The 51,014-nt window shown below is 44.1% G+C and carries 42 protein-coding genes and 1 other annotated feature; of the genes, 25 read left to right on the forward strand and 17 right to left on the reverse strand.

Annotated elements, in window-relative coordinates; all coding sequences use genetic code 11:
* The first annotated feature begins 249 nt into the window (after positions 1-249).
* From vpsR to AB4167_RS20180, 3 genes are all read left to right on the forward strand, one after another.
* A complete protein-coding gene (gene vpsR / locus AB4167_RS20170) occupies positions 250-1,584 on the forward strand; it encodes a cyclic-di-GMP-binding transcriptional regulator VpsR (RefSeq protein ID WP_372136946.1) in 1,335 nt (444 codons plus the stop codon).
* A 567-nt stretch (positions 1,585-2,151) separates the two neighbouring features.
* On the forward strand, positions 2,152-2,403 hold the full coding sequence (locus AB4167_RS20175; protein ID WP_017059332.1) for a hypothetical protein: 252 nt from the start codon (positions 2,152-2,154) through the stop codon (positions 2,401-2,403).
* Positions 2,404-2,607: 204 nt separating this feature from the next.
* Positions 2,608-2,919: a DUF6482 family protein gene (locus tag AB4167_RS20180; RefSeq protein ID WP_004735016.1), complete on the forward strand. Its 312-nt coding sequence runs from the start codon at positions 2,608-2,610 to the stop codon at positions 2,917-2,919.
* An 88-nt stretch (positions 2,920-3,007) separates the two neighbouring features.
* Here AB4167_RS20180 and mutH read toward each other — a convergent pair whose 3' ends face one another.
* The gene (gene mutH / locus AB4167_RS20185) at positions 3,008-3,673 is read right to left on the reverse strand and encodes a DNA mismatch repair endonuclease MutH (protein ID WP_032546406.1); all 666 of its coding nucleotides are present in this window, start codon (positions 3,671-3,673) and stop codon (positions 3,008-3,010) included.
* A gap of 616 nt (positions 3,674-4,289) precedes the next feature.
* On the opposite strand from mutH, the gene rppH reads away from it, so the two are divergent.
* Genes rppH through AB4167_RS20210 form a run of 5 tightly spaced genes read left to right on the forward strand, consistent with a single transcriptional unit; the run spans position 4,290 to position 9,600 of the window.
* Positions 4,290-4,808, forward strand: a complete 519-nt coding sequence (gene rppH / locus AB4167_RS20190) for an RNA pyrophosphohydrolase (protein ID WP_017059335.1) — start codon at positions 4,290-4,292, stop codon at positions 4,806-4,808.
* A 2-nt stretch (positions 4,809-4,810) separates the two neighbouring features.
* Entirely contained in the window at positions 4,811-7,060 is a 2,250-nt protein-coding gene (gene ptsP / locus AB4167_RS20195; RefSeq protein ID WP_017059336.1) for a phosphoenolpyruvate--protein phosphotransferase, read from the forward strand.
* Between the two features lie 8 nt (positions 7,061-7,068).
* Complete coding sequence (locus AB4167_RS20200; RefSeq protein ID WP_017059337.1) at positions 7,069-7,860, forward strand: sulfite exporter TauE/SafE family protein; 792 nt, start codon at positions 7,069-7,071, stop codon at positions 7,858-7,860.
* Positions 7,861-7,917: 57 nt separating this feature from the next.
* Positions 7,918-8,739 (forward strand): prolipoprotein diacylglyceryl transferase, encoded by an 822-nt coding sequence (gene lgt, locus AB4167_RS20205; protein WP_017059338.1) that lies wholly within the window; start codon positions 7,918-7,920, stop codon positions 8,737-8,739.
* A gap of 9 nt (positions 8,740-8,748) precedes the next feature.
* Positions 8,749-9,600 (forward strand): thymidylate synthase, encoded by an 852-nt coding sequence (locus AB4167_RS20210; protein WP_017059339.1) that lies wholly within the window; start codon positions 8,749-8,751, stop codon positions 9,598-9,600.
* Positions 9,601-9,859: 259 nt separating this feature from the next.
* On the opposite strand, the gene AB4167_RS20215 is transcribed toward AB4167_RS20210, so the two are convergent.
* Positions 9,860-11,005 (reverse strand): Na/Pi symporter, encoded by a 1,146-nt coding sequence (locus AB4167_RS20215; RefSeq protein ID WP_017059340.1) that lies wholly within the window; start codon positions 11,003-11,005, stop codon positions 9,860-9,862.
* Between the two features lie 389 nt (positions 11,006-11,394).
* Here AB4167_RS20215 and nhaR point away from each other — a divergent pair, with 389 nt between their 5' ends.
* Positions 11,395-12,285 (forward strand): transcriptional activator NhaR, encoded by an 891-nt coding sequence (gene nhaR / locus AB4167_RS20220; protein WP_017062869.1) that lies wholly within the window; start codon positions 11,395-11,397, stop codon positions 12,283-12,285.
* 100 nt (positions 12,286-12,385) lie between these two features.
* Complete coding sequence (locus AB4167_RS20225; RefSeq protein ID WP_017062868.1) at positions 12,386-12,679, forward strand: metalloregulator ArsR/SmtB family transcription factor; 294 nt, start codon at positions 12,386-12,388, stop codon at positions 12,677-12,679.
* 293 nt (positions 12,680-12,972) lie between these two features.
* Here the strand turns inward: AB4167_RS20225 and rpsT are convergent, their stop codons facing one another.
* Positions 12,973-13,233: a 30S ribosomal protein S20 gene (gene rpsT, locus AB4167_RS20230; protein ID WP_004739529.1), complete on the reverse strand. Its 261-nt coding sequence runs from the start codon at positions 13,231-13,233 to the stop codon at positions 12,973-12,975.
* Positions 13,234-13,484: 251 nt separating this feature from the next.
* Between rpsT and murJ the strand changes: the two genes are divergently transcribed.
* The 6 genes from murJ (at position 13,485) to ispH (ending at position 21,345) form a co-directional block, all read left to right on the forward strand.
* Positions 13,485-15,047, forward strand: a complete 1,563-nt coding sequence (gene murJ / locus AB4167_RS20235; RefSeq protein ID WP_032545655.1) for a murein biosynthesis integral membrane protein MurJ — start codon at positions 13,485-13,487, stop codon at positions 15,045-15,047.
* A 70-nt stretch (positions 15,048-15,117) separates the two neighbouring features.
* A complete protein-coding gene (ribF, locus tag AB4167_RS20240; protein ID WP_017062867.1) occupies positions 15,118-16,053 on the forward strand; it encodes a bifunctional riboflavin kinase/FAD synthetase in 936 nt (311 codons plus the stop codon).
* 63 nt (positions 16,054-16,116) lie between these two features.
* Positions 16,117-18,993: an isoleucine--tRNA ligase gene (ileS, locus tag AB4167_RS20245; RefSeq protein ID WP_137002299.1), complete on the forward strand. Its 2,877-nt coding sequence runs from the start codon at positions 16,117-16,119 to the stop codon at positions 18,991-18,993.
* Positions 18,994-19,150: 157 nt separating this feature from the next.
* Positions 19,151-19,651 carry a signal peptidase II gene (gene lspA, locus AB4167_RS20250; RefSeq protein ID WP_004739521.1) on the forward strand — a complete coding sequence of 167 codons (501 nt, stop codon included), beginning with the start codon at positions 19,151-19,153 and terminating at the stop codon, positions 19,649-19,651.
* A 149-nt stretch (positions 19,652-19,800) separates the two neighbouring features.
* The gene (gene fkpB / locus AB4167_RS20255) at positions 19,801-20,232 is read left to right on the forward strand and encodes an FKBP-type peptidyl-prolyl cis-trans isomerase (RefSeq protein WP_017059345.1); all 432 of its coding nucleotides are present in this window, start codon (positions 19,801-19,803) and stop codon (positions 20,230-20,232) included.
* A 156-nt stretch (positions 20,233-20,388) separates the two neighbouring features.
* A complete protein-coding gene (gene ispH / locus AB4167_RS20260; protein WP_029235087.1) occupies positions 20,389-21,345 on the forward strand; it encodes a 4-hydroxy-3-methylbut-2-enyl diphosphate reductase in 957 nt (318 codons plus the stop codon).
* A gap of 139 nt (positions 21,346-21,484) precedes the next feature.
* On the opposite strand, the gene btsR is transcribed toward ispH, so the two are convergent.
* From btsR to AB4167_RS20275, 3 genes are all read right to left on the reverse strand, one after another.
* Positions 21,485-22,216 (reverse strand): two-component system response regulator BtsR, encoded by a 732-nt coding sequence (gene btsR / locus AB4167_RS20265; protein ID WP_055319044.1) that lies wholly within the window; start codon positions 22,214-22,216, stop codon positions 21,485-21,487.
* 105 nt (positions 22,217-22,321) lie between these two features.
* Positions 22,322-23,992: a sensor histidine kinase gene (locus tag AB4167_RS20270; protein WP_017080271.1), complete on the reverse strand. Its 1,671-nt coding sequence runs from the start codon at positions 23,990-23,992 to the stop codon at positions 22,322-22,324.
* 264 nt (positions 23,993-24,256) lie between these two features.
* The gene (locus AB4167_RS20275; protein ID WP_004735049.1) at positions 24,257-25,750 is read right to left on the reverse strand and encodes a carbon starvation protein A; all 1,494 of its coding nucleotides are present in this window, start codon (positions 25,748-25,750) and stop codon (positions 24,257-24,259) included.
* Positions 25,751-26,002: 252 nt separating this feature from the next.
* Here AB4167_RS20275 and AB4167_RS20280 point away from each other — a divergent pair, with 252 nt between their 5' ends.
* Positions 26,003-26,353, forward strand: a complete 351-nt coding sequence (locus AB4167_RS20280; protein WP_004735048.1) for a DUF2799 domain-containing protein — start codon at positions 26,003-26,005, stop codon at positions 26,351-26,353.
* Between the two features lie 93 nt (positions 26,354-26,446).
* On the opposite strand, the gene murQ is transcribed toward AB4167_RS20280, so the two are convergent.
* Both murQ and AB4167_RS20290 read right to left on the reverse strand, forming a co-directional pair.
* A complete protein-coding gene (gene murQ / locus AB4167_RS20285) occupies positions 26,447-27,367 on the reverse strand; it encodes an N-acetylmuramic acid 6-phosphate etherase (protein WP_017077730.1) in 921 nt (306 codons plus the stop codon).
* 97 nt (positions 27,368-27,464) lie between these two features.
* Entirely contained in the window at positions 27,465-28,580 is a 1,116-nt protein-coding gene (locus AB4167_RS20290; RefSeq protein ID WP_372136947.1) for an anhydro-N-acetylmuramic acid kinase, read from the reverse strand.
* A 121-nt stretch (positions 28,581-28,701) separates the two neighbouring features.
* Here AB4167_RS20290 and nagZ point away from each other — a divergent pair, with 121 nt between their 5' ends.
* From nagZ to tyrA, 3 genes are all read left to right on the forward strand, one after another.
* A complete protein-coding gene (gene nagZ, locus AB4167_RS20295) occupies positions 28,702-29,691 on the forward strand; it encodes a beta-N-acetylhexosaminidase (RefSeq protein WP_372117015.1) in 990 nt (329 codons plus the stop codon).
* Positions 29,692-29,936: 245 nt separating this feature from the next.
* Positions 29,937-31,010, forward strand: coding sequence for a 3-deoxy-7-phosphoheptulonate synthase (locus tag AB4167_RS20300; protein ID WP_017059354.1), 1,074 nt, complete (start codon positions 29,937-29,939; stop codon positions 31,008-31,010).
* Positions 31,011-31,127: 117 nt separating this feature from the next.
* Entirely contained in the window at positions 31,128-32,255 is a 1,128-nt protein-coding gene (tyrA, locus tag AB4167_RS20305; RefSeq protein WP_017062859.1) for a bifunctional chorismate mutase/prephenate dehydrogenase, read from the forward strand.
* A 129-nt stretch (positions 32,256-32,384) separates the two neighbouring features.
* Here the strand turns inward: tyrA and AB4167_RS20310 are convergent, their stop codons facing one another.
* The 3 genes from AB4167_RS20310 to ettA all read right to left on the reverse strand — a co-directional run bounded on the left by AB4167_RS20310 (position 32,385) and on the right by ettA (position 35,592).
* On the reverse strand, positions 32,385-33,416 hold the full coding sequence (locus AB4167_RS20310; RefSeq protein ID WP_372102423.1) for a M23 family metallopeptidase: 1,032 nt from the start codon (positions 33,414-33,416) through the stop codon (positions 32,385-32,387).
* A gap of 49 nt (positions 33,417-33,465) precedes the next feature.
* Positions 33,466-33,834 (reverse strand): PilZ domain-containing protein, encoded by a 369-nt coding sequence (locus AB4167_RS20315; RefSeq protein ID WP_017059356.1) that lies wholly within the window; start codon positions 33,832-33,834, stop codon positions 33,466-33,468.
* A gap of 90 nt (positions 33,835-33,924) precedes the next feature.
* The gene (gene ettA, locus AB4167_RS20320) at positions 33,925-35,592 is read right to left on the reverse strand and encodes an energy-dependent translational throttle protein EttA (RefSeq protein WP_017056147.1); all 1,668 of its coding nucleotides are present in this window, start codon (positions 35,590-35,592) and stop codon (positions 33,925-33,927) included.
* Positions 35,593-35,855: 263 nt separating this feature from the next.
* On the opposite strand from ettA, the gene sltY reads away from it, so the two are divergent.
* Positions 35,856-37,805: a murein transglycosylase gene (sltY, locus tag AB4167_RS20325; protein ID WP_372136948.1), complete on the forward strand. Its 1,950-nt coding sequence runs from the start codon at positions 35,856-35,858 to the stop codon at positions 37,803-37,805.
* A gap of 172 nt (positions 37,806-37,977) precedes the next feature.
* Complete coding sequence (trpR, locus tag AB4167_RS20330; RefSeq protein WP_048615039.1) at positions 37,978-38,271, forward strand: trp operon repressor; 294 nt, start codon at positions 37,978-37,980, stop codon at positions 38,269-38,271.
* 119 nt (positions 38,272-38,390) lie between these two features.
* Here the strand turns inward: trpR and yjjX are convergent, their stop codons facing one another.
* The 6 genes from yjjX to AB4167_RS20360 all read right to left on the reverse strand — a co-directional run bounded on the left by yjjX (position 38,391) and on the right by AB4167_RS20360 (position 46,060).
* Entirely contained in the window at positions 38,391-38,912 is a 522-nt protein-coding gene (gene yjjX, locus AB4167_RS20335; protein ID WP_048606829.1) for an inosine/xanthosine triphosphatase, read from the reverse strand.
* Positions 38,875-41,253 (reverse strand): putative bifunctional diguanylate cyclase/phosphodiesterase, encoded by a 2,379-nt coding sequence (locus tag AB4167_RS20340; RefSeq protein WP_372136949.1) that lies wholly within the window; start codon positions 41,251-41,253, stop codon positions 38,875-38,877. Before AB4167_RS20340 ends, yjjX begins: the two co-directional genes overlap by 38 nt.
* Before the next feature lie 333 nt (positions 41,254-41,586).
* Complete coding sequence (pheA, locus tag AB4167_RS20345) at positions 41,587-42,762, reverse strand: prephenate dehydratase (RefSeq protein ID WP_136982881.1); 1,176 nt, start codon at positions 42,760-42,762, stop codon at positions 41,587-41,589.
* A gap of 12 nt (positions 42,763-42,774) precedes the next feature.
* Positions 42,775-42,896: a sequence feature (Phe leader region), on the reverse strand.
* Positions 42,897-43,006: 110 nt separating this feature from the next.
* Positions 43,007-43,342 (reverse strand): ribosome hibernation-promoting factor, HPF/YfiA family, encoded by a 336-nt coding sequence (hpf, locus tag AB4167_RS20350; protein ID WP_004735034.1) that lies wholly within the window; start codon positions 43,340-43,342, stop codon positions 43,007-43,009.
* 424 nt (positions 43,343-43,766) lie between these two features.
* On the reverse strand, positions 43,767-45,191 hold the full coding sequence (locus AB4167_RS20355) for a transporter substrate-binding domain-containing protein (RefSeq protein ID WP_372136950.1): 1,425 nt from the start codon (positions 45,189-45,191) through the stop codon (positions 43,767-43,769).
* Positions 45,192-45,331: 140 nt separating this feature from the next.
* A complete protein-coding gene (locus AB4167_RS20360; RefSeq protein WP_017059363.1) occupies positions 45,332-46,060 on the reverse strand; it encodes an outer membrane protein assembly factor BamD in 729 nt (242 codons plus the stop codon).
* A 137-nt stretch (positions 46,061-46,197) separates the two neighbouring features.
* Here AB4167_RS20360 and rluD point away from each other — a divergent pair, with 137 nt between their 5' ends.
* The 3 genes from rluD to clpB all read left to right on the forward strand — a co-directional run bounded on the left by rluD (position 46,198) and on the right by clpB (position 50,631).
* Positions 46,198-47,172 (forward strand): 23S rRNA pseudouridine(1911/1915/1917) synthase RluD, encoded by a 975-nt coding sequence (gene rluD / locus AB4167_RS20365; RefSeq protein WP_017059364.1) that lies wholly within the window; start codon positions 46,198-46,200, stop codon positions 47,170-47,172.
* 2 nt (positions 47,173-47,174) lie between these two features.
* Positions 47,175-47,915, forward strand: a complete 741-nt coding sequence (gene pgeF, locus AB4167_RS20370) for a peptidoglycan editing factor PgeF (protein ID WP_065584732.1) — start codon at positions 47,175-47,177, stop codon at positions 47,913-47,915.
* A 142-nt stretch (positions 47,916-48,057) separates the two neighbouring features.
* On the forward strand, positions 48,058-50,631 hold the full coding sequence (gene clpB / locus AB4167_RS20375) for an ATP-dependent chaperone ClpB (protein ID WP_065584733.1): 2,574 nt from the start codon (positions 48,058-48,060) through the stop codon (positions 50,629-50,631).
* Positions 50,632-51,014 lie beyond the last annotated feature (383 nt).

A 51,014-nucleotide genomic window follows, 5' to 3' on the forward strand; every position in this document is an offset into this window, starting at 1 on the left:
TCTTAAGTGAACGGCATTACACTGAAGAGTGGCTTTTTCTGTTTTGGGGCTTCAAAACCTAGTCTGTACCGCACTCTTGATTCGAAAAATCGTTATTTCTGACATAGTCTTACTATTGAGACATAAAATCTAAGATAGTCTCACTACTATACGTCTCTGCGCTGAATACGCTCTCGCGGCATTTTGTCGAACGATGAAGCAGTGACTCGTATTAGTCTGATTTAAATAAAAATAGAATAAGGAAGAAGGATGGGAACTCAATTTAAGATGGATTCCTTACCAGGTTCTCTTATCGTCGTTGGTGGTGCGTACGAACCCTGGTTATCAGTGTTAGAACAAGTGGGTTGGCAGTGTACCCAGTGTGCAGATTTACGAAAAGCCGATGCCTTGATTGCTGATATTGGCCCATGTATTGGTATTGTCGATCTTAGTCATGATGAGTTCAGTCTCAACGGTATTGCTAACCTTGTGAGCAATAACAAGCAGGTGAGATGGCTCGCCTTTATCCGTGAATCTCAATTAAGCTCTGATACGATCTGCCAGTTTATCGTCAACTTCTGTATCGACTTTTTCACGGCACCAATCCCAGATGCTCAATTGCTGAGTACCATTGGTCACCAACTGGGTATGCTTAAGCTTGAGCAGAAGGTATGGCCAAACTACGGCATCAATAACAACATGGGACTGCTAGGCGATTCTGTGGCCGTGAAGCGCTTGAGAGACCAAGTAAAGCGTATTGGGCCGACTGATGTCAGTATCTTGATTTATGGCGAGAGTGGGGCTGGTAAAGAGACGATTGCACGCTCGATTCATCAAAATTCGTCGCGAGCACAGAAACCATTTTTAACGGTTAACTGTCGTGCCTTGTCTGAAATGAGAATAGAGGCCGAGGTGTTTGGCATATCAGCACAGTCAGCGACTGCGCCTTGTATGTTGGAAGAAGCCGATGGCGGAACCATCTTGCTTAATGATGTTTTAGCGATGCCACGCAATCAACAACTGAACCTGTTGCGCTTTCTACAAGAAGGTAAGATTGAAACTGCGAATGGACCTAAATCTGTCGATGTGCGTATTCTGGCCGCGAACTCCTCTGATATCGAGAAGGCGTTGATCGAGGGCGACTTCAATGAAGAGCTTTATCACTATATCAATGTTCTGCGTATTCATGTTCCAAGCTTAAAAGAACGTGTGAGCGATATTTCAGTATTGGCGAATCATTTTCTGCGTGAGTACTCGAAAGAGTTTAATGCTCAAGCGAAGAGCTTCTCAGACGATGCTATCCGCTCGATGAATCGTTATCACTGGCCGGGCAATGTGCGTGAGTTGATGAATCAAATTAAGCGTGTCGTGCTGATGTCGGATGCGGTGATCATTGACGATCAACAACTGGATTTACCAAAACAGAATGATGAACGCCGAAGCTTGAAGAGTATTCGAGAGCGCTCAGAGCGCGATGCGTTACTGATTGTATTGGAATCTTACGGTGGTCAGGTTTCATTGGCGGCTAAGGAGCTCGGTGTATCACGAGCGACGATGTACCGCTTGCTGAATAAACACAGCCTAATCTCTGAAGGTGTTGTTTAGACTCTTCTCTACATGACTTTATTCAGTCACCGTAAATTAAAGGCCACGTATCTACGTGGCTTTTTTGTTTCTGAAGGGTAGTCCGTTGTTTTCTAGTTAGACCCTAAGAGAGATATGCTGTGATTTTATATAAGCATAGTGAATATGTTATATGTAAATGAATATGCAACTGATATTTTAGGCGAATGCATTGTTTTAAAAATGTTAATCAATTAGCGGTTGAATAATATACTCACTTGGTTAGACTTTAACCGTTAAAGCAACGATTTAACAAAGACTTGTCTGCTTTTACTTCCCCATTTTTTTTGGATTTTTTAGTTAGCTTGGAGGCGCAAATGAAACATTTCGATTTTATACAGCATATTTGCGCGTCGTTTGAGCCGTGTACTGACATGGTGACTGATATGTCACTCACATCAGCCATAGCCGATCGAAACACCCAAGATAAACCTAACTAATAGATCCGTACCCTTATTTGGCTGCGGAAAAATAGCAGCTAAGTGAGAAGCCCTCATACTATCTAACACGCTATTTTTCCTCAGTTGATTCAACAACTGGAGAGTTATTATGCGTCACTCAGTATATTTAAAATTAGCAACAGTCCTTATCCGTGCCGATCTTCGTCGTGAAGAGCGCGAATGGCAACGAAAAGTTCGTCGTAGTTCATATGAGCTGCCATGGAACAATACTCACTTATTAAGAGATATTGGTCTTGAAGCTGACGGTCGACCGATTGGTTTTTCTGAACCAGAAGTCGTCACGATTGAACGTCGAGTACGTCACCTTCGTCGTGTCTTAAGTGCGCGAATACCGACGTAATCTGCGGGGTTGATAGCACCTTTCAACCCCTAAGATAATTAACAGTGATAGTTATGGCGTCGAAAGTGCAAACTTTTGAACTAGAACTGGCCAAAAAAGAGAAGCGCTTGCTTCTCTTTTTTGCTTTTTTAATCGAGAAAAATCAACGTGCCCTAGTAAAGAAATAGAGTTCTACTAAGCTATAGAGAGCAAGGGAGGCCGGTTATGCAAAAGCATCAGTTAGACATGTGGTTACATGGAGAGCACAAAGACTCTTATCAAACACCCAAAGTGTACGTTATTGGCTGTTCTGATATTTCAGAATATCTATTGGCGGTGGAGTACAAACATAAGCTAGAACCGGTAAAGCAAGACGGCGAGCCGCTTCACTTTGGATCCTTGGATCAAGTGAAAGAGGAGTTACTCCGGCTCGGCTTTGAAAAGGCGTATCTTCGCTTACACAACGCCTATGATGAGTTTGGTAATGAGCCAAGCCAAAGCTACTGTGATATTGAACTGGCGCTCAAACCTCATTAAGAGGCGTTGGTAGCGAGATATTGATTCTAATTCCAGACTGTTTTTTAACGCACTGATAGTTTTGGCTATCGAGGCTCGATTAAACGATCTATGCGTAATGTGTTGTCAGTAATTTATGGGTGAATTGAGTTCGCAGATAGAAACCACGTGGTTTAGTTTTGATAGGTTTTCCGCTTGCACCGTAAGCTTCCGTTAACACACGACTGTTAGCAGCCTTCGGACGTAAATGCAGTGCTTCACCGTGTCTTGCTGTTATCTGTTCAACATTGCCTAAAACGATCAACTCCATCAGTTCTTCCCAATCTCGCTTCAAGAGTTCGTCTTCAGCTTGGCTAGGTGTCCATAATAATGGGGATCCTACATGCCTCTCTGCTAGCGGGATCTCTCTTTCTCCCTCGACAGGGATCCACAACACCTTAGACAGCTTGTTTCGAACGTGGCTGGTTTCCCAAGTTATGCCTTGCACACCCATCAAAGGAGCAACACACACAAAGGTGGTTTCGAGTGGCTTGCCAGAGTAGCTAATCGGAATGCTTTTTAGCTCGATACCGAGCTTGGCAAAATCTTGTTCTGGCTTACTGCCTGCAGGTGCACCCAAGTGCCATTCCAATAGCTGCCCAACCCAGCCTTTATCACGCTTAAGGTCGTTTGGCATCACCATCTCAGCTTCGTCAGCGAGCTCTTTAAAGGTCATTCCGGCGATGGCATACGCGCGCTCTAACAGCTCTTGTTGTGTTTGTGGTTCTGGTTTCATAATAAAAGGCATGATCAAAAAAATGATTTTATCAGAAGTTATCACCATATGACGACTGGTTAAGAAATGATCTCCTTGCGAGAAAAGGGATCAAACTCAGGGTTATCCACAGGACATAAAGGTAATTAATTGAAATATTAATTTAGTGGATAAATAAACAGGGGTTTATGGTGGATAAAATGCTTGCCAAATGGGGTTCAAAATGAATCTTTCACTTAGTAGTGTGGATAAACATCGGAGTGGTTGATCTTTAACCATGTCAGGTTTCTGAAAGATCTTTTACATTTCTAATGTTTTTTAAAACTAGAATGTTATTTTAATTTGCTGATTTATATAATAATAAAATTATTTTGACTGATTTGTTGTTTTTGGTGTTGATGAATCTATGGATTAAAAAAAACGATTGCGGGTAATTCTTCACATAGTTATTCACAGAAAAGGTGAATAAATGTGGTCTATGTCTCACTATTGTGTGGGTAACTAGAATTTGAGCAAAACTTATCCATATTCCTAGTTATTATTCATAAATATAGCGCTTATCACGTCACTAAGTTTGCTCCGATTGGGGATATGTGGAAAAATCAGAGTAATTAAAAATTTAGATAGAGGTTGGCCAGTGATAGATGGCGATGGTTACCGATTAAATGTTGGTATTGTAATCTGTAACAACCATGGTCAGGTCTTCTGGGCTAAACGATACGGGCAACATTCATGGCAATTCCCTCAAGGGGGAATAGATGAAGGTGAGACTCCGGAACAGGCAATGTACCGCGAGTTGTATGAAGAGGTTGGCCTTACTAAAAAGGATGTAAAGATCGTCGCGACAAGTCGTCATTGGTTACGCTACAAGCTACCCAAACGACTGGTTCGGTGGGATTCTAAACCTGTCTGTATTGGACAAAAACAGAAGTGGTTCCTTTTGCGCTTAGATTGCGATGAATCGCATATCAATATGCAGCGTGGAAGTACACCTGAGTTTGATGGTTGGCGTTGGGTGAGTTACTGGTACCCAGTTCGACAAGTTGTTTCTTTCAAGCGAGATGTTTACCGTCGAGCGATGAAAGAGTTCGCATCTTTAGCAATGCCGTTTAAAGAGCGAAAAATAAAAGGAAAGCGCAAATTGCGTAGAGGTTAAGCATGCTCAGTCAACTAAGGGAAATAGTTGAACACGTATCAAGAGTTGAAGATGTGTCGACGGCTCTTGATATTTTGGTTAAAGAGACATGCAGTGCGATGCAGACGGAATGTTGCACCGTGTATTTGGCAAATAATGATATGCAGCGCCTTGAGTTGATGGCAACTCAAGGCCTGATCTTCAAAGGCAATAGCATTCACATTGGTTTTGACGAAGGTCTGGTTGGCCTTGTTAAAAGAAGTGCTGAACCTATCAACCTTGCACAAGCGTCTGCTCACCCTGCTTATAAGTTTTTTCCAGAGCTTGGAGAAAACGTCTATCACTCTTTTCTCGGTACTCCGATTATCCACCGCAAGCAAGTGCTCGGTGTATTGGTCATTCAACAGAAGACCCCACGTTTATTTAGTGAGATGGAAGAATCCTTCCTTGTCACGCTCTCTGCACAACTTGCCGTTATTGTGGCGCACGCCCAAACTCAAGGCCATTGGCTGTTAGAGCAACAGAAGCTACCGGCTACTAAAGGTATTGCAGCTTCATCGGGCGTGGCGATTGGTGACTTATGGTGGGACAACACTCAGCCTGAACTCACCGATGTTTATCCTGCTTCGACGCTCAATATAGAGAGAGAGCATGAGTTGTTGGCGGTAGCGGTTGAAAACGCCCTCAATGACTTTAAGCGCATGCGAAAGCGCTTAGATAGCGAAATCAATAAAGATGCGTTGGCGATCTTTGACCTGTTTACTCACTTACTCAACGATCCTATGCTGCGTAAGGATCTAAAAAGCCAAATCCAGAAAGGCGATAAAGCCGATTGGGCACTAAGACAGGTTGTAGAGAGTTATTCTAATCGCTTTGCTCGTATGTCGGACGTGTATCTTCGTGAGAGAGCACAAGACATCCGAGAGCTCGGACAAAGGCTGCTCTATTTCCTCCACAACTCTGAACATGAACTTCGCACGTTAGATAAGCCGATTATCCTAGTGGTTCGTGAGTTAACCGCTTCGGTATTAGCGTCTATTCCCAAAGAAAAGCTCTTAGCGGTGATTTCCTTGGAAGGGGCGGCGAACTCGCACGCAGCGATTTTATCTCGAGCGCTTGGCATACCTTCCGTCATGGGGGTAAACCTCAACCTAGCTCAAGCTAATGGCAAGCGAGCGATTGTTGATGGGTATAGCGGTGAGATCTTTATTGAGCCGACTAAAAGCCTGCTCAAAGAGTATCGAGGGCTGATTCTAGAAGAGAGTGAGCTCTCCTCTATGGTCAATCGCGAGCTGTACCTACCGGCAAAAACGCAAGACAACAAGCAAGTCGAGATTCTGCTTAATGCGGGTTTAAGTGCAGACACTAACATCGCTATCAACCAAGGCGTTGATGGCGTAGGGCTGTATCGAACTGAAATTTCTTTCTTGTTGCAGCAAAGATTCCCGTCAGAGGATGAACAATTCAAGCAGTATCGTTCTGTACTGGCAAGCTACCCAGAGAAACAAGTGGTGATGCGTACACTCGATATCGGTGGTGATAAGGCCTTACCGTATTTTCCTATCGAAGAGGACAATCCATTCCTTGGTTGGCGTGGTATTCGGTTTACGCTCGATCATCCTGACATCTTTATTATTCAGTTACGTGCCATGCTACGTGCGAGCTGTGAAAGCCATAACTTGAGTATTTTGCTGCCGATGATCTCTGGTGCACAGGAGTTGGATGACGCGCTACAGTTGATTGAACAAGCGTATGATGAAGTGCATGAGCTTGATAACCGAGTGCGTATGCCTCGCGTTGGTATCATGATTGAAGTGCCATCCATGCTGTACATACTGCCGCTGATTGCGCATAAGGTCGACTTTGTTTCAGTCGGTACCAACGACTTAACCCAATATTTATTAGCGGTTGATCGGAACAATTCACGAGTATCCGATGTCTATGAATCAATGCACCCTGCGGTGATCATGGCATTAAAACAAATTCATGATACTTGTAAGCAATATCAATTACCTGTTTGTATTTGTGGCGAGTTAGCCGGTGACCCGATGGGCGCGCTGCTATTGATTGGATTGGGGTATGAGACGTTAAGTATGAATACCTCGAATGTCGCAAGAACCAAATATTTGATTCGTCAATCGAACTTGGCTGAATTACAGGATTTGGCAAATAAGGCACTTTCAAAACCGTATGGTAGTGACATCTATAGTATGATGCTGAACTATTTCGAAGAGCGTGAATTTACAGGCTTCATTCGAGCAGGTAAAAAATAGGATTTAACGTGTCATATGAACTGATAGGCTTGTTAGCGGGCCTTGGTGCTATTGTTGGTGTTTTAGCAGGCTTGCTAGGCATTGGTGGTGGTTTGCTGGTTGTTCCTGCCTTACTGTTTTTGCTTCCTAAAGCGGGTATCCCCCAAGAGTTTGCGATGCAAATGGCATTGGCTACTTCGCTATCAACCATCATCGTTACGTCGGGATCGTCTGCGATTAACCATCTAAAGTTGGGTAACGTAGAGATGTTTGTCGTTAAATGGTTGATGCCAGGTGTGGTGATAGGTGGCTTCCTCGGCTCTTTCGTGGCCGATGTAATTCCAGCTCAATACTTACCAAAAGTCTTTGGTGTGATTGTTTTGGTGTTGGCGTTGCAAATGCTATTGTCGATTCGCTCCAAGAGCCAAAAATCGATGCCGGGTTCAGCTAAAACCGTGTTGTGTGGCGGCGGGATTGGTTTGGTATCAAGCTTAGCGGGCATTGGCGGTGGGTCTTTATCGGTACCTTTCCTTAACCATCACGGTGTGGAAATGCGTAAAGCCGTCGGCTCATCTTCGGTATGCGGTTGTGTTATCGCGATTTCGGGAATGCTAGGTTTCATTTGGCATGGATCTTCTGTCGATGATCTTCCTGCGTATAGCTTGGGTTATGTTTATCTACCGGCTTTGATCGCGATATCTTGTACCTCAGTTTTGACCACTCGAGTGGGTGCGAAACTGGCCACTCAATTGCCAACCCCTGTGCTGAAGAAATTCTTTGCGGTATTTTTAATGTTTATAGCAGCCACAATGCTGCTGTAGTGTCTTTTCTGTTAGTCATTGAGCTAACCGTTAATCAATTTAGATAGAGAGCCAAGTATGTCTCAGGGTTTTATCGAATTCCCAAATATCGATCCTGTTCTTATTGAACTAGGACCAATCTCAGTTCGTTGGTACGGCCTAATGTACCTTGTCGGTTTTATGTTTGCTCTTTGGTTAGCAAATCGCCGAGCTGATCAACCGGGTAGTGGTTGGACTCGAGAGCAAGTATCAGACTTACTGTTTGCTGGCTTTCTAGGTGTGGTGTTGGGTGGTCGTATTGGCTACGTACTTTTCTACAACTTTGACCTTTTCCTAGCAGACCCACTGTACCTATTTAAGGTATGGACTGGCGGTATGTCTTTCCACGGTGGCTTGCTGGGTGTTATCACCGCAATGTTCTGGTATGCGAAAAAGAATGGTCGCACCTTCTTTGGCGTGGCAGACATGATTGCACCACTCGTCCCATTTGGTTTAGGTATGGGCCGTCTAGGTAACTTCATGAACAGCGAGCTTTGGGGCCGTGTGACTGATGTGCCATGGGCGATTGTGTTCCCTAACGGTGGTCCACTTCCTCGTCACCCATCTCAACTTTACGAGATGGCGCTTGAAGGTATCGTGCTGTTCTTCATCTTGAACTGGTTTATCAAAAAGCCGCGTCCTCTTGGTTCTGTATCAGGGTTATTCCTAGCTGGATATGGTACATTCCGCTTCTTAGTAGAATACGTACGTGAACCTGATGCTCACCTAGGTTTGTTCGGTGGATTTATCTCTATGGGACAAATTTTGTCACTGCCAATGGTTATCATCGGTGTGCTGATGATGGTGTGGGCATACAAGCGTGGTCACTACAAAGACGAATTACCACAACAAACGAAGTAAGGAATTGGTGTGAAACAGTATTTAGATCTCTGTCAGCGTATCGTTGATGACGGTACTTGGATTGAAAATGAACGCACGGGCAAGCGTTGCCTAACCGTGATCAATGCTGACCTTGAATATGATGTTGGTAATAACCAATTCCCACTGGTAACAACGCGTAAGAGTTTTTGGAAAGCCGCAGTTGCTGAGCTGCTTGGCTATATCCGTGGTTACGACAATGCTGAAGATTTTCGTAAGCTAGGGACTAAAACTTGGGATGCGAATTCTAACCTGAATGAAGCATGGCTGAATAACCCTTACCGCAAGGGTGAAGATGACATGGGCCGTGTTTATGGCGTTCAAGGACGTGCATGGGCAAAACCTGACGGCGGTCATATCGACCAACTGAAGAAGATTGTTGATGATCTAACTAACGGTATTGATGACCGCGGCGAGATCTTAAACTTCTACAACCCTGGTGAGTTCCACATGGGATGTTTGCGTCCGTGTATGTACAGCCATCACTTCTCACTACTTGGTGATACTCTGTACCTAAATAGCACTCAGCGCTCTTGCGATGTACCCCTAGGCCTGAACTTCAACATGGTTCAAGTGTATGTCTTCCTAGCTATCATGGCGCAAATCACGGGTAAGAAAGCTGGCGTGGCTTACCATAAGCTAGTAAATGCTCATATTTACGAAGATCAACTTGCACCTATGCGTGATATCCAGTTAAAGCGTGAGCCGTTAGCTGGCCCAACATTCCATATCAATCCTCAGATTAAGTCTCTAGAAGATTTGGAAACATGGGTAACGATGGATGACTTCTGGGTTGAAGGTTACGAATGCCACGAAGCGATTAAGTACCCATTCTCGGTTTAATCTCACTCGCTTTGTTTGATTGAAAGGCTGCCTCTGTGCAGCCTTTTTTGTATCTAAGTTACAGTGACGAGTAATCGAGATTCGAAGAGCAGAGAAATCATATGCTGTGTGATGCTTTATGTTACTCGTATACTCTCAACGCGCATTGGCTCTTTCTCTTCGATACTCGCTTACACGAATCCCGTATCTGCTCTTAAAAAGAAAAAGCCCGCAACCTAGGAGGTAGCGGGCTTTGCTATAAGCGATGTTTATTTTGCTATTAAGCGGTAAGAGCTAACACGCTACCAGGCAGTACAAGGAATACCGCAACAAGGTAACCAGCCACTACAGCTTTGTTCTTCACAGCCATGTCTGAAATCATGTCTGCCGCTTTAACTGGAAGTTCACGTAGGAACGGGATACCGAAGATGAATACCGTTGACATGATGTTGAACACCAAGTGTACTAGAGCAATTTGTAGTGCGAATACTGCGAACTCACCAGACACTGCTGTAGCTGCAAGTAGAGCCGTAATACATGTACCGATGTTTGCACCCAGAGTGAATGGGTAAACGTCACGTACTTTAAGAACACCTGAACCTACTAGTGGAACCATCAAGCTTGTTGTCGTAGAAGAAGACTGAACAAGGATAGTCACGATAGAGCCAGAAGCGATACCGTGGATTGGACCACGACCGATTGCGTTCTTTAGAATCTCACGAGCACGACCAACCATTAGGCTCTTCATCAGCTTACCCATTACAGTAATAGCTACGAAGATAGTTGCGATACCTAGAGCGATAAGCATGATGCCGCCAACAGTGTCGCCAAACGTTGATAGTGGTTCTTTAATCGCACTTACAACAGGCTTAGTGATTGGCTTGATGAAGTTAAGACCACCCATGCTCATATCACCTGTTGCTAGCATCGGTGATACTAACCAGTGAGAAATTTTCTCTAGAATTCCAAACGCCATCTCTAGTGGTAGGAAGATAGCAACGGCTAATAGGTTAAAGAAGTCGTGGATTGTCGCACTTGCGAATGCACGTTTGAACTCTTCTTTACAACGAACGTGACCAAGGCTAACTAGCGTATTGGTTACCGTAGTACCAATGTTAGCACCCATGATCATAGGAATTGCTAGCTCAACAGGTAAACCACCTGCCACAAGGCCAACGATAATTGAAGTAACTGTACTTGATGATTGAATAAGCGCTGTTGCTACTAAACCAATCATTAAGCCTGCAACTGGGTGTGAAGCAAATTCGAAAAGAACCTTTGCTTGCTCGCCTGTTGCCCATTTGAAGCCTGTACCAACCATTGAAACTGAAAGTAATAGTAGGTAAAGCATGAATGCCAAGTTAGCCCAGCGTAGCCAACGAGTAGTGCTCGAGATAGGCGCTGCTGCAGTAGTAGCTTGGTTCATAATGTTTTCTCCATTGGACCGTTTAAGTCTGTGTTTGGTCTGTTTGTTTAATCTGAGCGTGATGTTAGAGGGGAAATATTTCAGTAATATTACATTTTGGTTTAGGTGCGACTTTTTTGTGATGATTTACTCTTTAAATATTCCAATTGCTAATGTGGTTGTTTTAAGTTGTTGTTTTAAGTTGTTTTTTAATGGAAATTCTATAGGTGATATAGATCTTAAAAGTTAGAAAAAAATTGAAAATAATCGATGAAATATTACATTATGAAATCAGACACTTCGAAAAAATAAGTGGTAAATCTATGTTTGGTTAGGTTTTTCCGAGTTTGTTGAGTGGCGGTGTCATATTTGATATAAAAGGGTATCTATTCTTTTATTACGGCACATCTATGTCGCATCTCAACTACAACCATCTGTATTACTTCTGGATGGTTTGCAAGCAAGGCTCTGTTACTAAAGCTGCAGAAGCCCTATTCCTAACACCACAAACGGTAACGGGGCAGATAAAAGCCTTAGAAGAACGCATGGATGGCAAGTTGACCAAGCGTAATGGCCGAAGTGTTGAGCCTACAGAGCTTGGGCAACTGGTCTTTAAATATGCCGATCGTATGTTTGGCCTGAGTTACGAGATGCTGGACATCGTGAATTACAGCCAGCATTCCAATATTCTGTTTGATGTTGGCGTCGCGGATGCGCTCTCTAAAAGACTCGTCAGTAAGATACTGATGTCGACCATCCCTCCAGATAACAGCATTCACTTGCGCTGTTTTGAATCGACCCATGAAATGCTACTTGAGCAACTCTCTCAACATAAGCTCGATATGATTTTGTCTGACTGTCCGGTGGACTCTAGTCAAAGCCCGGGCCTGTTCAGTAAAAAGCTGGGTGAGAGTGGAATGAGCTTTTTTAGTTCAGGTCAGGTTGAAGGGGTTAATTTCCCTGCTGTATTGGAGCAAAGAAAGCTTTTGATCCCTGGCAGCCGAACCTCAATGGGTCGTAAAGTGCTGCAATGGTTTGATAGACAAGGGCTTAAGCCAGATATTTTAGGTGAGTTTGATGATGCCGCATTGATGAAGGCTTTTGCTCGTTACCATCATGACGCAATATTTTTAGCACCGACGCTTTATATGTCTGAAGTGGAAGACGACACATCACTGCAACTATTAGGCGGTATTGAAGAGTTAAAAGAGGAGTACTACGTCATATTTGCTGAGAGGATGATCCAACATCCAGCAGTTAAAAACGTATGTGACGCAGATTTTAGCAAATTGTTCGAGTGAGATAGTTTGTTAATGAATTGATATCGATTATCATAACTCCGCAATATGCCGGAAATACTGATAGCCCGTAGTTGGCGAAAAGGTTGTAGGGAGCCAAACTATGAACTTAAAAGATATGGAGAAGAACTCAGCACAAGCTGTGATTCTACTCAAAGCCATGGCCAACGAGCGTCGCTTACAGATCTTATGCCTATTACATGGTACTGAACTGTCGGTTGGGGAGTTGTGCGGCAAGTTGGAACTGAGTCAGTCTGCTTTATCTCAACATCTTGCTTGGTTGAGAAGAGATGGTTTGGTCGAAACTCGCAAAGAAGCTCAAACTGTGTATTACACATTGAGTAGTGAAGAAGTAAAAGCGATGATTAACCTACTGCATGGTATTTACTGCAAGTAGCTTATTGCTGGTGGGAGGGGGATTTCTTATCAGCGATAGAATGACACAAGGAAGTGTTAGCATTTCACATTGAACGTTAGTGTTTACCTATCTACCTATCTACCTACCTATCTACGTACCAATTTGCTTCTCTATTTATTTTTCTGATTGTTTGTTTTATCTATCTGCTTAAATTGTTTATCGGTCAGAAAAACGGCTGTTAGCACGTAAAATAAAAGCGTTACTCAAAATTTAGATATAAAAAAACCGGCCTAGGCCGGTTTTTTTCGTTTTGCGTTGTAATCAAATTTCTATTAAAGAGCTTTGATTGCAGCAGCGAAACGAGACTTATGACGTGCAGCTTTATTCTTATGAATAAGGCCTTTAGTCGCCATACGGTCAAGAAGTGGTGTAACTTCTACAAGAGCAGCAGTTGCAGCTTCTTTATCACCAGCTGCGATAGCTGCGATAGTCTTTTTCATGTAAGTGCGCATCATAGAACGACGGCTAGCATTGTGCTGGCGACGTTTCTCAGCTTGGATAGCGCGCTTCTTAGCAGATTTACTGTTTGCCAAGGGTCTAACTCCCAAAAACTTAGTTCGGTGACAATTTAAGGGCGAGGACTATCCCTCATTAGCGCTTAATTGTCAAATGATTTGTGCAAAAACCAATCGTAGCCAAACAAACTTTGGTATGGAAAGGTCATCGCGGTTAAGATGGCGGGGATTCTAACAGCATTTTTAGACCAATGCTAATAAATATGCTTCTTAGGACAGGATAGTATTTATCCTCGCTTGAAAGTAATCAACCAGTGTCAGAGGTTTCTGTGAGTAAACGACTATTAAAGTCAGGCCTGATTGTCAGCGCAATGACTTTTGTTTCCCGTGTATTGGGGCTAGTACGTGATGTAGTAGTAGCAAATTTGATGGGGGCAGGAGCGAGTGCCGACGTATTTTTCTTCGCTAATAAAATTCCTAATTTCTTACGTCGACTTTTTGCAGAAGGTGCGTTTTCTCAAGCGTTTGTTCCTGTATTAACGGAATATCACGCCGCAGGTGATAAAGATAAGACACGAGATTTAATTGCTAAGGTGTCGGGGACGCTCGGGGTTTTAGTTTCTATTGTCACCGTCATCGGGGTATTGGGCTCTGGCGTGATCACCGCGATGTTTGGTGCGGGTTGGTTTATCGACTGGCTAAATGATGGCCCATCAGCACCCAAATTTGAGCTAGCGAGCTTTATGCTCAAGATTACCTTTCCTTATTTATGGTTTATCACCTTCGTCGCTTTATCTGGTGCCATTCTTAATACATTAGGTAAATTTGCGGTCTCTTCTTTTACTCCTGTGTTCTTGAACGTGATGATCATAGGCGCTGCATGGTTTATCTCACCTAATTTAGAACAACCAGAAATTGGTTTGGCTATTGGTGTGTTTCTTGGTGGCTTAGTCCAATTCCTTTTCCAAATGCCTTTCTTGATCAAAGCGGGTGTGTTGGTTAAGCCGAAGTGGGGATGGAGAGACCCGGGTGTGGTTAAGATCCGCACATTAATGATCCCTGCTCTGTTCGGTGTATCGGTCAGCCAAATCAACTTATTGTTTGATACCTTTATTGCCAGCTTCCTCGCAACAGGCTCTATCAGTTGGTTGTACTACTCAGACCGACTGCTTGAATTTCCTCTCGGTTTATTCGGTATCGCGATTGCGACTGTGATTCTTCCTGCTTTGTCTCGTAAACACGTAGATGCTCAAGGGGAAGGGTTCGCGCATACCATGGATTGGGGCGTGCGCATGGTGTTGCTGCTTGGTATTCCTGCGATGTTAGGTCTTATCGTTTTAGCTAAACCCATGTTGATGGTGCTATTTATGCGTGGTGAGTTCTCTCCACACGATGTACAGCAAGCATCGATGTCATTGGTAGCTTACGCATCAGGCTTGCTTAATTTCATGCTGATTAAAGTTTTAGCTCCGGGCTATTACTCTCGCCAAGATACCAAAACACCGGTTAAGTACGGCATTATCGCTATGGTGACCAATATGGTGTTTAACGCGATCTTTGCTTATTTTTATGGCTATGTGGGTTTGGCGATTGCGACGGCACTGTCTGCCTTTGTGAATATGGCCTTGTTATATCGAGGATTGCACCTTGCGGGTGTGTATCAATTAACTAAGACAACCTTGTTGTTCAGTGCCAAATTAATTATCTCAGGTGTGGTGATGGTAGCGGCTATTTTATGGCAGCTGGATAATATGCAACATTGGCTTGAATGGAGCTTTAGCCAGAGAGCGCTGACATTAACTGGCTTGATTGGACTTGGTGGCTTTGTTTATATTGTTTCGGTACTGATTTTAGGTATCCGAGTAAAACATTTAAAAGCAGCGACAGATTAATACTGATTAGTATATAATCCGTCGGTTTCACACAATAAATGATGCAAATAACAGGTTTTAGCTGATCATAATGGAACTGATCCGAGGTATACACAATATTAAAGCGCAGCATCATGGCTGTGTATTAACCATAGGTAACTTCGATGGTGTTCATTTAGGACATCAAGAGGTTTTGAGTCAGGTTTCTAAACAAGCTGCAGCATTAGGGCTACCTTCTGTTGTTATGACGTTTGAACCGCAGCCTATGGAGCTGTTTGCCCGAGATAGAGCGCCAGCACGTTTAACTCGTTTACGAGACAAATACGTGCAACTGAGTAAGCTAGATATCAGTCGCTTATTGTGTGTTAATTTTAATCAGTATTTTGCAAGTTTATCCGCGGAAGCATTCATTAAGGATCTTTTGGTTGATAAGCTTGGTGTGAAGTTCTTGGTGGTTGGTGACGATTTTTGCTTTGGTAAAGGTCGTACCGGTAATTTCGCTATGCTCAAAGAGGCGGGCGAGAAGTACGGTTTTGAGGTGGTCAGCACCCAAAGCTATTGCTTAAACCAATTACGAGTAAGCAGTACTGAGATACGAAATGCATTAGCGGTCGATGACTTGGCTGCAAGTGCTACCATGTTAGGACGTGATTACAGTATTAGTGGTCGAGTGTCCCATGGTCGAAAACTAGGGAGAACTATCGGTTTCCCTACCGCTAATATTCCATTAAAGCGTTGTGTTTCTCCTGTATCGGGAGTGTATGTTGTTGAAGCTTTGGATATCGACGGTGTTCCTGTCGGTGGCGTTGCTAATATTGGACAACGACCAACAGTTAATGGGGTAAGGCAGCAATTGGAAGTGCATTTTTTTGACTTTAAAGCCAATTTATATGGTAAACAGTTAGAAGTACGACTTTTGCACAAACTGCGCGACGAGATAAAATTTGAATCGTTCGACGCACTAAAGAATCAAATAGAATTGGATGCTGAAGCCGCAAGGGTGTGGCTGCTTCAGCTAAAGAATTAATCGGATGATTCCACCGATTAACATAATGTCTAACTTCGCCCAATATAACGGAATTAAGAATCGATGAGTGATTATAAAGATACCCTGAACTTACCAGAAACAGGGTTCCCAATGCGCGGCAATCTGGCAAATCGTGAGCCAGAAATGCTGAAGCGTTGGTACAAAGAAGATCTTTACGGCGAAATCCGTAAGGCAAAGAAAGGTAAAAAATCTTTCGTACTGCATGATGGCCCTCCATACGCGAACGGCGATATTCACATTGGCCACGCGCTGAATAAGATTCTTAAAGACATTATTATCAAATCTAAGACCCTTTCTGGTTTTGATGCACCGTACATCCCTGGTTGGGACTGTCACGGTCTTCCAATCGAGCTAATGGTTGAGAAGAAGAAAGGTAAGCCTGGTCAGAAGATTTCGGCGGCTGAATTCCGCGAAGAGTGTCGAAAGTACGCTGCGGGTCAAGTTGAAGGTCAGAAAGAGAGCTTCAAACGTCTTGGCATCATGGGCGAGTGGGACAAACCTTATCGCACTATGGATTTTGGCACAGAAGCGAACATCATTCGTTCTCTTGGCAAAATCGCAGACAAAGGTCACCTTCTTAAAGGTTTCAAACCCGTTCACTGGTGTACTGATTGTGGTTCTGCTCTGGCTGAAGCTGAAGTTGAATACAAAGATAAAGTTTCTCCATCTATCGATGTGAAATTTACAGCAGCTGACGAAGCGGCGCTTCTAGAGAAATTTACTCTAGCTGAAGGTCATGCGGGTCAAGGCGAAATTTCTATCGTTATCTGGACAACAACACCATGGACTCTGCCTGCTAACCGCGCAGTATGTCTACGTGATGATCTTGAATACGTGCTTATCCAAGTTGAAGCGAATGGCGACCAGCCTGCTCAACGTATCGTTGTTGCTTCTGAACTAGCAAAAGACGTAATGGATCGTGCAGGTATCGAGCACTTCCACAACCTTGGTTTTGCTACAGGTGCTGATCTTGAGCTTTCTCAGTTCAACCACCCGTTCTACGACTTTACTGTTCCTGCAGTTCTTGGCGATCACGTAACAACAGATTCAGGTACTGGTGTGGTTCACACTGCGCCTGGTCACGGTCAAGAAGATTTCGTGGTTGGTAAAAAGTACAACCTAGAAATCGCTAACCCAGTTGGTTCTAACGGCGTTTACCTGCCAGATACAGAGCTATTTGCTGGTCAGCACGTATTCAAAGCGAACGACTCTGTTTTAGAAGTTCTAAAAGAGAAAGGTGCACTTCTGCATCACCACGCTTACGAGCACAGCTACCCACACTGTTGGAGACACAAAACTCCAATCATCTTCCGCGCAACACCACAATGGTTCATCTCTATGGATCAAGCTGGCCTACGTGCTAAAGCACTAGAGTCAATCAAGAGTGTTGAGTGGGTGCCTGAATGGGGTCAAAGCCGTATCGAAGGCATGGTTGAAGGTCGTCCTGAGTGGTGTATCTCTCGTCAACGTACTTGGGGTGTGCCAATTGCTTTGTTTGTTCATAAAGAAACAGCAGAACTTCACCCAGAAAGCCCAGCGCTTATTGAAAAAGTTGCGAAGCTAGTTGAAGAGAAAGGCATTCAAGCTTGGTGGGATGTAGACGCTGCTGAACTTATGGGCGCAGAAGACGCTGATAAGTACGAAAAAGTAATGGATACGTTAGACGTATGGTTCGACTCAGGTGTTACGCACTTCTCTGTTGTTGATTCTCGTGAAGAGTACAACTTCCCGAACGAAGAGCGCACTCACAGTGCTGATCTTTACCTTGAAGGTTCAGACCAACACCGTGGCTGGTTCCAGTCTTCTCTAATTTCATCTATCGCGATGAAAGACGAAGCACCGTACAAGCAAGTACTAACGCACGGTTTCGTAGTGGATGGTAACGGCCGTAAGATGTCTAAATCTATCGGTAACGTTGTTGCTCCTAAAGACGTAACCAACAAGCTAGGTGCAGATATCCTGCGTCTATGGGTTGCTTCAACAGACTACACGGGTGAAGTTGCGGTTTCTGATGAAATCCTGAAGCGTTCAGCGGATGCTTACCGTCGTATTCGTAACACGGCTCGTTTCTTCCTAGCGAACTTGAACGGTTTCAACCCTGAAACTGACCTAGTTCCTGCTGAAGAGATGGTTGCACTTGATCGCTGGGCTGTTGGCCGTGCTCAAGCTGCACAAGAAGAGATTGTTAAAGCATACGGCGAGTACAACACTCACGGTGTGACTCAACGTCTAATGCAGTTCTGTTCTATCGAAATGGGTTCTTTCTACCTAGACGTAATCAAAGACCGTCAGTACACAGCGAAGCAGGGCAGCCATGCTCAACGTAGCTGTCAAACGGCGCTTTACTACATCGTAGAAGCTCTAGTTCGTTGGATGGCACCTATCATGTCGTTCACTGCAGATGAAATTTGGAACGAAATGCCAAGCTCTTTACCAACTGGAGAGCAGCGCGACACGTTCGTATTCACAGGTGAGTGGTTCGAAGGTCTATTTGGTCTTGCAGAAGGCGAAGAGCTAAGCAACGAATTCTGGACTGAAATCCAGTCTGTTCGTGGCGCAGTGAACAAGCTTCTTGAAGATGCTCGTAAAGAGAAAACGATCGGTGGTGCACTGCAAGCTGAAGTTACTCTATACGCTGACGATGCACTAGCGGCTAAAATCAACAAGCTAGAAGATGAGCTACGTTTCGTACTTATCACCTCTGCAGCTGTTGTTAAGCCACTGAGCGAGAAGTCTGATGCAGCGCAAGCGACAGACGTTGCTGGTCTATTCGTTGAAGTTGCGGCTACTGAAGCTGAGAAGTGTGACCGTTGCTGGCACCACACTCCAGATGTAGGCACTATCGAAGGTCACGAGAAAGTTTGTGGTCGTTGTGTGTCGAACATCGACGGTGAAGGCGAAGTGCGTAAGTTCGCATAACGACTCAGAGAAAGACTGAACTTTTTGTAAAAATCATAGCCCCAGTATCAACTGGGGTTATTTTTAGTTATAGGAAATGTGTTTAACCAAGTTGGTAATCAAGGTCACGTAAGGTGACTAACAATGAATACCAACTTCGTAAATACTAGGAATAGAAATGAGTGAAGTTTCGTTAAAACAATCTGGTGTACGTTGGTTATGGCTGGCTCTATTGGTCTTCTTGGCTGATATCGGCATTAAACTCTTTGTCATGGACAATATGGGTTATGGTTGGGCAAACCGTATTGAGGTGCTGCCATTCTTTAACTTTTTGTACGTGCATAACTACGGTGCAGCGTTTAGCTTCTTGAGTGATCAAAGTGGTTGGCAGCGTTGGTTATTTACTGGTATCGCATTTGCGGTAACAGGTATGCTGACGTACTGGATGAGCAAACTACCAGCAACAGAGAAGTGGAATAACATTGCTTATGCGATCATCATTGGTGGTGCAGTAGGTAATGTGTTTGACCGAGTCGTACATGGCTTTGTTGTCGATTACTTAGACTTCTACTGGGGCACTTACCACTGGCCTGCATTTAACTTAGCGGATATGGGAATCTGTATCGGTGCTGCGATGATCATCTTAGATGGTTTCCGTAAGAAAGACGAAAGCAAATAGCTTGCTTCAAAGTCAGTCTATGACTCACAGAATAGAATAGCCCTAAGCGCTGTCGGTTGATTCCGACGGCGCTTTTTTTTATGCTTCAGTCAACAAGGAAGCAAAGCACAGCGCATCCTCAAATAATAAAGAAGTCTAAGGAAAGTAACGTGGCAGCAATTAAAAATGATTCAGCAGTAACTCTACATTTTACGATTAAAATGAAGGATGGTTCAGTTGCCGATAGTACGGAGAACATGGGCAAACCAGCGAAGTTCGTCATGGGTGATGGCAGCCTAAGTGAGAACTTTGAAGCGTGCTTACTTGGACTTGAAGCCGGCACTGAAAAGTCTATCGAACTGAAGGCGGAAGACGCGTTTGGTATGCCAAACCCAGATCATATTCACTATATGGATCGTGCTAAGTTTGTTGGCGACTCTGAAGTTGAAGTGGGCACTATCATGGCATTTTCAGGTCCTGACGGTATGGAAATTCCAGGTATTATTACTGAGATCGCAGGTGATTCAGTGACGGTTGATTTTAATCACCCACTCGCTGGTCAAGACGTTAGCTTTGACGTCAATATCTTAACGGTAGAATAACTCTCTTAACGTTAGAATAGCTGTCTTCACGCTAGAATAAGATAGCCTTACAGCTGTGATCTCACCCAGAGCTTCACTGTCTAGACGCTTCACTGTAGAATGCGAACCTCGCTGACGGCGAACTCTATAGAAGCAACCTTAGTACCGCGGTAAATGATGAGCAATGAAATGAAAATAATGTTAGCTAACCCTCGTGGCTTTTGTGCCGGTGTCGATCGTGCGATCAGCATCGTAGAGCGTGCACTCGAAATGTATCAGCCACCGATCTATGTTCGCCATGAAGTGGTACACAACCGCTTTGTTGTTGAGGGGCTCAAGCAGCGTGGTGCTATTTTTGTCGAAGAACTGAGTGAGGTGCCAGACGACAACATCGTGATCTTTTCGGCTCACGGTGTTTCTCAAGCGGTTCGTAAAGAAGCGAAAGAGCGTGAGTTAACGGTATTTGATGCGACGTGTCCTTTGGTGACTAAAGTTCATATGGAGGTTGCTCGTGCGAGCCGCAAACATATGGAAGTGGTACTGATTGGCCACGCAGGTCACCCTGAAGTGGAAGGCACTATGGGTCAGTACGCGAGCCAAACTGGTGGTATGTACTTGGTTGAAAGACCAGAGGACGTACAGAACCTCGTGGTGAATGATCCAAGTAACCTGCACTATGTTAGCCAAACTACGCTATCAGTAGATGAAACTGCAGATGTGATTGAAGAGCTACGTCGAGTGTTCCCTGAGATTCAAGGCCCACGTAAAGACGACATCTGTTACGCGACTCAAAACCGTCAAGACGCTGTGCGTGAGATGGCGAATGACGTTGATGTGGTGATAGTGGTTGGTTCTAAGAACTCATCGAATTCAACTCGTCTAAAAGAGCTAGCTGAGAAACTAGGCACACCAGGCTACCTAACTGACTGTCCTGAAGACATTCAAACCGAGTGGGTTGAAGGGAAAAAGAAAATCGGTGTAACAGCCGGTGCTTCTGCTCCTGAAGAGCTGGTAAACCAAATTCTAGATCGTATTCGTGAGCTAGGTGCGACTGACGTTGAAGAGATTCAAGGTCGTGAAGAGAACATGTTCTTTGAAGTACCAAAAGAGCTACAGATTAAGCAAGTCGACTAATCTCTATTGATTGGTGACAAGATCGATGCGTAACACTATCGATTTGCAAACACTATTGATTTGTAAACAGCAGGAAGCCAACGTTGATACGTTGGCTTTTTTGATCGTGCTTTGGAACAAGGCGTCTAATTCTAACGCGTTACTGGAGACCGAGTTGCTCTTTTAAAGTCTTTAAATAACGACGACTCACCGGGACTTCAAAGCCAGTCAGGGTAATGATCTCTGCTAATCCATTTTCTAGCAGTTTGATCTCTTGGATCGATTTTATGTTGATCAAATACTGTCGATGACAGCGGATCAAATCGGTCTTTTCTTCCAAGATCTTAAGCGTTAGTTGCGAGGTTGCTGTTTGTGATGAGCTACGAACATGCACGCCACTGATATCAGAATAGGCGCATTCAACCGTTTGGCTTGCCATGATCACAATGCGGTTATGACCAATACACGGAATCTGCTCTAAGTGGCAGGGAGCAATCGCAGAGATGTCTTGTGCTGGCGCTTTCTGATTCTGCTTGATGACCTTATTCAGACGGCAAACACTCTTGTTTAATCGACAAGGTTCGACGGGTTTGAGTAGGTAGTCAAAGGCATTGTCTTCAAAGGCTTGAATCGCATATTGATCGTAGGCGGTCACAAACACCACATAAGGCATGGTTTCCGGGTCAAGCATGCTCAGCAATTCAATCCCAGTAACCTGAGGCATTTGAATGTCCAAATACACCACGTCAGGCTTGAGAAGGTTGATTTGCTTTAGCCCTTCAATTGCATTACTCGCTTGGCCAATGACTTCCACTTCTCCGGTTTCGGTCAGCAGCTCAATCAGCTCTTCGCGAGCAAAAAGCTCATCATCGATAACTAGTGCCTTTAACATCCTACAATCTTCATCTTGGTTCTATCCCTGCTTGGTTCACGCTTATCTTTTAAATGTCTGCTTCTAAATGTTTCAACTCGGAGCGATCCGTCTCCGAAAATACCATTATTTGAGTATAGGTATGATAAAACTCATTCGAGTAAATTGCTGTGGTTGAGATTCTATTTTTAGTGCTGAATCTTGTCCAAAGAAATTAGTGAGTCGTTTATCAACAATTTCCATCCCTAATCCTACATGATCTTGAGATGGCTTCTGATAATTACCTGCATTGTCTTCAACGGTTAACTTGAACCCACCCTCGAAAGCCTCGCTAGAGATCTTTACTTTACCGCCTTCCAACATATTAGATATCCCATGTTTGATGGCGTTTTCTACCAGCGGTTGCAGGGTAAAGCTCGGCAATTGAGATTCATATAACTGCGGGTCGATATCCCATTCCACTTCTAGTCGATCGGTAAAGCGTGCTTTCTCTATGGTCAGGTAAGCGTTGACGTGTGCCAGTTCGTCTTTGAGCTTCACGGTGTTGATGTTCTGCTTTAGGTTGCTTCTAAAGAAGTGAGACAGGTGTTGAATCAACTCTCGAGCTTTATCTGGGTCACGACGTGTTACTGCGCTGATAGTATTAAGCGCATTGAACAAGAAGTGCGGGTTCACTTGAGCGTGCAGCAGTTTGATTTCTGCTTGTGTCAGTAGCGTTTGCTGCTGCTGGTAGTTGCTAAATAGGATCTGGCTCGATAATAGTTGAGCGATACCTTCACCCATCGACATATTGATAGTTGAGAATAGTTTCAGCTTTGGCTCATACAGTTTGATGGTGCCGACCACTTCGTTACCCGCGCGCAATGGAATAATCAACGCAGAACCCAATTTACAATCCTGCGACAAGGAGCATTGGTATGGGTTCTCTTTGCCATCAAGGTAGATGATGTCGTTCTGTTCCATCGAAGTGAGCGTGCTTTGCGATGAAATCGGGGTGTTCGGAATATGGTGTTCATCACCAATACCAACGAACGCGAGGATTTTCTCTCGGTCGGTAATCGCTACCGCCCCTACGTTGGTCTCTTCATAAACGATACGTACGATTTTTTGTGCGTTATCGGAATTGAACCCACCATGCAAAATACCCACCGAACGTTCGGCAATGGTCAGTGCGCGGCGTGAGAAGGTAGCCGAGTACTTTTCGAAGATGGTTTTTCTGTCTTGGATGATGCTCATGAACAGTGCTGCACCGACCGAGTTAGCGATGATCATTGGCGCCGCAATATCGGAGACCAGAGCATAGGATTGTTCGAAGGGTTTTGCGACCGCCAGCAGAATCAGCATCTGAATGATCTCTGCAAACAGGGTTACCGAGAAAACCACTAACGGATTAAACAGTTGGCTGGCTTTGTTCTTTCTCACGAGATAAACGTGTAACAGGCCGCCAATCAAGCCTTCTGCTGTGGTTGAAATCGCACAAGCCAAGTCTGTGAAGCCGCCTAATGAGTAACGGTGAATTCCACCAGTAAAGCCGACGGCAAAGCCAACGACAGGGCCGCCAAACAGACCTCCCATTACCGCACCCATCGCACGCGTGTTGGCGATGGCATCATTGATCTGCAGTCCGAAATAGGTACCCATAATGCAGAACAGGGAAAACAGAACGTAGCAGCTGATCTTATGGCTTAAGCGAGATGAGATGCTCAACAAAGGGAGAATCAGTGGTGTTTTACTCAGCATGTAAGCAATCACTAAGTAGACGCAGGTTTGTTGCAGCAGAGAGAGAATGAGTTCCATATTTTCACCTATTGAGACGCTTGTTAAGTGTAAAGCTCATTGCTTGGTAACGGTAGCTTTGCTTGTGTTTTCGTAGGTTATATTCGCTTCCCAGAGTCGAAAGCACTAACGCCTGAAAACACTAAAGCCCATCACAGTGGACGGGCTTTAGTCTTAGATTCCACGAATCACTGAGTGATTACGGGAGCAAGCGAAGTTGTGTTTGGCTGTTCTTTTGTCTCTTTCTCTGAAGATTGGTCTCTTGTTCCCAAGAGCCTTAAAGAACTAGGCTGTTTTGGTGACGCCTTTTGCTTCTTTTTCTTCTTCTTCATCAGCAAGGTCGATATCGCCTTTGCCTTTTGAAATTTTGATAACGTAAGCCGCAACACCGAATGCACTCACCACACCGATGATGGTTGAAAGCTGCATTGGTAGACCGAAGCCCAGCTGGCTATTGTTCAAGATGAATGTGATGCACACAGACGTCATGAAGATAGCTGGAACCGTTGTTACCCAGTGCAGTTTGTTGTGACGAAGTAGGTAAGCCGAAGCTGTCCATAGCATCATGACTGCTGTTGATTGGTTAGCAAAACCGAAGTAGCGCCAGATGATACCGAAATCTACTTGAGTCAGGATGCCACCAAGAACGAATAGCGGTAGAGCCATTAGTAGTCGGTTACGCAGTGTTTTCTGTTCCATGTTGAAGTATTCAGCAAGGATAAGACGGCTTGAACGGAACGCTGTGTCACCAGAAGTGATAGGTAGGATAACCACGCCAAGGAAAGCAAGGATACCGCCAAATACACCCAGTAGGCCAAATGAAGCGCTGTATACCACGTTACCAGGGCCGCCGTTTGCAATCGCGTCAGATAGAGATTCAACTGAACCGAAGAATGACAGAGCAAGCGCACACCAGATTAGAGCGATGATGCCTTCACCAATCATTGCACCGTAGAATACGAAGCGGCCGTTTTTCTCGTTTTCCATGCAACGCGCCATTAGTGGAGACTGAGTTGCGTGGAAGCCAGAGATAGCACCACAAGCGATGGTGATAAATAGAGCAGGCCAAAGCGGTAGATCGTTAGGGTTCATGTTGGTGAACATGTCTTTCATCTCGAAGCCACCCATGATTTGGTGCTCGTCAGATAGACCAATCGCAGTGATTAGGCCAACAGACATAAAGATAAGCAGTGCACCGAACAGTGGGTAGAAGCGACCAATGATTTTATCGACAGGAACAATCGTTGCGATGATGTAGTAAGCAAAGATGATGACAACCATGGTGCTCGTAGACATTACGAAATCAGTTTGGTCGTTCACTAGGTTAGTGATCATACCTGCTGGAGCAGAAACGAATACCACACCAACAAGAAGCAGTAGAACAATGGCAAAGATGTTCATAAAGTGTTTTGCGCCATTGCCTAGGTAACGTCCAGTGATGGTTGGAACCGAAGCGCCACCATTGCGGATAGATAACATACCTGAGAAGTAGTCGTGTACGGCACCTGCGAAGATACAACCTAGCACGATCCAAAGCATTGCTGCTGGGCCGTAAAGGGCACCCATGATAGGGCCGAAGATTGGACCTACACCTGCAATGTTAAGTAGTTGAACTAGGTAAACCTTTGGCGTCGACATTGGAACGAAGTCCACGCCGTCTTGTTTGGTGTGAGCGGGTGTTTGACGTTTTTCATTGATACCGAAAATCTTCTCGATAAAGGCACCGTAAATAAAGTAGCCACCAATGAGTGCTGCAACACAGGTAAGAAACCACATCATAATTTGTTATCCCTGAATGTATTAATTAAGTCAGGGTGTATATTAAAGGAGTGTATGAGAAGAAACTTCCGCTATCAGAGTGAGTGGTCGAATAGCTAATTAAGTGGTGTTATAACTGATTGAGCGGTTTGTTCTCTTGCTTAAGAGGGCAACAACATACAATGAGTGGACATCAGTACGTGTTCAGCGGAGAATCGCCACAAAGGCAGCGCTTCGTCAGGAAGTGGTGAAGTAACAATATAAAGGATTGAAATGAAAAAAATAATAGCACTATTCGCCGTGGCATTTAGCCTTGCAGGATGCAGCGCCAATGTTCAAGATTTAGCGGCCGAAGGCAATTGGCAAGAGATTGGCTATCGTGATGGTATCAAAGGTAACACTCAACGTTCTTACCAAGAGATGACTAAGCTTGGAACGGTAGATCAATCAAGCTACAGCAAAGGTTACTATCTAGGTGTTACAGAATACTGTAACCCAAACCATGCTTATCAAATTGGTTTATCTGGCCAGGTTTATGAAGGCGTTTGTTCAGGTACGGAAGACGCTCAACGTTTCCGTATGGAATGGCAGCGCGGCTGGGATGAGTTTTCTAACGACTACTAAGCTCAAGCTAGCGATTAGAAATTAAAAAGACCAGTGCCGTATGTGTACTGGTCTTTTTTTGTAGCGAGAGTAACGCTCACAACAGAATCTAGATTACTGATTATTCTCGACTGCTTTTCTCAAGAAGCCATTTTGTTGATCAAGTTGAGCCTTGGCCAGTTCTAAATCTAGCCCTGTTAGAATCATCAAAATAGATAGCTTCACATCATAATCGGTGGTTTTAAGTGTCGAAACTGCAAGGGCTTTATCACATTCAGTTGCTTGGATTACGATACGAGCTGCGCGGGCAACTAGCTTTTCATTAGTCGCTTTTACGTCGACCATCAAGTTCTGATAGCTCTTACCAATACGAATCATGCTGGCAGTGGTCAGCATGTTGAGCACCAATTTTTGCGCGGTACCTGATTTGAGACGTGTGGAACCGGTTAAGGCTTCTGGGCCAACCACTGGGCTTATCGCGATTTGAGCAATCTCAGCGATCGGAGATCCAGGATTACAAGACAGCGCAACCGTTACTGCTCCTATTTGATTAGCGTAGTTGAGTGCTCCAATTACGTAAGGTGTGCGGCCACTGGCTGCAATACCTACCACGACATCATTTTCTGAAAACTGAATTGCATTCAGATCTTCAATACCGAGAGTCAGCGAATCTTCCGCGCCTTCTTTGGCTTTCAAAATAGCTTCGGGTCCGCCAGCAATGAGCCCGATAACCATCTTGTCTGAAACGCCAAAAGTCGGTGGGCATTCTGAGGCATCTAACACACCTAATCGACCACTGGTACCTGCACCCATATAAATCAGTCGGCCACCGTTTTGAAAGGCATGAGCGATCTTATCAACCGCTTTCGCGATCTGTGGCAGTTCCGCTTCGATCGCTAAAGGCACTTGTTTATCTTGTTGGTTAATCTTTTCAACCACTTCGAGAGAGGTGAGCAGATCAATATCCATAGTGTCAGGGTTTCTCCCCTCCGAAACGAGGTGCGAGAGCGCTGATATGAGAGCGTCGTTACTCATAATGATCCTTAAATGATAATTCTAAAATGATGGTTCTAAAATTGTTTAGACAGCACCACGAAGTCAGTATTGTTACTAAGTCAGCACGGCTATCAAGTTAATCTGCACGATATAGAACGCCTAGAGAGGCTGCTCTGCTCGCGCCAGTCACTTCTGGTAAATTGCTTGGCAGTTGATGAACATGACGTTGGGCAAGCCACGCAAAGGCCATAGCTTCCATATAATCGGCATCAACGCCTTTACTGGTCGTTGAATCAACGTCCCAACTAGGAAGAAGTTCTGTCAATCTTTTCATCAACAATGGGTTTCGTGTACCACCGCCACACACATACAGTGCAGGTTGGTTACCTAAGCGATAAGTTCCCACTTCATTGGCTATCGTCAATGCGGTGTATTCACAAAGTGTGCGCTGAACATCTTCTGCTGCAAGGTCTTTAAATTTTGTTAATTGTTGCTCTAGCCACGGTAGATTAAACAGCTCTCTGCCAGTGCTTTTCGGTGGCATTTGAGATAGATAAGATTCGTTCAACAGCTGTTCTAGTAAAGCTTGATTAAGTTGGCCTTTTAGTGAGAACTGTGCATCACGGTCAAATTTCTCACCGATGTGTTTATCTATCCAAGCGTCCATTAACATATTGCCCGGGCCAGTATCATAGCCAAGCGTAGGATGATTAGGGCGCAATACTGAAATGTTCGAGATACCACCAATATTCAACACCACAACTGAGCTGTCTTGCGGGTGAAAGATCGTATGGTGAAACGCTGGCACTAATGGCGCACCTTGCCCGCCAAGCGCCATGTCTTTACGTCGAAAATCAGCGACTGTTTGAATCTGTGTTTTAGCGGCAATGATATTGGCATCACCCAACTGCATGGTAAATGGCGAATCCCCCGTTGGCTGGTGGAATACTGTTTGGCCATGGTTACCAATCGCAGTCACGGATGATGCAGGCGTATCTGACTTGTTGAGAAGTTGTAGAACCGCATCAGCAAATAGATGACCAAGCTGGTGGTCTAGTTCGCCAATGGCAATCAAATCCGTTTTCTGACCAATACAAACTTCAAGCAAACGCGCTTTGATATCATCAGGCATAGGAAACTCATCATGAGCAAGCAATGTGATCCGGTTGTCTTCAATCGACACTAAGGCCGTATCAACACCGTCCATACTCGTCCCTGACATCACACCGATATACAGTTCTTTATGATCCATTCCTAAGCTCTTGCACTGCATTCTTAAAGTCTTCCACAGATTGGTTTAAAAACATTGTAAAGCAAATTTAAAGAGAATAACCTCGGGAAGTTTATGAAATTAGGTTTAATAAGGGATAAATATGGGACCGTTGTGGGTTGATGTTGCAGGCTACGAACTGACTGCGGAAGACAAAGAAATTTTAGAGCACCCAACTGTTGGTGGTCTCATCTTATTTGCTCGAAACTACCACGATAGCAAACAGTTATCGGCGTTAAACAAAGAAATTCGCAAGGTAGCGAAACGTCCTATTTTGATTGGTGTCGATCAAGAAGGTGGCCGAGTTCAGCGCTTCCGCGATGGCTTTTCAATTATCCCAGCTGCTCAAGAATTCGCGACTAAGAATAATGGCGAACAGTTAGCAGAACAAGCGGGTTGGTTGATGGCGGCAGAATTGATTGCCCATGATATCGATCTGAGCTTTGCGCCAGTATTAGACAAAGGCCACGAGTGTAAAGCGATTGGTAGCCGAGCGTTTGGTGAAGATATTGATACCATTGTTCGTCATAGCAGCGCTTTCATCAAAGGCATGAAGTCGGTTGGCATGGCGACGACAGGCAAGCACTTCCCTGGACATGGTGGCGTGATTGCTGACTCACACTTAGAGACGCCATATGACCCTAGAGACGACATCTTCGAAACCGATATGGCAATCTTCAAGGCGCAAATTGAAGCTGGAATATTGGATGCCATGATGCCAGCTCACGTGGTTTTCTCTCACTATGATGATCAACCTGCGAGTGGTTCACAGTATTGGCTACAGAAAGTATTGAAGCAGCAGCTTGGGTTTAAAGGCTTGGTATTCTCTGACGATTTAACGATGGAAGGCGCTGCCATTATGGGTGGACCAGCCGACAGAGCGAAAGCGGCCTTGAATGCAGGTTGTGACATGGTGTTGATGTGTAATAAACGAGATGCACAAATTGAAGCTCTGGATAACTTAGCGATTCAAGAGGTGCCTTTAGCCAACTCATTGCTTAAAAAACACAGCTTTGATTTGTCGACACTTCACTCGGATGCTAGGTGGAAAGAGACCTCAGAGACGATTAAGCGAATGCTAGGCAGTGAGTGATAAATAAACACATAATAATTTTAGATAAGGCGATATGATAAATATCGCCTTTTTTGTATGTGTGATCCATGGTTTAAACCTATTTATCTCTTAGAGTGAACTAAATTCAATGTGTAATATAAAATTTACAGTAATGTTTTTTATTGTTTACACTTGCAATCGTTTTTTTAGCTGTTATTGTGTTTTTAAAGATTGTTAGCCCAAATGGAAATGTTGGGTGTAAAAATAAATATACAGGTTGAGTTATGCAGAAAAGTGAATTAAGCAATGTCAATATCATCGACGAACAGGTACTGATTACTCCTGAGGAGTTAAAAGCAAAACTGCCTTTGAGTGATAATGCTCGTCGTTTCATTCAAGAGTCTCGTCAAACTATCGCAAACATCATTCATAAGAAAGATCATCGCATGCTTGTTGTATGTGGCCCATGTTCTATCCATGACATTGAAGCTGCGAAAGAGTACGCGAAACGCCTTAAAGCCTTATCTGAGCAACTTAGCGATCAACTGTATATTGTTATGCGTGTTTACTTTGAGAAACCTCGTACCACTGTAGGTTGGAAAGGTTTGATCAATGACCCGCATCTAGACGGCACTTTCGATATTGAGCATGGTCTGCATGTGGGTCGTGAGCTACTTGTTGAACTCGCTGAGATGGAAATTCCATTGGCGACTGAAGCATTAGATCCAATCAGCCCGCAATACCTAGCAGATACCTTCAGCTGGGCGGCAATTGGCGCACGTACGACTGAATCTCAAACTCACCGTGAGATGGCAAGTGGTCTTTCAATGCCAATCGGTTTTAAAAACGGTACCGATGGCAACCTAGGCACTGCAATCAATGCAATGCAGGCGGCTTCTTCTAGCCACCGTTTCATGGGTATCAGCCGCGAAGGTCAAGTTGCACTACTAACAACGCAAGGTAACCCAAATGGTCACGTGATTTTACGTGGCGGTAAGCAGACGAACTACGATTCAGTATCGGTACACGAATGTGAGCAAGAGCTGGGTAAATCTGGCTTAGAGGCCGCGCTAATGGTCGACTGTAGCCACGCGAACTCTCGTAAAGATTTCCGTCGCCAACCTTTAGTTGCAGAAGATGTGATTCACCAAATTCGTGAAGGCAACAAGTCGATTATCGGCCTGATGATTGAAAGCCATATTAACGAAGGAAATCAATCTTCGGATATACCTCTCAATGAGATGAAATACGGCGTTTCTATTACCGACGCGTGTATCAATTGGGATTCAACTGAGGCACTATTAAAACATGCACATACGGAATTAGTCCCGTTCTTAGAGAACCGCTTGAAAGGTTAGTCAGAGTTTAAATTTAAGTGCCTCATCTAATGGGGCATTTTAAGATCTGTTGCTAGCGAACCTACGTGATTGTGGGATGATAGATTGGCACGGGCTTATAGATTAGTAAGGAATAAAATGGCCGTTGAACTGAACGAATTACGCGACCAAATCGATGCTGTCGATAAACAAATGTTGGATTTACTGGCTCAACGCCTTGCTCTAGTAGAGAAAGTAGGCGAAGTAAAAAGTGAACATGGTTTACCTATTTATGTACCAGAACGTGAAGCTGCGATGCTGGCATCTCGTCGTCAAGAAGCCGAGAAAATAGGGGTTCCACCACAGTTAATCGAAGATATTTTGCGTCGTACTATGCGTGAGTCTTATGCCAGTGAGAAAGATTCTGGCTTTAAGTGTCTTAACCCAGAGTTACGTTCAGTGGTGATCGTTGGTGGTAATGGTCAACTTGGTGGCTTGTTTGGTCGTATGTTCAAACTGTCTGGCTACGAAGTGAAAGTCCTTGGCAGCCAAGACTGGGATACAGCCGATGAAATCTTGGATAATGCAGGACTTGTGGTTGTGACTGTTCCAATTCACTTAACTGAAGGTGTGATTGCGAAGCTAGGTAATCTACCAAGTGATTGTATTCTATGTGATTTGACGTCAATTAAATCTAAACCGCTGCAAGCAATGATGAACATGCACCAAGGCCCAGTGGTTGGATTGCACCCAATGTTTGGTCCTGATGTTCCAAGCCTTGCTAAGCAGGTGATTGTTTACAGTGATGGTCGTGGTTCTGAGAGCTACCAATGGCTATTGAATCAATTTGGTATTTGGGGCGCGAGCCTTTGCCAGATGGATGCAGCTGAACACGATCACGGCATGACCTTGATTCAAGCACTTCGTCACTTCACCTCTTTTGCTTACGGCTTACACCTGAGTAAAGAGAACCCGAATATTGATCAGCTTCTGAAGCTAAGCTCACCAATCTACCGACTTGAGATTGCGATGGTTGGTCGTCTATTTGCTCAAGACCCGAACTTGTACGGTGATATCATTCTGTCTTCGGATGAGAATATAGAGATGATTCGACGCTTCCATAGCTGTTTCGGAGAAGCGTTAGAAATCCTAGATGGCAAAGATAAGGCTAAGTTTGTTGAGAGCTTCAACCAAGTGAGTGATTGGTTTGGTGACTACTCACAACAATTTTTACAAGAGAGCCAAAGCCTGTTAAAACAAGCACATGACTCGATTCATCGCGGTTAATAGTGTGGTTTGAAAAATAAAAAAGAGCGACCATTTGGTCGCTCTTTTTGTTTGTGTTGAATGCCGATATTGCATCTGGCCTATAGTAGGCGAAATGCATTTGGATCATCATGGGCCAAACGAACAAACCTAGTTAGTCACGATAGGCTCTTTGTTATTCTCGTTCGATACTCGGTTATCATCGCTGGATACGGTGTCGATAGTCGAGCTAATGTAAGGCACATTGGTCAGGTTGATCTGCAAGCGAACCACATTATCAATCAGTTGAACCAGTGGACCCCACTTAACTTTTTTCTCTTTCTCGAACACGTAATTGAAGTTTTCTGGTGTCCAATCCATCAAGTATTGAGGGTTCAATGAGCGACCAAGGAAGCGTACTTCATAATGCAGATGTGGCCCAGTTGAGTTACCTGAGTTACCACAGCTCGCAATCACATCACCTTTACTGACAAACTGACCGCTACGTACCTTGAACTTCTGTAGGTGCGCATAAGAACTCATGAAACCAAACGAGTGACGCATAGTAATAAAGTTGCCGAAGCCTTTTTTACTTGGGCGTACCGTTTCAATGACTCCATCTGCGGGCGCGACAATATCTTCACCACGCTTACACGTTAGATCGATACCAGTATGTACATGGCGTTTCCCTGAAATAGGGTTAGTGCGGCTACCATAAGAAGAAGATATACGTTGATAAGCCATCGGACTGTCGTTTGGAATCAAGCGGAACATTGTGGCTCTTACTGCTGAATCGACTGCAGCCGCATCAATGCGATCTTCTAAAGAAATATCATCGGTAAGCAGATCTTCATCAGCAAGACCCAGTACTGATTCCACATCGAATACACGCTTACCAAGTAGCTGAATCGTGCCTTCTTTCTCGGTCAGTGTTTGCGATAGCGAATGGTTGGTTTCTACTTGCTCAGCATAAAGAAATTCTGTTTGTTCTTTTTCAACAATCAGTGTTTCAATCAACTGTTGGGCATCACCCGCTTGCAGTGCGAGTTCTTGTTTACTCTCGAAGTGCATGTACGCCGCTCCGCCAATCAATAGCGGTACTGAAAAAATGGCAGTAGTGCAAATGAGCACGGCTTTACGGCCGAAGTAAAACGTCTGTTCCCCCTGACTAGAGGGAATAGTAATGGACACTTTTTTAGACATGGTTCTGTATTAACTAAATGCTTCTAATAGAAAAAGGGTAATGGAGATATTATTCCTTACCTAAGTCGGTAAGGTGTTCAATCTCTCTATAAAGCAGGTCATCGTCACCAACATTAAGCTCAACAAGGCGCTTAAGGTGGCTGATACTATCAATATCTAAATGCTCTATGCGTAAACGCATTGAGGTATTGATGGTAGAGACTATCGTTGCTTCTAACTGAATATTGATATCACTGTTTTCGAGTTTAAAGCTCACTTGAACAGGGACATCATGGCTAAGTTGTTTTGATTCATTGCATTGAATGAGTAAACCATGGAGTGATAAGTCTTGCACTGAGCCTGATACCTTTACTTGTCCTTGTGAGATCTCAGTCGGGACTTGATAAATAACTCGTGAAAATTGACGTCTTTCAACCATAAGTAATCTCTCTATATCGATGCATTACACGTAAGCCAGATATATCAAAGGCCGCTATTATCGCGGCCTTTGTTCAAAATACAAGCTTATTTACTTAGCTATACGCTTGTACTTGATACGGTGCGGCTCTGCCGCTTGTGCGCCTAGAGTCTGCTTAAGCCACTCAGTGTACTCAGTATAGTTACCTTCGTAGAAGTTAACTTGACCTTCATCACGGTAGTCTAAGATATGGGTCGCAATACGGTCAAGGAACCAACGGTCATGCGAGATAACCATTGCACAGCCCGGGAATTCAAGCAGTGCTTCTTCAAGAGCACGTAGCGTTTCAACGTCAAGGTCGTTGGTAGGCTCATCGAGTAGCAGTACGTTACCGCCCGCTTTTAGCAGTTTCGCTAAGTGAACACGGTTACGTTCACCACCAGAAAGCTCACCGATGATCTTCTGTTGGTCGTTGCCTTTAAAGTTGAAACGAGAACAGTAAGCACGCGCAGGGATTTCGAAGTTGTTGATCTTAATGATATCAGCGCCTTCAGAGATCTCTTGGAATACTGTCTTAGTGTCGTCCATGCTGTCACGGAACTGATCAACAGAAGCAAGCTTAACAGTTTCACCTAGTTCAACTGTACCTGAATCTGGCTGTTCTGCACCGCTTAGCATCTTGAATAGTGTTGATTTACCTGCACCGTTGGCACCAACGATACCGACGATAGCGCCCTTAGGCATGCTGAACGATAGGTCGTCGATAAGAACGCGATCACCAAACGATTTAGTCAGGTTGTTCACTTCAAGAACTTTATCACCTAGACGCTCACCTGGCGGGATGAACAGTTCGTTAGTTTCGTTACGCTTCTGGTATTGGCCAGTCGTCAGTTCTTCAAAACGAGCCATACGAGCTTTAGACTTAGCTTGACGGCCTTTAGGGTTTTGACGAACCCATTCAAGTTCTTTTTCGATTGTCTTTTGACGTGCGCTTTCGCCCGCTTTTTCTTGCTTAAGACGCTCGTCTTTTTGCTCTAGCCAAGACGTGTAGTTACCTTCCCATGGGATACCTTCACCACGGTCAAGTTCTAGAATCCAGCCAGCTGCGTTGTCTAGGAAGTAACGGTCGTGGGTAATCGCCACAACAGTACCACTGTAATCAACAAGGAAGTGCTCAAGCCATGCTACTGATTCTGCATCCAAGTGGTTGGTTGGTTCATCAAGAAGCAGCATGTCTGGCTTTTCAAGAAGTAGACGACAGATAGCAACACGACGACGCTCACCACCTGATAGGAATTCAATTTTCGCATCCCACTCTGGAAGACGAAGTGCATCAGCAGCACGCTCTAGAGCTGTCTCTAAGTTGTGACCGTCTTTTGCTTGAATCAGTGCTTCTAGTTCGCCTTGCTCTTTAGCAAGTGCATCGAAATCTGCATCTGGTTCTGCGTAAGCTGCGTAAACTGCATCGATACGCTTAAGTGCGTCAGCAACGTCAGAAACCGCTTCTTCTACGATTTCACGAACCGTTTTTGATTCGTCTAGTACAGGTTCTTGCGGTAGGTAACCTACTTTAAGACCTTGTTGTGCACGTGCTTCACCATCAATATCAGTATCAATACCAGCCATGATACGTAGTAGGGTAGATTTACCTGAACCATTTAGACCCAAAACACCGATTTTAGCGCCAGGAAAAAAGCTAAGAGAAATGTCTTTAAGAATTTGACGCTTAGGTGGAACAGTTTTGCTCACCCGAGACATGGTATATACGTATTCAGCCATTGCCGATCGATCCTAATTATTGTTCAAAATTGTCTGCTATTTTATACCAATATCCTCAAAGATGTTACTCCTAGGGCAGAAAAGCCACTCTTGAACTAATCCTTACCTATTATTGTCACATTGGTCATTAAAACTATATTTAATGGGCTTCTGAGGCGAAGTGTTAAATATTAATAATATTTACACTCAAATCCTTTACATTTGATGTGATGTCGGGCGTAAATAGACTTCACGTATTCATACACGCACTAAGGAAAGAGCGAATGTTTTTCCGCATTGGTAATACGAAAATTGCTGTGGCTGCATCGGCAATTTTGTCTTCGGTTTCACTGGCTCCGGTCGCTATGGCTAGCAATGCATCCGAGCTTGAAATGCAGCGTGACGTTTATGACAAAGCGCAAGAGGTTTTAGACAGCCGTGATCTAAAAGCTTACTCCGCGCTGCGTAACAAAATTCAAACATACCCTTTAACACCTTACACCGATTATCGGGCCTTTCTGATTGGCTTAGGTGATCGCACACCTGCTGAGGTCGATGCTTTCATTGAAGAGAACAAGGCATTGCCTTTCTCCAATCGAATGCGCGCACCTTATTTGGACTCATTGGCTTCTCAAAAACAGTGGAAGACGATCCTTGAGTTTCAAACCAAAGAGCCTGTCGGTGAAAAATACCAATGTATTTATTATCGAGCGCATTACGAGCAAGGTAACCAAGAGCTTGCCTTTAAAGGAGCTAAACAACTTTGGTTGAGTGGTAGTGGTGTTGATGACGCTTGTGACCCTTTATTTAAAAGCTGGGATCAAGCTGGGCTAAGAACTGATGAGCTGATTCTGGATAGAATGCTGCTAGCGTTCGAGGGCCGTAACGGTAAGTTAATGAGCTATCTGATTAAGCAATTGGATCATGATGAGTCAATTGCTCAAGCGAAGCAGATGAAGGCGTTGTACAACAAGCCTGAAAATGTACTCGCGTTTGCTAAAAAACATCCAGCGAATGAATTCTACCAAGCTCAAACCGAGTTTGCTTTCGAGAAGCTAGCAAGGAAATCATCAAGCAGTGCTCAAAAGGTGTTTGATGATGTCATCAAGGCTCAGAAGTTTTCGAAAGAGAAATCTCAAGAGCTCGCTGATTACCTAACGTTTCGTCTGATCAACACCGACTCTGAAGAGTTGATGGTGTGGCGCGACAAAATGCTCGCGAGTTCATCAAAGCAAGTTCTGCTCGAACGACGTGCTCGCTTAGCGATTCAACATGCCGATTGGACGGGTTTGAAAGAGTGGATAGCGCGCTTGGATGATAAACATCAGGCGTCGCTTCGTTGGCAATATTGGCAGGGCAGAGCTGAAATCGCGACGGGCGATACTGACAAAGGCAATAAGCGACTGTCAGATATCTTGGGTCAGCGTAATTTCTACAGTGTGGCTGCGGCTAAGCAGTTAGGTAAGCCGGTTCAATATCCAACATCGACACTTAAATACAATGCTGAAACAGTGAAGCCATTCGACACCTCTTTGGTGCGTATTGGTGAACTGATTGACCGAGACAAAATTGCGGCAGCGAAAAGTGAATGGCGCTGGTTATTAACTAATGCAGACAAAGACCAAAAAGCGATGCTTGCGGCTCATGCTGCGACGCAGCGTTGGAATCACTTTACCGTAACAGCGAGTATCTCTGCGAAGATGTGGGATAACATTGCGCTGCGCTTCCCTGTTGCTCATAAGTGGTGGTTTAACTTCTACGCTGAAAAGCACGATCTCGATCCAATCACTTTGATGTCTTTAGCAAGACAAGAGAGTGCGATGGATTCAGAAGCTCGCTCTCCTGTTGGCGCGCGAGGCATCATGCAAATTATGCCAAAGACGGCGCAATACACGGCGAACAAACATAAGATTAAGTATCAGGGCAGCGATGAACTTTATGATGTCGGCAAGAACATTGAGATTGGCAGTCACTACTTAGATGGTTTACTGGCTCAATATGATGACAACCGTATCTTTGCTTTTGCTGCCTACAATGCAGGTCCAAGCCGCGTGAAACAGTGGCGTTCACGTAGTGATGAAAAACTTGATGCCTTCGCTTTTATTGAGATGATCCCATTCAAAGAGACTCGCGGTTACGTTCAAAATATCTTGATGTTTGAGACCTACTATCGAGATATCTTGGGTGAGAAAGGGACGTTTTTAGCGCCCCATGAGGCAAAAACGAAATACTAAGCCTTCGGCATTTGGCCCGAAACTGAGTAAGAATAAAGGCAGTGAGTACGAACCATTTCCACTTACTGCCTTTTTACATTGGATCGCATCAAGTGTTTCGGTATAAAGTGTTAAACGCTTTCAATCGTTAAGCGACTCTTTAAAGTCAGAATTTAAAAGTAAGTGTAGAGATATGGCATCACAACCTGAATATGATAATTGGCAACAACTGATGGACTTGGTAAAGACGGCTGTCGAAAAAGATCAGCACGAGCTGTTGTTGACCATGATGATGACACCAGACGAGCGAGATGCTCTGGTTGCTCGAATTAATATCTTCTGTGAGCTGATGAAAGGCGATATGTCTCAACGACAGGTGAGTCAAATGCTGGGAGTAGGCGTCGCGACGATAACCAGAGGCTCAAATGAGCTAAAGGCCAAATCTGAACAAGAGAAAGCCGTGATCGCCGACCTATTGTTAAAGTAATAATGGAATTAAGCTATCACGCGATAGTGAGCATACGAATTCGATAAAAAACGCTAACTGAATGTTAGCGTTTTTTGTTTCTGAAGATTATTCTCTGAACTTCGAAATTTAACGAAGTACTAAATAGGAAAGTGCTCAGGATTCACAAATGGGATCAGAGCCAAAATTAAAGCCTGATGATAGACCGAACTGCGTGATAATTGGTTATGGGTCAGTAGGCCAATGGCGCCACCTTTCTGTTTGATATTGTCGGTACCAAACACTTCATCCATCACATCCCCTAACTCGTTTGCATGCTCTAACTTCTCAAGCACGGCTGGTGGCAGCATCAGGCTTGCTGAACGAGACTCGCCACGTTGGCCATTCGCTTCGATCACCATCCAAGCAAAGGTAACGTTTGTTTCGATTCCCGCTTCTAGACCAACATAGAAGTCTGCATCAGGCTGAGCTTGAGTTGCGTTGTGAACACGATTCACGGCACCTTGATAGGTTTCATCATTGCTCATCGGTTGATCGGCGACACCACTAGGGACGCTGATGCCTTTGAAATCAAATTCAGTATCAGGAAAAGCAGATAAGAACGCACTTTTAACGGCGTTGATTTTAGCTGGGTTCAGCGATGCGATGATTACAGATTTCATGTGTCGGATTCTTTTTGTTGTCGATTAGATTGAGTTGATGTTGTCGGTACCATTCACTCAACTCTTCTAATGGCATAGGTTTACCAAAGTAATAGCCTTGCAGCATATCGCACTGTGCATCCTGTAACCACTGGTGCATGTCTTGAGTTTCAATCCCTTCGGCGGTGACCTTTTTCCCCTGAGCATGACACAACCCGATAACTGGTTTTACGATGTTCTGGTTATCGGTTTCAATTAAGGTATCCAAAAACGCTTTATCCAATTTAATTTTCTGAGTTGGATACTGCACCAGTTGAGTGATAGAGGTGTAACCGGAACCAAAATCATCAATCGCAAGTCGATAACCCATGCATGACAGCTCATTCAGCAATGGGAAGCCTTCTGAGTTTGAGTAAAAGGTTTCAGTGATTTCAAAATCGATTAGGCTTGGTGGAATTCGATTTAACTCCGCGTGTTCTTTAATGAAACCCGCAAGGTGAGTGGTTTCAATGCCAGCAGAAGATAAGTTGATCGACAATTGAATCGAGTGATCAAATTGAGTCTGAAGTCGATGGAATGAAGCAAACGCATTCTGTATTACCCAGCGGTCAACATGTTCGAACAGCCCGGTTTGTTCGGCTATTGGAATGAACTCATCTGGTGGAACCAAACCAAGTTGCTTTGAATTCCAACGTAATAACACCTCAACGCCAATAACATCAGTCCCGGTAGAATCCATGTAGGGCATGTAAACGAGCCTGAATTCATCATCAAAATTCTTACCTCTGAGCGCACGTTCAATGTCTGCTTGGCGCTGAATGGCTTTGTCTAAATCCCGTGAATAGTCAGCAAATTGGTTTTTACCGGCACGCTTGGCTTGGTACATCGCAGTATCCGCGTTGGACAGTAGCTTCTCGATTGAGTTGCCATCATTAGGGTAGGTCGCAATACCAATACTGACCGTGATCGGAAAGCTGCCTGATTCGGTGACAAAACCTTTTTGCAGTGGAGTCAGTAAATCATTCGAGAATCGATGCGCGACATTTCCTCGGTGACTAGGAGCGTTAATGTAGACAACGAACTCGTCTCCAGAAAGTCGGGCTGGCATACAATGAGCGTCGAACTCCTCTTTATAGTGACGACAAATATCTGAAATACGCTGAGCAAAAGAGACCAGAATCGAGTCGCCGATTTGATGTCCGTATTTGTCGTTCACAAACTTGAAGTTGTCCAAGTCAAAATAGAGAACCCAGGTTTCGGTATTCGAACTCGGTTTTGGCAACGATTGCTGAACGAAGGTTTGAAACTGATGCCTATTGGCTATTTGGGTTAACTGATCATTTTCGGCCAAGAGCTTGGTCTGTTGGTAGGTGTTATCTAACTCTTGGTACATGTCATAAAAACGCTGTGATAGGCGGCCAAGCTCATCACGAGTGCCCAAGCGTTCGATGTTCTTACGTTGTTTTTTTTCGACTTGCTGTAGCTGTCGATCGAGCCGCGTTATTGGAGTAATCACAGTGCGAGACAGAAGCATGAGTAGAAGAGCGACAGTTACAAACGCAGACAGTGCAAACGACAAACTCAGCTTGTTCCAAATTGAATCGAGCTTGTTTTCCAACAGGAATTGCGCCGGATCGACCGTGGCGTACAGTTCTGGTGCAAGCTTGACTGAGTGAGTAACATCATTTTCCAAAGAAACCGCTATGGATGTGAAGAACAAGCTGGTTTGGTAGTCGAACTCTATCTGTTTTCTCAGCGCATTAAATTTGTCGAGAGAGACAGAGACAACAACAAAGAACACATCGTCGGGTTGATTGTTAACGGTTGGGAAAATCGCTTTTCTATCTACCTTGTCATAGTGAACCAACATCCCTTCGCCTTGGGAGTTTTGAATATAGTTGGTACTCGATGTTGCTAAGGTGTCTTGATAGTGCAGGTCAACATACTCCAATATCTTACTGTCAATCTGAGTGCGTGAGTCATTGCTATTATCCGCGTAATAACGCAGTTTTCGATCACCATTAAGAAGCGCTAAACCTGTATAGCTTTCATCGTCATCTTGCAGGAAATGAATGGCTTCTCGAAGATTACTGACCAGTTCAAGATCGCGAGATAGATTTTGATCAGTGAGAAAATAACGCTTCACCATATCACTCTGGGTCAAGGTGTAAGAGTAGCTATTGAGGAACGAACGAGATTGGCGAAAGTATCCGGCTAGTTTTTCCATGTTCAGTTGAAGTGCGTTGTCTTCGCGTTTGATGAAACTGCTTTTTTGCGTCGAATAAATAATATAGCTAGAAGCCGCGGTACTGATCAGTATCACAGGGGCTATCAGTAGTAAGATTTTAGTACTTAGCTTCATAGTTAATGACAACACTATTTATAAATTAAGCGCATAAGTTTATGTTACTTAATGCTTACTCGCTATTAATTATACGTAGTTCGATGATTTCCTGTGAAGGGGGTAAGGTTTTGTCTTTATTGATAAAAAAAGCCACTAATGAGTTTTTGTTAGAAAGGCTCAAGCAGTGGAGGGAGTAAGCGTGCAGAATGTGCGAAACAAGTGAATTGTGTTTCAGGCTTGCTAGGGGACGTGTTCTTAGCTCGAATGGTGCTCGACTAGAGGGTGATTTAAGTATTTGGCCTACTGTAGGCCAAATACTTATGTTAGCTAAAAGCTGATACTCGCTTTCAGCTATGACAACTTAACTTGAGTCGCTTTGATGTTCTCACTTGGGTAACAACCCAACACCTTTAGGTGACGAGTAATAGCCGTTAGTTCCGTTATCGCCTGCTGCATATTATCTGAATCCAGATGCGCCTCTAAATCGACATAGAACATCTCTTCCCAAGGGTTACCCATGATAGGACGAGATTCCAGCTTGGTCATGTTGATGCCTAAGCGTTGCAGGATCAGTAGTGTTTCTACCAAAGAACCCGCCTCTTGAGATGTCGACATGATGAGCGTCGTTTTCGCTGGTATTTGAGTCGATACTTCAACAGGCTTACGCGCCACTACGATGAAACGAGTGTGGTTCTCTGTTTGGTTTGCAATATTGCTCTGGATTGGCTGTAGTCCATAAAGCTTACCGCTCGATGCATTACCAATAGCAGCTACGTCATTACCACCCAATTCTTTAACTTTTTTCATTGCATCAGCGGTGCTTGCGCAAGACTCAAGGTTGACACCCTTAAGGCGGCTCAAGAACTCACTGCATTGTTGATGAGGTTGTGGGTGCGAGTAGAGTGTTTTGATGTCTTCTAAACGGATATCACTTTTAGCAACAAGGCAGTGCTCAATCGGTTGAGAAAGTTCGCCAACAATGTATAGAGTCGTATGCTGTAACAGGTCGTAGACCTCGTTAATTGACCCTGAACTGGTGTTCTCAATCGGCAGGACACCGTAGTCGGCATGGCCAGACTCTACTGTTGATGCGACTTCTTTGAAGTGATTACAGTTCAGCTCAATCAATTCCATATTCTTGCGGCTGAAGTATTCGCGGCTCGCAAGGTGAGAATACGATCCCTTAGAACCTAAGAATGCAACGCGAGCCAATGGTTTACGGCTTTGCGGGTTCGCTAGGTTTTGTAAGTATGACTGTTGTAGTAAAACGGAATCTTCGATGATGGTGTGAAACAGCTTGGTAATGTACTGCGCATTAAGTTCGTATTTATCTTTGCCGTTGTTGATCAGCTTAACTAATAGTTGTTGTTCTCGTACTGCATCACGAACTGGTTTTGATGTCTCTACTTTGCTTTTAGCGACTTCGATACTTAGCTTGCGACGCTCTGAAAGTAACTTCAGGAGTTCGTCGTCTAAATCATTAAGACGAAGGCGGATATCATCCAGTGAAATTGAGCGGTCAGTCATAAATGTGTCCTTATAAAAAAGCCTCCCTAGTGTGGGAGGCTTCTTGTTCGTTTTTGACTTGTTTTTCTAAAACGACTTAGCCTCCGATTTACGGAAGAAAAAAGAAGTCAAAAATAAACAAAGATTGAGTGTGCATAAAAAGTGATTGTTTTATGAATGTTTAAACACAATAAGCAAGCGAGCTACGAGCGTCAAGCAAAAAAATAGCGCCCTGAGGCGCTATTTTTTAATCTGTTCTCTTTCCTTATTCTACTTCAGCTTCTAGCTCTTCGATTTCAGGCTTTTCAGCGCGGCGCGCTTCTGGTTTATGGCGTAGCTTGTTGAGTTGACGCTCTAGTTTTTGTTCTACTTCGTTGATCGCTACGTAGAGGTCGTCATGGATTGATGAAGCAACAAGTTGGCCTTTTGGTACGGTTAGTACCGCTTCAAATTTCTTCTTCTTGTTTGGTTCTTCGCTAAAGCTCGCTTGGCAGCCAATGATGTCTACTTGCCATTTATCTAGCTTTTTAAATTTGCTTTCTATGTGATCACGGATTGCAGAGGTAATGTCGATGTTTTTACCAGTGATGTTCATTTTCATAGAAGTTTTCCTCTGTTGTATCCCTCATGGGTTAACTTCAGATTACGACTTTCAGGAATAAAGAATGTGATCTAGATCTTGTTTTGGTTGGGTGGGATAAGCATTAAAATCAAATGTGATCTTACGCAAGTCTTAGTATCTTTTTGGCGAAAAATGCTTGTTATCCTTATGAAAAACGATAACTTGGAGGCAAGGCTTCGCTAAAAATTAAATCAGTTTTTAGGGGCGTCCTACAGCCTATGGAAAGTGCTTGATTGAAATTTACTCAATAGTGTTTTGTGATATAGGTCTTGTAATATAGGTCGCTACATAAGCTTCTTCAGAATTAGATAAACAAAAGCCGCATAAGTATTCTTATGCGGCTTTTGTGTTTTTTAGCTTTACCTAATACCTTTGGCTCCCCAGCTCTGGGATGGAGGCGATCCTAGTCGTTAGTGTTCAGTAATCTCGCTGTGCCGTCCTCTCGGATAGCATTGATAGCTTGTAATTGTTTATAGATTACGAAGTAACGATTGATGTTGGCAACATAGGTTACGGGTTCTTTACTCACGTATTTGCGAGTGATGATTTCTACGTTTTTAAACCAGATGTTTGGGTTGTAACCTTTCTGCTTGGCAATGCTCCTCATCTTTCTGATCTTAGCAGGACCAGCGTTGTAAGAAGCCAAGGTAAAGTAGATTTGATTGTCGGGTGATATTGCCGGGTCGTCAAAATACCGGTCTTTGATAAAGCGCATATACTTCACACCCGCATGGATGTTGTTATCCACCTTATGGATGTTCTTGATGTTGACGTTTTTATCTTTGGCGGTACTCGGTAATACCTGCATCACACCAATAGCCCCGCGATGAGAAATCCGGCTCTGATCCAGTCCTGATTCTTGGAAACCTTGAGCTGACATCATCAAAGGATCAAATTCATACTTGCTCGAATACTTTTCAAAGACATCTGAGAGTTTAGCTACTCGGTCTACTTTATTGGGGTTGAGTGCTCGGCCTAACCAGCGAGTATTGTCGATGTATTTCTGGTAGATGACATTCCCAAGCAGGGTGCCTGTTCGTGCGGTCTTGACGTATTTGTTTATCTCTTTCTTCAGTTGAGGGCTGTCTTTTCTTAAAGCCCAAGCAATACGACCATTTTCTCGTAAAGGTAAGTCGTTATGGACTTGAATGTTTTCCATTACATCGATCCAGAGCTTGGCTTTATGGTTATCCAGAATTGTGCCTTGTATATAACCTTGGTTAACCAGTTCTATCAGCTCGTAGTCTTGTAATGACTCCTCGATAAAGTGGACATGCAGTGGTGGTAAACCTAGCTCGTTAAGCTCCTTATTAACTATTTGTACACTCTCGAAGTAACTCGAGCTTGCTCGTATCCACACCTCTTTGCCACTCAATTGTTTGATTTCGGTGATAGGTTCGGCCTTTTTCCCTGTGATAATGAGTTCTTTACCATCTTTAATCATCGGATCCGAAAAATCGATGGTTCGTAATCGTTTATCGGTGATCGTTAGGTTAGCGACAGCGACATCACCATAGCCAGACTCTAAAGAGGGAAGTAGATCATCTCGTTGCACGGGGATGATTTGAACATTGAGATAGGGATGTTTCTTACGAAGGCTTTTCTCAAAGTGGTAGAGCATTTCTGCCACGATGCCTTTTGGCTTGCCATCCTCGATGTAATAGAAACCAAGATCGGCAGACACTAGCACTCTAACCGTTCCTTTGGTTTTGAGCACATCCAAGTCACCCATGTAAGGCTTATTGCTTAATGGAGACAGTTCTAATGCGTAGGATAAGTGGCTAAATAGCGATATCCAGATAAATAATAACAACCTACTCACATCCACACTCCATGTTGATGTTTTGTTAAAAGTTATCTTTTGAAGATACCGTGTATTATGCGATCCATCAAGTTTGCGATATGTAGATGAAAAAAAGCGCGCTAGTAAATTAGCGCGCTTTTAGGATTGAGATGTAAGAGGTTTGATTAAGGTAGTGGGTTTAACTCAATCAACTTTTCTGTTCTTAACACAGCGTCATCTAGGCCGAGTTGTTGATAAGCTTTTAGCTGGATATCTAAAGACTTACGCGCAGCAATGGTGTCTGGGTAAGTTTTTTGCAGCTCTTGCGTTCTGTTGATCGCAGCAATCCAAGCTTCGCGGCGTAGGTAGAAATCAGCGGTTGCTAAGTCATACTCTGCTAGGCGGTTCTTAAGTGCGAACATGCGTTTTTGTGCATCTTCAGCATAAGGGCTACTAGGGAAACGTTCGAGTAGTCGCTTGAAGTCAGCAAACGCAAGTTTCACTGGTTCAGGATCTCGGTCACTACGGTCGATATTAAAAATATCGTGCATGAAGTTTCGGTCTTGCGCCATGTGCGTTAAGCCGCGCATGTAAAGAACCCAGTCTTGTTTCTCATGCGTTGGGTTCAAACGTAGGAAACGTGAAATGGTAGCGAGGCCAAGTGCCAAGTCATCATTTTTGTAGTAAGCGTAAATCAGATCGAGCTGTACTTGCTCAGAATAGGCGCCGAATGGGTAACGTGAGTCTAGGGCTTCTAGCTTTTCTATTGCTGAAAGCCAGCTACCGCTCTGCAGTGATTCTTGAGCGTCAGAGTAGAGAACCGATGGTGGTACATCTGGCACTATCTCTTCACTACTTGAACAACCAACCAAGAGTGATACGGCTAATAGACCCGATAAAGTAAGGTGTTTCATGTCAGGCGTCGATTCCTTGAATTAAATATTTCGTAAGCTTCCGTTACTTTCTAACCAGTAACAGATACAATGATGCAATTATTCTATTTTATCCATACTAATGGGTATTAGTCTCACGGTTTTTAAAAAAGTTCGATATGGCTCAGCAGATCACATTAACAGACACAGTAAAAAGCAGCCAGTTAGGTCAACGTTTAGACCAAGCTGTCGCTGAACTATTTACCGATTTTTCTCGCTCTCGCATTAAAGAGTGGCTTCTTGACGGCAAAATCCAAGTGGATGGCGAAGTTATTACAAAGCCGCGCGTTAAGGTTTTGGGCGGTGAAGAGATCATCTTGCAAGCTGAACTTGCAGATGAAGAGCGCTGGGAAGCACAAGATATTCCTCTAAACATTGTCTACGAAGATGATGACTTATTGGTTATCAATAAGCCTCGCGATCTGGTTGTACACCCAGGCGCAGGCACACCGGATGGAACCATACTAAACGCATTGCTTTTCCATTACCCACAGATTGCAGAAGTGCCTCGTGCAGGTATTGTGCACCGTCTTGATAAAGACACAACAGGTCTTATGGTTGTGGCTAAAACGGTTCCAGCTCAAACTCGTCTTGTGCGTGCTCTTGCTAAGCGTCGTATTACTCGTGAATATGAAGCAATTGCAATTGGCAAAATGACCGCTGGTGGTGTGGTAGAGAAAGGCATTAGCCGTCATGCAACTAAGCGTACCTTGATGGATGTAAATGAATTAGGAAAGCCAGCGGTAACTCACTACCGTGTTGCTGAGCACTTCCGCGAGCATACTCGTATTCGTCTACGCCTAGAAACGGGTCGTACTCACCAAATTCGTGTTCACATGTCATACCTTCAGCATCCGCTGCTAGGTGACGTTGCATACGGTGGTCGTGCTCGTATTCCAAAAGGTGCATCTGAAGAACTAACAACAATGATTCGTTCTTTTGATCGCCAAGCACTGCACGCCGTTATGCTTAAATTTGTTCACCCAATTACAGGTGAAGAAGTTGAGTTCCACGCTCCTGTGCCAAATGACATGGTCGTGATGGCTGAAGCGTTACGTGTTGATGCGCGCGAAAACTTGGAAGACGACATTTAATCATGTCGATGATCATCCCTAACTGGAATGCACCAAAAAACGTGAAAGCATTTGCTTCGACACGTTTTGATGGTTTTTCTACTGGTGCGTATCAAGGATTAAACCTAGGTACGCATGTTGGGGATGATGCTTCGCTTGTTGAAAACAACAGAGCCTGGCTCAAGCAACACGCTAATATGCCTGCCGCTCCGGTATGGCTACATCAAACTCACTCAACAGATGTCGTTACGGTTTTACACCCTACGGCAGATATTCTTGATGCTGACGGTGCATTTACCACAGCTAAAGATGTTGTTTGTTCTGCGATGACAGCCGATTGCTTACCTGTAATCCTTACTGATACCAAAGGCACTCAAGTTGCTGCAGTTCATGCTGGTTGGCGTGGTCTTGCTGGTGGCATTCTTGAAAATGCCGTCGCAAAGTTTTCAAACTTAGGTTCAGAGAATAAGATCATTGCTTGGCTTGGTCCTGCAATAGGCAAACAAGCTTTTGAAGTAGGCGATGATGTGTTGGAAGCTTTCGTTAGTTTTGACTCTCAAGCTAAGCTCGCATTTGAAGCCAAAGCTGAACCAGGCAAATGGCTAGCGAATATGTCTCAGCTTGCAACGCAACGACTGAACAAAGTTGGTGTAACTTCTGTGACAGACTCTAATCTATGTACCTTCGCTGATGCCGATGCGTTCTATTCTTATCGTCGTGATGGTATTACTGGACGCCAAGCTACTTTTATTTGGTTAGAGTAACCTTTAACTAGTGCAACCAGTCATCCAGCTCATTTATATTTTTATAACAGCTCTATTCTTCATTCTTATCCCTTGAAAATCCGCGTTACCGTATCCATCTTCTAACCATAAGATAAACATATCTAAGAGTAGGAAGGTTGGCATGCGTCTCGATCGATTCACTAGTAAATTCCAAATTGCGATATCTGATGCTCAGTCGCTCGCATTAGGTCGTGATCACCAATATATAGAGCCTGTGCACCTAATGGTGTCTTTGCTTAATCAAGATGGTAGTGCAATTCGTCCATTGCTCACCATGCTGAATATTGATGTGGTTCAATTGCGTTCAAAGCTAAGCGAAATATTAGACCGTGTACCGAAAGTAAGTGGTATCGGTGGTGATGTTCAACTGTCGAATGCAATGGGTACTTTGTTCAACCTATGTGACAAGGTCGCACAAAAGCGTCAAGACACATACATTTCTTCGGAAGTCTTCCTACTTGCCGCAATTGAAGATAAAGGCCCTTTAGGTAACCTGCTTAAAGAGCTAGGTCTTACTGAGCAAAAATTATCTCAAGCTATCGAGCAGGTTCGTGGCGGTCAAAAAGTTGATGACCCAAATGCCGAAGACCGACGCCAAGCGTTAGAGAAGTTCACCATCGATCTGACTGAAAGAGCGGAGCAAGGCAAGCTGGATCCGGTAATTGGCCGAGATGACGAAATCCGCCGTACTATCCAAGTACTTCAGCGTCGTACTAAGAACAACCCAGTCATTATCGGTGAACCTGGTGTTGGTAAGACAGCTATCGTTGAAGGTTTGGCTCAGCGCATTATTAACAATGAAGTGCCAGAAGGTTTAAGAGGCCGACGCGTACTTTCATTAGACATGGGTGCTTTGGTAGCTGGCGCTAAATATCGTGGTGAGTTTGAAGAGCGTTTGAAGTCAGTCCTCAATGAATTGTCTAAAGAAGAGGGCAATATCATTCTCTTCATCGATGAAATTCATACTATGGTCGGCGCTGGTAAAGGTGAAGGCTCTATGGATGCCGGTAACATGCTAAAACCAGCGTTGGCTCGTGGTGAACTCCACTGTGTTGGCGCAACGACTCTTGATGAATACCGTCAATACATAGAGAAAGATCCAGCGTTAGAGCGCCGCTTCCAAAAAGTGCTTGTCGATGAACCAACGGTTGAAGACACGGTGGCGATTCTTCGTGGTTTGAAAGAGCGCTATGAACTTCATCATCATGTAGAAATTACCGACCCAGCAATCGTGGCTGCAGCAACACTATCTCATCGATACGTTTCTGATCGTCAACTGCCGGATAAAGCGATTGATCTGATTGATGAAGCGGCTTCGAGTATCCGTATGCAGATCGACTCAAAACCTGAGTCGCTAGATAAGCTCGAGCGTAAAATCATTCAATTGAAGATCGAGCAGCAAGCTCTTACCAATGAAAATGATGAAGCCAGTGAAAAACGCCTTCGAACATTACAAGAAGAGCTTTCTGACAAAGAACGAGATTTCGCAGAGCTTGAAGAAGTGTGGAATGCAGAGAAAGCCGCGCTTTCTGGCACGCAACACATCAAGTCAGAGCTAGAACAAGCTCGTATGGATATGGATTTTGCGAGACGTGCTGGTGATCTTAACCGAATGTCTGAATTGCAATACGGTCGAATCCCAGAATTAGAGAAGCAGTTAGATCTTGCGACTCAAGCTGAAATGCAAGAAATGACGCTGCTGCGTAATAAGGTCACTGATGCAGAAATTGCAGACGTGCTATCGAAGCAAACAGGCATACCTGTTTCTAAAATGCTAGAAGCCGAGAAAGAGAAGCTTCTTAAAATGGAAGGTGTTCTACATAAGCGAGTTATTGGCCAGGCGGAAGCAGTCGAAGTGGTATCGAATGCGATTCGTCGTAGCCGTGCAGGTTTATCTGATCCAAACAAGCCGATTGGATCTTTCTTATTCCTTGGTCCAACTGGCGTTGGTAAAACGGAGTTGTGTAAAACACTCGCGAACTTCATGTTTGATAGTGACGATGCAATGGTGCGTATCGACATGTCTGAGTTTATGGAGAAACACTCTGTTGCTCGTTTGGTTGGTGCTCCTCCGGGTTACGTTGGATATGAAGAAGGTGGTTACTTAACAGAAGCAGTGCGTCGCAAGCCTTATTCAGTGATTTTGCTAGATGAAGTAGAGAAAGCGCATCCTGATGTTTTCAATATCTTATTGCAGGTGCTTGATGATGGACGCTTAACTGATGGACAAGGTCGTACAGTCGATTTTAGAAACACGGTAGTGATCATGACATCCAACCTTGGCTCTTCGAGAATTCAAGAGAACTTCAATACGCTCGACTACCAAGGAATAAAGAATGAAGTGATGGAAGTGGTAGGTAAACATTTCCGTCCTGAGTTTTTGAACCGAGTTGATGAAAGCGTGGTGTTCCATCCATTGGGTCAAGAGCACATTCAGTCGATAGCCGCTATTCAGCTTGAGCACCTTAAGAAGAGAATGGAAGACAATGGTTATGAGCTTGAAGTTTCGGATAAAGCACTCAAGTTGATTTCTCAAGTTGGCTTTGATCCAGTATATGGCGCGCGACCTTTGAAAAGAGCGATTCAACAAAGTGTCGAGAACCCGTTAGCGAAAGCGATACTGGCAGGAAAAATTAATCCAGATAAGAAAGTGCAGCTATTAGTAAACAACGACCGCATTATTGCTCACCAATAGTTGAAGTAAGAGCGGTAGGTACGATTGGCCGAAATTAAGGCTTAATCGTACCTATTTTAAACGCTTTGTGTGAATAGTGTTCGAACGGTCGCCGGTGGCGGCTTTTTTTTCGTTTTTAGCCTTGTACAAAGGATTATTCTCTCTATAATGCGCCTCCGTTGCCAAGGATAACCAAGCGGTTTGAACTGAGTAACAAGACGGTGATAAGCATTTAAGATGCTTTGAAAAATTAGCTGGAAAAAGTGTTTGACACTGGAATCTAATCCGCTAGAATGGCCGTCCACTTCGAGAGGCTCCTTACTAAAAGGAAGGCTCAACAAGTAAAGCTCTTTAACAATTTAAACCTATCAATCTGTGTGGGCACTCGTTGATGAATATCAAAA

The sequence above is a fragment of the Vibrio sp. 10N.286.49.E11 genome, from assembly GCF_041469505.1.
Taxonomy (GTDB): Bacteria; Pseudomonadota; Gammaproteobacteria; order Enterobacterales; family Vibrionaceae; genus Vibrio; species Vibrio crassostreae_C.

Excerpts from the sequence above, each read along its gene's own strand:
- vpsR (WP_372136946.1), top strand. The coding sequence starts at position 250 with ATGGGAACTCAATTTAAGATGGATTCCTTACCAGGTTCTCTTATCGTC.
- AB4167_RS20175 (WP_017059332.1), top strand. The coding sequence starts at position 2,152 with ATGCGTCACTCAGTATATTTAAAATTAGCAACAGTCCTTATCCGTGCC.
- AB4167_RS20180 (WP_004735016.1), top strand. The coding sequence starts at position 2,608 with ATGCAAAAGCATCAGTTAGACATGTGGTTACATGGAGAGCACAAAGAC.
- mutH (WP_032546406.1), bottom strand. The coding sequence starts at position 3,673 with ATGAAACCAGAACCACAAACACAACAAGAGCTGTTAGAGCGCGCGTAT.
- ptsP (WP_017059336.1), top strand. The coding sequence starts at position 4,811 with ATGCTCAGTCAACTAAGGGAAATAGTTGAACACGTATCAAGAGTTGAA.
- lgt (WP_017059338.1), top strand. The coding sequence starts at position 7,918 with ATGTCTCAGGGTTTTATCGAATTCCCAAATATCGATCCTGTTCTTATT.
- AB4167_RS20215 (WP_017059340.1), bottom strand. The coding sequence starts at position 11,005 with ATGAACCAAGCTACTACTGCAGCAGCGCCTATCTCGAGCACTACTCGT.
- nhaR (WP_017062869.1), top strand. The coding sequence starts at position 11,395 with ATGTCGCATCTCAACTACAACCATCTGTATTACTTCTGGATGGTTTGC.
- AB4167_RS20225 (WP_017062868.1), top strand. The coding sequence starts at position 12,386 with ATGAACTTAAAAGATATGGAGAAGAACTCAGCACAAGCTGTGATTCTA.
- ribF (WP_017062867.1), top strand. The coding sequence starts at position 15,118 with ATGGAACTGATCCGAGGTATACACAATATTAAAGCGCAGCATCATGGC.
- ileS (WP_137002299.1), top strand. The coding sequence starts at position 16,117 with ATGAGTGATTATAAAGATACCCTGAACTTACCAGAAACAGGGTTCCCA.
- lspA (WP_004739521.1), top strand. The coding sequence starts at position 19,151 with ATGAGTGAAGTTTCGTTAAAACAATCTGGTGTACGTTGGTTATGGCTG.
- ispH (WP_029235087.1), top strand. The coding sequence starts at position 20,389 with ATGAGCAATGAAATGAAAATAATGTTAGCTAACCCTCGTGGCTTTTGT.
- btsR (WP_055319044.1), bottom strand. The coding sequence starts at position 22,216 with ATGTTAAAGGCACTAGTTATCGATGATGAGCTTTTTGCTCGCGAAGAG.
- AB4167_RS20270 (WP_017080271.1), bottom strand. The coding sequence starts at position 23,992 with ATGGAACTCATTCTCTCTCTGCTGCAACAAACCTGCGTCTACTTAGTG.
- AB4167_RS20275 (WP_004735049.1), bottom strand. The coding sequence starts at position 25,750 with ATGATGTGGTTTCTTACCTGTGTTGCAGCACTCATTGGTGGCTACTTT.
- AB4167_RS20280 (WP_004735048.1), top strand. The coding sequence starts at position 26,003 with ATGAAAAAAATAATAGCACTATTCGCCGTGGCATTTAGCCTTGCAGGA.
- murQ (WP_017077730.1), bottom strand. The coding sequence starts at position 27,367 with ATGAGTAACGACGCTCTCATATCAGCGCTCTCGCACCTCGTTTCGGAG.
- AB4167_RS20290 (WP_372136947.1), bottom strand. The coding sequence starts at position 28,580 with ATGGATCATAAAGAACTGTATATCGGTGTGATGTCAGGGACGAGTATG.
- nagZ (WP_372117015.1), top strand. The coding sequence starts at position 28,702 with ATGGGACCGTTGTGGGTTGATGTTGCAGGCTACGAACTGACTGCGGAA.
- AB4167_RS20300 (WP_017059354.1), top strand. The coding sequence starts at position 29,937 with ATGCAGAAAAGTGAATTAAGCAATGTCAATATCATCGACGAACAGGTA.
- tyrA (WP_017062859.1), top strand. The coding sequence starts at position 31,128 with ATGGCCGTTGAACTGAACGAATTACGCGACCAAATCGATGCTGTCGAT.
- AB4167_RS20310 (WP_372102423.1), bottom strand. The coding sequence starts at position 33,416 with ATGTCTAAAAAAGTGTCCATTACTATTCCCTCTAGTCAGGGGGAACAG.
- AB4167_RS20315 (WP_017059356.1), bottom strand. The coding sequence starts at position 33,834 with ATGGTTGAAAGACGTCAATTTTCACGAGTTATTTATCAAGTCCCGACT.
- ettA (WP_017056147.1), bottom strand. The coding sequence starts at position 35,592 with ATGGCTGAATACGTATATACCATGTCTCGGGTGAGCAAAACTGTTCCA.
- sltY (WP_372136948.1), top strand. The coding sequence starts at position 35,856 with ATGTTTTTCCGCATTGGTAATACGAAAATTGCTGTGGCTGCATCGGCA.
- trpR (WP_048615039.1), top strand. The coding sequence starts at position 37,978 with ATGGCATCACAACCTGAATATGATAATTGGCAACAACTGATGGACTTG.
- yjjX (WP_048606829.1), bottom strand. The coding sequence starts at position 38,912 with ATGAAATCTGTAATCATCGCATCGCTGAACCCAGCTAAAATCAACGCC.
- AB4167_RS20340 (WP_372136949.1), bottom strand. The coding sequence starts at position 41,253 with ATGAAGCTAAGTACTAAAATCTTACTACTGATAGCCCCTGTGATACTG.
- pheA (WP_136982881.1), bottom strand. The coding sequence starts at position 42,762 with ATGACTGACCGCTCAATTTCACTGGATGATATCCGCCTTCGTCTTAAT.
- hpf (WP_004735034.1), bottom strand. The coding sequence starts at position 43,342 with ATGAAAATGAACATCACTGGTAAAAACATCGACATTACCTCTGCAATC.
- AB4167_RS20360 (WP_017059363.1), bottom strand. The coding sequence starts at position 46,060 with ATGAAACACCTTACTTTATCGGGTCTATTAGCCGTATCACTCTTGGTT.
- rluD (WP_017059364.1), top strand. The coding sequence starts at position 46,198 with ATGGCTCAGCAGATCACATTAACAGACACAGTAAAAAGCAGCCAGTTA.
- pgeF (WP_065584732.1), top strand. The coding sequence starts at position 47,175 with ATGTCGATGATCATCCCTAACTGGAATGCACCAAAAAACGTGAAAGCA.
- clpB (WP_065584733.1), top strand. The coding sequence starts at position 48,058 with ATGCGTCTCGATCGATTCACTAGTAAATTCCAAATTGCGATATCTGAT.